Origin of the sequence: Paenibacillus lactis (assembly GCF_017873605.1) — a bacterium.
In the GTDB taxonomy this organism is placed as follows: Bacteria; Bacillota; Bacilli; order Paenibacillales; family Paenibacillaceae; genus Paenibacillus_AQ; species Paenibacillus_AQ lactis.
In genome coordinates this window covers 1-57,671 of sequence record NZ_JAGGKI010000028.1, presented here as the reverse complement: position 1 = coordinate 57,671, position 57,671 = coordinate 1, and the positions used below count along the sequence as shown (strand labels likewise).

The 57,671-nt window shown below is 54.2% G+C and carries 47 protein-coding genes, 1 pseudogene and 1 riboswitch (1 of these 49 running past the window's edge); of the genes and pseudogenes, 34 read left to right on the top strand and 14 right to left on the bottom strand.

Going from position 1 to position 57,671, the window contains the following annotated elements:
• Positions 1-729 carry the 3' portion of an A/G-specific adenine glycosylase gene (gene mutY, locus J2Z18_RS28375; RefSeq protein WP_007133069.1) on the top strand. The gene continues 609 nt to the left of window position 1, outside the view, so 729 of the gene's 1,338 nt are visible here — the last part of the coding sequence; the start codon falls outside the window, past its left edge; the stop codon is at positions 727-729.
• Between the two features lie 31 nt (positions 730-760).
• Positions 761-1,993 carry an MFS transporter gene (locus J2Z18_RS28370; RefSeq protein WP_007133068.1) on the top strand — a complete coding sequence of 411 codons (1,233 nt, stop codon included), beginning with the start codon at positions 761-763 and terminating at the stop codon, positions 1,991-1,993.
• A 211-nt stretch (positions 1,994-2,204) separates the two neighbouring features.
• Here the strand turns inward: J2Z18_RS28370 and J2Z18_RS28365 are convergent, their stop codons facing one another.
• Positions 2,205-2,813: a superoxide dismutase gene (locus J2Z18_RS28365; RefSeq protein WP_007133067.1), complete on the bottom strand. Its 609-nt coding sequence runs from the start codon at positions 2,811-2,813 to the stop codon at positions 2,205-2,207.
• Positions 2,814-3,097: 284 nt separating this feature from the next.
• Between J2Z18_RS28365 and J2Z18_RS28360 the strand changes: the two genes are divergently transcribed.
• From J2Z18_RS28360 to J2Z18_RS28345, 4 genes and pseudogenes are all read left to right on the top strand, one after another.
• Positions 3,098-5,671 (top strand): hypothetical protein, encoded by a 2,574-nt coding sequence (locus tag J2Z18_RS28360; protein WP_007133066.1) that lies wholly within the window; start codon positions 3,098-3,100, stop codon positions 5,669-5,671.
• 36 nt (positions 5,672-5,707) lie between these two features.
• Positions 5,708-6,400: pseudogene (locus J2Z18_RS28355) on the top strand (ABC transporter ATP-binding protein); the annotation flags it as partial.
• A gap of 281 nt (positions 6,401-6,681) precedes the next feature.
• On the top strand, positions 6,682-8,010 hold the full coding sequence (locus tag J2Z18_RS28350; RefSeq protein ID WP_007133064.1) for an ABC transporter permease: 1,329 nt from the start codon (positions 6,682-6,684) through the stop codon (positions 8,008-8,010).
• A 36-nt stretch (positions 8,011-8,046) separates the two neighbouring features.
• Positions 8,047-9,132, top strand: coding sequence for an efflux RND transporter periplasmic adaptor subunit (locus J2Z18_RS28345; RefSeq protein WP_007133063.1), 1,086 nt, complete (start codon positions 8,047-8,049; stop codon positions 9,130-9,132).
• Between the two features lie 146 nt (positions 9,133-9,278).
• On the opposite strand, the gene J2Z18_RS28340 is transcribed toward J2Z18_RS28345, so the two are convergent.
• Complete coding sequence (locus J2Z18_RS28340) at positions 9,279-10,076, bottom strand: nucleotidyltransferase domain-containing protein (protein ID WP_007133061.1); 798 nt, start codon at positions 10,074-10,076, stop codon at positions 9,279-9,281.
• Between the two features lie 403 nt (positions 10,077-10,479).
• On the opposite strand from J2Z18_RS28340, the gene J2Z18_RS28335 reads away from it, so the two are divergent.
• The 5 genes from J2Z18_RS28335 to folE all read left to right on the top strand — a co-directional run bounded on the left by J2Z18_RS28335 (position 10,480) and on the right by folE (position 14,980).
• Positions 10,480-10,908, top strand: a complete 429-nt coding sequence (locus tag J2Z18_RS28335) for a GNAT family N-acetyltransferase (protein ID WP_007133060.1) — start codon at positions 10,480-10,482, stop codon at positions 10,906-10,908.
• Positions 10,909-11,293: 385 nt separating this feature from the next.
• Positions 11,294-11,896, top strand: a complete 603-nt coding sequence (lepB, locus tag J2Z18_RS28330; RefSeq protein WP_007133059.1) for a signal peptidase I — start codon at positions 11,294-11,296, stop codon at positions 11,894-11,896.
• 41 nt (positions 11,897-11,937) lie between these two features.
• Positions 11,938-13,806: a tRNA epoxyqueuosine(34) reductase QueG gene (queG, locus tag J2Z18_RS28325; RefSeq protein WP_007133058.1), complete on the top strand. Its 1,869-nt coding sequence runs from the start codon at positions 11,938-11,940 to the stop codon at positions 13,804-13,806.
• Between the two features lie 147 nt (positions 13,807-13,953).
• On the top strand, positions 13,954-14,190 hold the full coding sequence (locus J2Z18_RS28320) for a YneF family protein (RefSeq protein WP_007133057.1): 237 nt from the start codon (positions 13,954-13,956) through the stop codon (positions 14,188-14,190).
• Positions 14,191-14,386: 196 nt separating this feature from the next.
• Entirely contained in the window at positions 14,387-14,980 is a 594-nt protein-coding gene (folE, locus tag J2Z18_RS28315) for a GTP cyclohydrolase I FolE (RefSeq protein ID WP_007133056.1), read from the top strand.
• A 176-nt stretch (positions 14,981-15,156) separates the two neighbouring features.
• Here folE and J2Z18_RS28310 read toward each other — a convergent pair whose 3' ends face one another.
• The 5 genes from J2Z18_RS28310 to J2Z18_RS28290 all read right to left on the bottom strand — a co-directional run bounded on the left by J2Z18_RS28310 (position 15,157) and on the right by J2Z18_RS28290 (position 19,799).
• Positions 15,157-15,429: a hypothetical protein gene (locus J2Z18_RS28310; protein WP_007133055.1), complete on the bottom strand. Its 273-nt coding sequence runs from the start codon at positions 15,427-15,429 to the stop codon at positions 15,157-15,159.
• A gap of 35 nt (positions 15,430-15,464) precedes the next feature.
• Positions 15,465-16,739, bottom strand: a complete 1,275-nt coding sequence (locus J2Z18_RS28305) for a Tle-like phospholipase domain-containing protein (protein WP_007133054.1) — start codon at positions 16,737-16,739, stop codon at positions 15,465-15,467.
• Positions 16,740-16,762: 23 nt separating this feature from the next.
• Positions 16,763-17,059, bottom strand: a complete 297-nt coding sequence (locus J2Z18_RS28300; RefSeq protein WP_007133053.1) for a hypothetical protein — start codon at positions 17,057-17,059, stop codon at positions 16,763-16,765.
• Between the two features lie 377 nt (positions 17,060-17,436).
• A complete protein-coding gene (locus J2Z18_RS28295; RefSeq protein ID WP_007133052.1) occupies positions 17,437-18,660 on the bottom strand; it encodes a Fe-Mn family superoxide dismutase in 1,224 nt (407 codons plus the stop codon).
• A 137-nt stretch (positions 18,661-18,797) separates the two neighbouring features.
• Positions 18,798-19,799 (bottom strand): alpha/beta fold hydrolase, encoded by a 1,002-nt coding sequence (locus tag J2Z18_RS28290; protein WP_007133051.1) that lies wholly within the window; start codon positions 19,797-19,799, stop codon positions 18,798-18,800.
• 334 nt (positions 19,800-20,133) lie between these two features.
• Between J2Z18_RS28290 and J2Z18_RS28285 the strand changes: the two genes are divergently transcribed.
• Positions 20,134-20,874 carry an IclR family transcriptional regulator gene (locus tag J2Z18_RS28285; RefSeq protein WP_007133050.1) on the top strand — a complete coding sequence of 247 codons (741 nt, stop codon included), beginning with the start codon at positions 20,134-20,136 and terminating at the stop codon, positions 20,872-20,874.
• 242 nt (positions 20,875-21,116) lie between these two features.
• Here the strand turns inward: J2Z18_RS28285 and J2Z18_RS28280 are convergent, their stop codons facing one another.
• Together J2Z18_RS28280 and acnA are read right to left on the bottom strand one after the other, a co-directional pair.
• Entirely contained in the window at positions 21,117-21,278 is a 162-nt protein-coding gene (locus J2Z18_RS28280; protein WP_210095674.1) for a hypothetical protein, read from the bottom strand.
• Positions 21,279-21,462: 184 nt separating this feature from the next.
• Entirely contained in the window at positions 21,463-24,180 is a 2,718-nt protein-coding gene (acnA, locus tag J2Z18_RS28275) for an aconitate hydratase AcnA (RefSeq protein ID WP_210095673.1), read from the bottom strand.
• A 299-nt stretch (positions 24,181-24,479) separates the two neighbouring features.
• Here acnA and J2Z18_RS28270 point away from each other — a divergent pair, with 299 nt between their 5' ends.
• The 8 genes from J2Z18_RS28270 to J2Z18_RS28235 all read left to right on the top strand — a co-directional run bounded on the left by J2Z18_RS28270 (position 24,480) and on the right by J2Z18_RS28235 (position 31,515).
• Positions 24,480-25,502 carry an amidase domain-containing protein gene (locus J2Z18_RS28270; RefSeq protein WP_007133047.1) on the top strand — a complete coding sequence of 341 codons (1,023 nt, stop codon included), beginning with the start codon at positions 24,480-24,482 and terminating at the stop codon, positions 25,500-25,502.
• Between the two features lie 46 nt (positions 25,503-25,548).
• Entirely contained in the window at positions 25,549-26,643 is a 1,095-nt protein-coding gene (locus J2Z18_RS28265; RefSeq protein ID WP_007133046.1) for a D-alanine--D-alanine ligase, read from the top strand.
• Between the two features lie 97 nt (positions 26,644-26,740).
• The gene (locus tag J2Z18_RS28260) at positions 26,741-27,058 is read left to right on the top strand and encodes a hypothetical protein (protein WP_007133045.1); all 318 of its coding nucleotides are present in this window, start codon (positions 26,741-26,743) and stop codon (positions 27,056-27,058) included.
• Positions 27,055-28,056, top strand: coding sequence for a UV DNA damage repair endonuclease UvsE (gene uvsE / locus J2Z18_RS28255; protein ID WP_007133044.1), 1,002 nt, complete (start codon positions 27,055-27,057; stop codon positions 28,054-28,056). The genes J2Z18_RS28260 and uvsE overlap by 4 nt, the downstream gene beginning before the upstream one ends.
• Positions 28,057-28,317: 261 nt before the next feature.
• Positions 28,318-29,181, top strand: a complete 864-nt coding sequence (locus tag J2Z18_RS28250) for an inositol monophosphatase family protein (RefSeq protein ID WP_210095672.1) — start codon at positions 28,318-28,320, stop codon at positions 29,179-29,181.
• 143 nt (positions 29,182-29,324) lie between these two features.
• Positions 29,325-29,612 (top strand): hypothetical protein, encoded by a 288-nt coding sequence (locus tag J2Z18_RS28245; protein WP_210095671.1) that lies wholly within the window; start codon positions 29,325-29,327, stop codon positions 29,610-29,612.
• 224 nt (positions 29,613-29,836) lie between these two features.
• A complete protein-coding gene (locus J2Z18_RS28240) occupies positions 29,837-30,169 on the top strand; it encodes a hypothetical protein (RefSeq protein ID WP_007133041.1) in 333 nt (110 codons plus the stop codon).
• A gap of 86 nt (positions 30,170-30,255) precedes the next feature.
• On the top strand, positions 30,256-31,515 hold the full coding sequence (locus J2Z18_RS28235) for an SGNH/GDSL hydrolase family protein (RefSeq protein ID WP_210095670.1): 1,260 nt from the start codon (positions 30,256-30,258) through the stop codon (positions 31,513-31,515).
• A gap of 142 nt (positions 31,516-31,657) precedes the next feature.
• Here the strand turns inward: J2Z18_RS28235 and J2Z18_RS28230 are convergent, their stop codons facing one another.
• From J2Z18_RS28230 to J2Z18_RS28210, 5 genes are all read right to left on the bottom strand, one after another.
• Positions 31,658-32,515, bottom strand: a complete 858-nt coding sequence (locus tag J2Z18_RS28230) for a DUF4367 domain-containing protein (RefSeq protein ID WP_244152808.1) — start codon at positions 32,513-32,515, stop codon at positions 31,658-31,660.
• A 76-nt stretch (positions 32,516-32,591) separates the two neighbouring features.
• Positions 32,592-33,191, bottom strand: coding sequence for an RNA polymerase sigma factor (locus tag J2Z18_RS28225; protein ID WP_007133038.1), 600 nt, complete (start codon positions 33,189-33,191; stop codon positions 32,592-32,594).
• A 329-nt stretch (positions 33,192-33,520) separates the two neighbouring features.
• Positions 33,521-34,393 (bottom strand): aminoglycoside 6-adenylyltransferase, encoded by an 873-nt coding sequence (locus tag J2Z18_RS28220; RefSeq protein ID WP_007133037.1) that lies wholly within the window; start codon positions 34,391-34,393, stop codon positions 33,521-33,523.
• A gap of 184 nt (positions 34,394-34,577) precedes the next feature.
• Positions 34,578-35,894, bottom strand: coding sequence for a glutamate-1-semialdehyde 2,1-aminomutase (locus tag J2Z18_RS28215; RefSeq protein WP_007133036.1), 1,317 nt, complete (start codon positions 35,892-35,894; stop codon positions 34,578-34,580).
• 86 nt (positions 35,895-35,980) lie between these two features.
• Positions 35,981-37,057: an LCP family protein gene (locus J2Z18_RS28210; protein WP_007133035.1), complete on the bottom strand. Its 1,077-nt coding sequence runs from the start codon at positions 37,055-37,057 to the stop codon at positions 35,981-35,983.
• A gap of 141 nt (positions 37,058-37,198) precedes the next feature.
• Between J2Z18_RS28210 and bcp the strand changes: the two genes are divergently transcribed.
• The 14 genes from bcp (at position 37,199) to J2Z18_RS28140 (ending at position 56,907) form a co-directional block, all read left to right on the top strand.
• Positions 37,199-37,669 (top strand): thioredoxin-dependent thiol peroxidase, encoded by a 471-nt coding sequence (gene bcp / locus J2Z18_RS28205; protein ID WP_144878061.1) that lies wholly within the window; start codon positions 37,199-37,201, stop codon positions 37,667-37,669.
• Positions 37,670-37,852: 183 nt separating this feature from the next.
• Entirely contained in the window at positions 37,853-39,193 is a 1,341-nt protein-coding gene (locus tag J2Z18_RS28200; protein ID WP_210095669.1) for a polysaccharide deacetylase, read from the top strand.
• A gap of 271 nt (positions 39,194-39,464) precedes the next feature.
• The gene (locus tag J2Z18_RS28195) at positions 39,465-39,923 is read left to right on the top strand and encodes a helical membrane plugin domain-containing protein (protein WP_007133032.1); all 459 of its coding nucleotides are present in this window, start codon (positions 39,465-39,467) and stop codon (positions 39,921-39,923) included.
• Between the two features lie 33 nt (positions 39,924-39,956).
• Positions 39,957-41,135 (top strand): NAD(P)/FAD-dependent oxidoreductase, encoded by a 1,179-nt coding sequence (locus J2Z18_RS28190; RefSeq protein ID WP_144878063.1) that lies wholly within the window; start codon positions 39,957-39,959, stop codon positions 41,133-41,135.
• A gap of 541 nt (positions 41,136-41,676) precedes the next feature.
• A complete protein-coding gene (locus J2Z18_RS28185; RefSeq protein ID WP_007133029.1) occupies positions 41,677-43,452 on the top strand; it encodes a cache domain-containing sensor histidine kinase in 1,776 nt (591 codons plus the stop codon).
• Positions 43,430-44,986, top strand: a complete 1,557-nt coding sequence (locus tag J2Z18_RS28180) for a response regulator (RefSeq protein ID WP_210095668.1) — start codon at positions 43,430-43,432, stop codon at positions 44,984-44,986. The genes J2Z18_RS28185 and J2Z18_RS28180 overlap by 23 nt, the downstream gene beginning before the upstream one ends.
• A gap of 154 nt (positions 44,987-45,140) precedes the next feature.
• Complete coding sequence (locus J2Z18_RS28175; RefSeq protein ID WP_007133027.1) at positions 45,141-46,460, top strand: ABC transporter substrate-binding protein; 1,320 nt, start codon at positions 45,141-45,143, stop codon at positions 46,458-46,460.
• A gap of 29 nt (positions 46,461-46,489) precedes the next feature.
• Positions 46,490-47,443 carry a carbohydrate ABC transporter permease gene (locus J2Z18_RS28170; protein WP_007133026.1) on the top strand — a complete coding sequence of 318 codons (954 nt, stop codon included), beginning with the start codon at positions 46,490-46,492 and terminating at the stop codon, positions 47,441-47,443.
• Between the two features lie 29 nt (positions 47,444-47,472).
• Complete coding sequence (locus J2Z18_RS28165) at positions 47,473-48,306, top strand: carbohydrate ABC transporter permease (protein WP_007133025.1); 834 nt, start codon at positions 47,473-47,475, stop codon at positions 48,304-48,306.
• A gap of 323 nt (positions 48,307-48,629) precedes the next feature.
• Complete coding sequence (locus tag J2Z18_RS28160) at positions 48,630-49,637, top strand: AAA family ATPase (RefSeq protein WP_210095675.1); 1,008 nt, start codon at positions 48,630-48,632, stop codon at positions 49,635-49,637.
• Positions 49,634-50,941 carry a DUF58 domain-containing protein gene (locus J2Z18_RS30690; protein WP_210095667.1) on the top strand — a complete coding sequence of 436 codons (1,308 nt, stop codon included), beginning with the start codon at positions 49,634-49,636 and terminating at the stop codon, positions 50,939-50,941. The genes J2Z18_RS28160 and J2Z18_RS30690 overlap by 4 nt, the downstream gene beginning before the upstream one ends.
• The gene (locus J2Z18_RS28150) at positions 50,916-53,333 is read left to right on the top strand and encodes a transglutaminase-like domain-containing protein (RefSeq protein ID WP_210095666.1); all 2,418 of its coding nucleotides are present in this window, start codon (positions 50,916-50,918) and stop codon (positions 53,331-53,333) included. The genes J2Z18_RS30690 and J2Z18_RS28150 overlap by 26 nt, the downstream gene beginning before the upstream one ends.
• Before the next feature lie 78 nt (positions 53,334-53,411).
• Positions 53,412-54,950 carry a glutamine-hydrolyzing GMP synthase gene (guaA, locus tag J2Z18_RS28145; RefSeq protein WP_028406145.1) on the top strand — a complete coding sequence of 513 codons (1,539 nt, stop codon included), beginning with the start codon at positions 53,412-53,414 and terminating at the stop codon, positions 54,948-54,950.
• 274 nt (positions 54,951-55,224) lie between these two features.
• Positions 55,225-55,323: riboswitch (purine riboswitch) on the top strand.
• A gap of 213 nt (positions 55,324-55,536) precedes the next feature.
• The gene (locus J2Z18_RS28140) at positions 55,537-56,907 is read left to right on the top strand and encodes an NCS2 family permease (RefSeq protein WP_007133020.1); all 1,371 of its coding nucleotides are present in this window, start codon (positions 55,537-55,539) and stop codon (positions 56,905-56,907) included.
• Positions 56,908-57,671 lie beyond the last annotated feature (764 nt).

Genomic DNA, 57,671 nt, shown 5'->3' with positions numbered 1-57,671 from the left:
CTGGTATGTCCGGTAATGGAGCACTGTGCAGGCAGGCTTGAAGGGAAGGAAGAGTCGCTTCCCGTTAAGACGAAGGCAAAGCCTCCGCGTCCCGAGCATCGACTGGCAGCCATCGTGGAAGGAACCGGGGTGCACGAAGGGAAGATCCTGATCCGCAAACGGCCGGCGTCAGGGCTTCTTGCCGGGATGTGGGAGCTTCCGCATATTGAAGTGACTTCCGGTGCGAGCGCGGTATCAACCAAGGGAGCCACGGAGCAGTCCGGTCTGAGCGCGGTATCGACCAAGGGGGGTACGGTGGCATCAGATACGGCTTCCGTTCATTCCAAGGCAGTCGCGGAGCGGTCAGAGGTGACCACGGTGCCTTCGGAGACTGTCATGGTGCCGTCCAATGTAGCGGTGCCTTCTGAGAAGGCCGCGGTCATCCGGCTTACGGATGGCTTGCTTGCGGAAGGGGTTCCGGTACGGCCGATCGGCCATTACATGGATGCCGAGCATACGTTTAGCCATATCCAATGGAAGATGTCCGTCTACCGCTGTGTATGGCAGGAGGAGCCGGAATCACTCAGCGGGCTGCAGGCCGCTGAGAGCGCTGCTGCGTATGAAGCGGGGGAGACGAACGATTTTCGCTGGATCGATGCCGGCGATATGGAGCGATACGCCTTTCCGAACGTGTTCATCCGCATCCTTTCTTCCTATTTCTCCAAGATGGATGGTGCCGGTTCGCGATAGAGGATAAGACGAAATGGAGCTGTGATGCTGCTTGCATAGCTGGAAACATGCATTGTTATATATCGCCGGAATCGGCGTTTCGAACTTGGGGAGTTGGATTTATCTCGTTGCAATCAATTTGCTTGTCTTGAATATGACGGGATCGCCGGCCGCAGTGGCCGGCTTGTTTATCATCCGTCCGCTTGCTACGCTGCTCACCAATTCCTGGGCGGGGAGCATCATCGACCGGGCCAACAAGCGCACGCTGATGATCGTGACGGACGTGATCCGTGGCGGGCTCATCGCCTTGATCCCGTTCATGACGTCGGTGTGGGGGATTTATACGATCATGTTTTTGATCAGTGTGGCGGGCGCCTTCTTCGGGCCAACCTCAATTACGTACGTCACGAAGCTCGTCCCGGCTGAGCAGCGAAAAACCTTTAACGCCTGGTCCAGCTTTGCCTCGTCCGGCGCGGCTCTGCTGGGTCCGGCTATCTCGGGCGTCCTGATCGCATACACGGATATCCGCATCAGCATTATCATTAACGCCGTTTCCTTCTTCCTGTGCGCGCTGGCGATTTATTTCCTGCCGGATGTGGATGCACAAGGGAGCAAGGCCGGCAAACGGGCAGCCATGACCTTGAAGACGCTGGTCCAGGATTGGATTGCCGTGATTGACTTCGGGAAGGCTGCGGCTTATTTTGTGCTCATCTATATCTTGTTCCAATCGGCGATGCTGCTGGGCTTCGCCCTGGACTCGCAGGAAGCGACTTTTATCAAGCAGGTCCTTCAGCTGGGTGACGAGGATTATGGCTTGCTTGTGAGCGTTGCGGGGGCAGGGTACCTCGCAGGCTCCGCCGCGGCATCGTTCACCGTAAAATGGCTTTCGGTCCGCATGCTGATCGGAGCGGGAACGCTGCTGTCGAGTGCCGGCTATTTCGTGTTCTATGCCTCGAACGGATATGCGATGGCGGCAGCGGGATTTGTCATTTTCGGCTTCTTCTCATCGTTTGCGAATGCCGGTTGTATGACGTTTTTTCAAAACCAGGTTCCGATCGATCTCATGGGACGTTTCAGCAGCGTGACACGTTTATTGGAAGGAATCGTGCAGATTTTGCTGACGCTGCTGCTCGGCGTTGCCGCAGATCTTTGGTCCCTGCAGACGGTATGCCTCATCGGTGCCGGTGCGGCATGCGCGGTCTCAATAATCCTGCTTATTGCGGCCTATGTCCCGTCCAAGGCTCTCCACTACGAGTCCCAGCCGTCCGCCGGAGCTTCAAGCTGATCGACCAGGGAGGCAGAGGATCAGCCAATCTGCTTGAACGCACCTCGATAAAAACACTAAAAAAGTGGAGAACAGCTGCTCATTTGTGAGCCCGCCTGTACTCCACTTTTTTTTATATTCAACATAAAGAAGAGCTGCCCCGCAGCAGAATGATCTGCTTGCGAGACAGCTCCTTATTATAATCGGCTTCGCTTAGAGCGAGAACGCTGGATTACTTCGCGCTTTCGTAACGCTTGCCGACTTCTTCCCAGTTTACAACGTTCCAGAATGCGGAGATGTAATCAGGGCGTTTGTTTTGATATTTCAGGTAGTAAGCATGCTCCCAAACGTCAAGGCCGAGGAGAGGCGTTTGACCTTCCATGAGCGGGCTGTCTTGGTTCGGTGTGCTAGTTACGGCCAATTTGCCGTCTTTCACAACGAGCCATGCCCAACCGCTGCCGAAACGGGTTGTAGCTGCTTTCGTGAAGTCTTCCTTGAATTTATCGAAGCCGCCGAGCTCGTTGTTGATCGCTTCAGCCAGAGCGCCGGTAGGCTGTCCGCCGCCGTTTGGTCCGATAACTTCCCAGAACAGGGAGTGGTTAGCATGGCCGCCGCCGTTGTTGCGGACTGCCGTGCGGATGCTTTCAGGAACGGCGTCCAGATTCGAAATCAGCTCTTCAAGGGATTTGTCTTGAAGCTCTGGAGCGCTCTCCAGGGCAGCGTTCAGGTTGGTAACGTACGTGTTATGATGGCGATCGTGATGGATCTCCATCGTTTGTGCGTCGATGTGAGGCTCGAGCGCGTCGTTTGCGTAAGGAAGAGGTGGTAATTGGAATGCCATAAATGAAAACCTCCTGTAAATTAGTTTTTTGGTTATGATCAAGGCCGTCCTTGTTCAGGAAGTCCTTATCATCCGGGCACTGCAGTATGTAACATAGGCTACACTACTTATATTAAACCGTTTGGGGGGATTAAATCAACTTTTATGTTTGAAAAGTCTGAAAGTTCGTTGGAACGGCAGTCCAAACTTTCTCCGCGAATCTATCGTTATTCTAGTATAGCCATCACAATCCGTCGATTGGAATCGATCGGGGGTGCTTGGGCGGAAAGGAGCAGTTTCATAATATGAATAAAAAAAGGTACACAGCGGCAGCCATTCTGCTGGCTGCAACATTGGCGGCCGCGCCGCATGCCGATGCGGCTGCGTCTAAGACGGCGTCATCGCAGGCTGTCGGATCTGCTGCGGCCCAAAGTCCGGCTCTCGACTGGCGTGTGAAGCTTGGCGGCGGCGTCACGGCGACGCTTGAGCAAGCCGACGTATGGCAGCAGAACGGAGACAGCGTGGCCGTATTTACCCTCCAATACAAAAATGGAGGAAAAGCCGCGGCCAGGCTCGTCACGTACTTCCCCAAAGCGGTGCTTCCCGGAGGTTCGGTCAAGGCCGCCAATCCGATATCCAAAGACCTTGCGAAGAAGAAGGTCGAGCCGGGTCAAAGCCTGACCGTAACCTATTACGTCAAGACGGACACCCCTTCCTTGTCTGGCATGAAGCTTGCTATGGACGTATGGAATCCGAAGGTTAAAGGCTATTTGGAGCGTGTCGGGTCATACAGGCTGCCTTCCAATTATTCAGCCGCGGTTGCTTCAGGCGTGAATGCAAAGCTGAGCCTGAGCGGAACTCCGGTTACCGTAAAATCGGAATCGCTGGAGATCATCAAATATGACGGCAAAGTCATCGCCAGGGTAGGCATGTCGATGACGAATAACGGCAGCAGCGCATGGTCGGACCGCGGTTATGACCCGTTCCTGGTCACGAAGAGCGGCAGCTCCTTCCGGCTTCAGCGCGAGGCAGGGCCCGAGGGGACACCGATTCAGCCGAAAGAACGGAAGCTGGTCTATTACATAACAGAAGTTCCAACGTATCTAAAACCGTCGGGCTTGCGTTTTTTATGGACGGAAACCGATGAAGCCTTGAAGCTGAGCCTGCCTGTAGGCTCGTTCCGGCTGCCTGCTGCCACCGCTCCTAAATGGGACGTGCCTGCAGGTGCGGCCAAGTCCCTGACGATTAGCGGCCAGCCTGTCGAAGCGAGAATCCGTCAAGCCACGCTTCGCTCTTCCGGGGACCAGGGGATATGGAATATCGAGATGGCTTTCAAGAACAAGGGGAAGAAAACCGCCAAGATTCCGGCGTATGAGTATGCGATTAAGGCGTCGGAGGGCTCCTATCATCCTTATGCGCCGGGAGATCCGGGGAGCCTGATGCTGACGCTTCGGCCCGGGCAGGAGAAGACCGTAACGATGGAAATCTCCCTGCCGATGGAGCTCAAGCAGGACCGCTTGAAGCTGCAGATGATCGAAGCATCGGGAGATGAGCGCACACCTTCTCCGCCTGCGGGTCAGGAGGAGCCGGGGGGAAGCACAGGCTCGGATGCTCCAAGCAAAGCGAGTCTGCCTTTGGCCTACTTCAGCATACCTTATCAAACGGAACGCCAGTCCTCCATCGGGGTAGAGTATGCGCCCCAGAGTGCCGGCGGGTTTGCTTACACGCTGGAATCCATTCAGCGCCTGCCATGGCAGGATACGGATCTTATTGTAGCCAAACTGCGATTGCGCAATACCCATGAGACGAACGCCCTGCAGCTGCCTGAGCTGAAGGCGGATGTCACCGCGGACGAAAAGACCGTACTCGCAAGTCCCGAGGTCATTGCCGGGGAGCAGGGCTCCTTGATCGCGCCGGGAGCATCCACTGAGGTGTCCGTCCTGGCCAAAATTCCGTACACGAAGGATATCCGCACGCTTCGCTTCAAGCTGTTTGCCCAGCAGGAAAGCGTGAAGACACCTTTCCTTACCCTGACGACGCCGGGACATACGCAGTCGATTGAGCTGCTGGAGAAAGGGAAGCCGTATACCGTCACGACGGCCGGGAAACGGGCAGAAGCGCAGGAGAGACGGACGCTGATTTACGAAGGAGCGGATTCGGATATCATTTATTCCGAACTGACGCTGACCAGCGGGGAGGCGCGCCGGGTACAAGCGGCTTTGCTGAAAGGATATTTCCAAGGTACGGACGGGAAAATTTACGAGGCCGATACCGTGCAGCCGGAAACGCCAATTCAGCCGGGAGGCAAACAATCGGTCGTATTCTGGGCCAGAGTGCCGAAGGGGACGGCCGGAAGCCTGGGACTTGCCTTGGGCACTGCGATGTCCGGGGGCAAGCTTGCCGAGCCGGGCAAAGACGTGAGCGGCGTCCTCGGCGTGAAGAAGATGCAGCTGAATCCGGTTCGTCCGGCCGCAAGCTCCAATCTGACGGGGCTCGACTGGTATCCGTACAGCATTTCCGTGACGAAAGCGATGGGGCATTTGCAGGAGGGCAGCTCGAGCATCTCCATGAATGTGACGGTGGACGTGAAGCGAAGCGACAGCATTACCGCTGCGGATGCCGGCCACAAGCTGATTTTGACGATCAAGGACACCCTGGGACAGACGCAGGAGCGCATCCTTACGCCGGGGACGGATATCCAGGTTCCGGGCACGAGGACGCTTTCGTTTGAAATGACGGATGAGCAGTACAAAAAATTGAAAGGCGGATGGTTTACCCTGACGCTCGCGGACGAATTCCAGAATGAACGGATCACCCTCGGCACTCAAAGCTACAATGTGACGTTCTATCCGAATGTTGTGGAGCCGCCGGAAGAGTAAGAGGGAAACCAAGGACCAGGGAGAGGAAAGGCGAACATGTTGCGTTTGGAAAATGTATCGCACAGCTTCAAAAACGGCAGCGAGGTATTAAAGGTGCTTCATAATATCGAGTTCGAGGTCAAGGAAGGCGAGATGATCGCCCTTCTTGGCAGCTCGGGCTCGGGCAAATCCACGCTGCTGAACCTGATGGCCGGGCTCATGAAGCCGACGGAGGGCCATATTTATATCGCCGGCCAGGATATCGTCAAATATAGCGAGAACAAGCTTGCCGTCTTTCGGCGGAAGCATATCGGATTTATATTTCAAGCCTATGAATTGATCCCTACGCTGACGGTGCGGGAGAATGTAGAGCTTCCGCTCGTCTTTCAATCCGTCCCGAGATCGAAGCGTCGCAAGAAAGCGATGGAGCTTCTGGAGATTACGGGGATCGGCGATAAAGCCGAAATGTATCCTTCCCAGCTCTCGGGAGGGCAGCAGCAGCGGGTCAGCATCGCGCGGTCGCTGATCACGGAGCCTTCCGTTATTTTTGCGGATGAGCCGACCGGCAACCTCGACACCAAGACGGAAGAGGAGATTCTTCGCATCATGATGACGCTCAACCAATCGATGAACACGACGTTCGTTATCGTCACGCATGAAATGGAAGTGGCGGCTCAAATGAAGAAAACGATCATGCTTCGCGACGGCTACCTCGTCACCCCGGGGGAAGGATCGGGACCGGAAGCGCCGCGTCAGCCTGAAGTCATTGCACTGGCTGCTTGCGAGGAGCCAGTTGTGCATAAGCCAGAAGTCGTTGCACCCGCAGCTAGCGAGGAGCCAGCCATGCATTCGCCTGAAGTCATCGCACCCGCGGTTACCGAGGAGCCCGGGGCGCGTCAGCCTGAAGTCGTCGTACCTGCAGCTTCCGAGGAACCCGCAGCTCCCGAGCCGGCAGATGCTGCCCAAGAGCTGCAAGCCGTCCCGTCCGGGCCGGAGAAGGCAGGTGACGAAAGCTGAAATTTGTAGACAGTATGCGGCTTGCCTGGGGCCAGATCAAGCGCCGCAAAGTGGTGACGGCCCTGTGCATGACCGGGATATCGATCGGATGTGCGGCGATCATTGTAGCGATCAGCATCGGAAACGGCGCCCAAAGCTACCTGGAGAAGGAGATCATAGGCGGCTTGAAGCTGGATGAGATTACGGTAACCCCTCAAGGCTCGGGCGGCTCTTCGGATGGAGGCAGCGGGCCTGGCGCGGAGCGGGGGCTATTGACCGATGACAAGGTTCGAGTGATTGAGGGCTTTCATCATGTGAAGTCGGTCATTGCCGCCAAGCAGATGGGGTACTTCCGGTTCCTCTCTTCCGATAATTTGGTTCATGACGGCATCAATATCATGGCCGTTGATTTGACGAAGCTTAAGGAGCAGGGCAACCGTTTCGCGCAGGGCGGGCCGCTGGATCAGATGGGTGCGGTGGTGCTCAACTATGGCGCAACGTCAGGCTGGAAGGATGCCGAGACCAGCGAAAGATTGATGAACATGATGAACAGCGATCCCAACAATCCGAAAATATGGGAAGAGTTATATATGTACGACAGCGCCATTACGGATATGATGGGCAAGAGCATCCAGCCCGAGCGGATGGAAGGCGAACAGAAAGCGCTCGGCCCGCGCCTTTATATCGGGGGCGTGCTCGATGTTCCGAAGGGGCAGAATGCCGAGTTTGCCATCTACGACCGCCAGGCCTATGTATCGTTCGAAACGGCGGATTGGCTGAATGACACCTTGAATTCCAATAATGGAGCCGCCATGAAACAGCGGACGTACGATACGTTAACGGTCAAGGTGGATGATCTTCAGCACATCCAGCAGCTGGAGGAGCTCATATCGAAGCTGGCCTTGAATGCCAGCGACAACTTGGCCGCGCGCGATCAGATCGCTTCCCAGCTGAATACCTTCAAAGCGATTGCGCTCGGCGTCGGCGTCTTCATTCTGCTGCTGGCGTCCATATCGATCATTGTGGCCATGACCATGTCGACGCATCAGCGCCGCCGGCAAATCGGCATCATGAAGGTTCTCGGGGCGAATTCGGGTCAGATCCGCGTCATGTTCATCGTTGAAGCGAGCCTGCTAGGTTTCCTTGGCGGCTTGCTCGGTATCGTATTCGCTTATTTTATCGTTAATGGGCTGAATTCGTTCATTACGGCTTCCGCGGGCATGGCGGGGCTGCAGATTGAGGTGACCCCAAATACGCTGCCGATCGGCATCGCATTCGCTGTGACGACGGGGATTTTTTCAGGGATTTATCCGGCGATCAGCGCCGCCAGAACCAATGCGCTGCTCGCGATCAAGCGGGATTAGGAGACTACCGGATCGGAAAGGACGCTAATATACGGTATGAAAAAAATAATAAAATGGTTGGTTATTGCAGCGGTCATCGGCTTGGTCGGCTATTGGGGATACGGACAGGTAAAGCCTAAGGAAGCGCCGATACCCATGATGGAAGAGCCGCAGGTGATTTCATTTCCTGTCACCGAGGAGACGATCGTGACCACTGTGCAGGTCAAGGGTACCTCGGAATATGGAAAGGAAACGAATGTATACGCCCCTTTTGAGGCGAAGGTGGAATCTTGGAACGTTGCGAACGGGCAGCAGATCAAGAAAGGCGATACGCTGTTCAGTCTAGAGCAGAAGACCATTCACCAGCAGCTACAGCAGAAGGAGGCCGAGCGGAAGAAGCGGAAGCTGGAGCAGGAGCTGAAGGAGTTCACGCTCAATCAGGATTTGGACAATGCCCCGGTTGGAGCGACGGAAGCAGAGCGCCTGAAGCTGCTGGCCGATCAGGAAACCGCCAAGCTGAGCAGTGAGCTGGACGGGGTCAACGAGATGATCGAGGCTCAGACGATCGCAGAATTGAATGAGCGTCTGAAGCAATCGATATACCGGGCGCCGTCGGCGGGCATTTTTCTATTCGACAATTCGCAGAAGCAGCCGCAGTCGGTGACGGCCAATCAATATATCGGCAAAATCGTTGATCTGAACTCGCTTCGGTTCGCTGCCTATGTCGGGGAGAGCGAGGTGTTCAGCATTAAGCCGGGGATGGAGGTTGAAGTGAAAATGCCTTCCATTAAGGACATGAAGCTGAAGGGAAAAGTGGAAGAGGTGGCCAAATTCGCGGAGACGACTTCCCAGGAAAAGCAGACATCCCAGACGCCGCAATTCAAAGTGATCATCTCCCTGCCAAAAAACGACCGTTTGATCGGCGGACTGACCTTGACCGGAGACATCGTTACCGAACGCAAAGAGAAGGCGGTTGTCGTGCCGAAGCTGGCTGTTATGACCGAAGGCGACATCTCTTATGTGATGGTCGATAAGGGCGGCGGTCATATTGAACGGCAGGATATCGAGACGGGCATGCAGACGCTGGATAAAATCGAGGTGCTGTCCGGACTGAAGCCGGGGGATACCGTGGTTCTTCAATAGGAAGAAAGACCGACTATTCATAGCAGGAAGAGCAGCAGGCGGGCGAAGAGATGATTCGCATGTGCGGCTTCTTCCACACATACCAGGAGGCTGCTCCAGGTCTAATGACCTTTGGGACAGCCTCCTCGCGTTTTTCTATTTATGCATTAACTATTTTTGATTATCGTGTCATAAATATGCTCCAAATAAGAAATAGAGATCTGCTCGGCTTCTGATCTGGCTATGAAGGTATCCGAGGCTGGCCGCAAGCGTTGGTACATGCGGATCGTGGTTTTCAACGCATGGTAGCAGCTGTTGGCGTCATGAACAGGAAGGGTTCGCTTAAGCTCCTCCAGTTCGCTCTCTGCATGCTCCTCCAGCCTTCGGACCCCTCTGGGCAAATGTCCCTCTTGCATTAGGATCAATGGGCCTAATACCGTGCCGCGAATAAAGGTGATCAGGTCGATGGCCTCAAAGATCTCCCCTCTCCCCAGCTTTGCGGCGCCGTAATGGATCCATACCCAGAAGCGATCCTCCATCCATTGCGGATCGGGAGTTGGATACGAGGGGGAGGTCGCTTGAAGGATCGAGCTGATCTCTCCCGTTCGCTCCCATATGATGAGCGGATTCTCAATCCGCGTTGTAAGCTCCGCCGAGGTGATGAATTTGAGATCGACATGGAGCGGCTGCGGGCCATATAAGCAGATAACCAAGCGGGGTTCGCCGACATGCTCTCCAGTAAAGGCCGATAGCAAGTGGCCTAGCCCTTCTGCAATTTGAATCCGTTCCTCCATGATTGAACTAAGGTAAGCAGCGTCATACACGATAACGAGGTCCAAATCGCTGTATTCATCCATCGTTCCCGTCATCATGGACCCGCCAGCAAGCAGACCCAGCAGTCGATGGTCTTGGCTGAGCTTCGCCTTGGCTTGTTCCAGGAATTGTTCGTGTAAAGGCAATTGCATTGAAACCACTCCTTAAAATAAGACCCATTCCTCAAAATGGGTATTACGCCAATCTACCACCCTCCAGGCCGGACTGTCAATTATATCCTTCAAAACAAGGAGATTCAATTCCTTGTCCATAGCATAAATCTTAATATCAAGCTAATCCTTTCCTTTGAATTTTTAACATGCTTTTAACAAATATAAGAAGTTTTATCCAAGTTGTAAAATGTAAACGCTTCAAATGAAGCGCTTTCAGAAGAAAACTCGTGAATTTAGGAGAAAGTTGTGGTTTAATGGACAAGGAAACAGGATTTTCGGGTTTTTTGTAGTAAAACATTAATGTCAGGTTTGCGTAAACGGAATACTTGTTCTTTGTAAACCGGGTAAACCGCATCATGCTAACGAAAAGGGAGATTTTGAAATGCATGTTCGTTCCTTTCAGTTGAGTGACTGTAACCCCGTAACCGAGCTATTACAGATTGCTTTATCGGAAGAATGCTACGAAAACACGATGGAGCCCTTCTCCAGGCAGCTTGCTTGGGACTCCGACCTGATCATGGTTGCGGAGGAAGACGGCGAAATTGTCGGTGTCCTAATCGGGACCATCGAGCGCAATCATGGCTGCTATTATCGCATTGCTATTCATCCTGATTACCGTAGAAGAGGGATCGGCAAAGCCCTGGTATCCGCTATGGAGCAGCGTTTCCAATCACGCAAAGTAAGCCGGATCCTGGTAGCCGGAGACGAGCATAATGCCGCAGCGATGCCGTTTTATGAAGCGATGGGCTACGGAGCCAGCAAGATTCTGCAGTCGTTTCAGAAGCTTAGCATTGTGGTGGGGCCCCGGTAAGAGCCTCTTGGCGTTCTATGCGGGCACACGGCAGCCTAAGACCTCTACAGAGATAAATCATTAAATTTTTCCATAGTGTGTGATTTCAAAAAGCCAACTTTTCAGCGCGAATGAAGGCGAAGGGCCGTCAGAAGCACAGCAGCGGCAATCGCAGGAACGCCGGAGGAGCAGCGATTTTTCGAGCATGCATGCCGGATTCGCTTAGGAATCCGCCGCCTGATCTTCTTCGTGATCAAAAGGGGACTTTTTGAATGACCTCTATATGAAGCATATCTTTCAGCCGTTGCAAATGGAGGGGAGATATGCTTTTCTATTAATGTACCCCAATTTTGAAGGTGCCGCCTGTCGAGGTTCGAAGGTGAAATCGAAGTAAAGTAGGTGTAGTATGGGACAAGTGATTCCTCCGGATTCAGCCGAGAACGGACAAAGCAGCGAGCCGCGCCAGCAGACTGGCGGAAAGAACGGCTGGGCCGCCGAGCTATGGGATTGGGTCAAGACGATCGCAATTGCCTTTGTTATTATGGTGCTTCTTAATATGTTTGTGTTTAATTTGTCGACGGTTAAGGGCGAATCCATGCAGCCAACGCTGACCGCATCGGAGCGGCTGTTTATCAATAAAGTGGTCTACCGCTTTGCAGAGCCCAAGCATGGTGATGTCATCGTGCTGAAGGACCCGAGCGACGGTCCGGATAAGAAAGAGTTTCTTGTTAAACGTATTGTCGGCGTGCCCGGGGATACAATTGAGGTGAAGAATCAGAAGCTGTATGTGAACGGTGTCCCGCAGGACGAGGAGTATACGGACGTCCCCATTGAGGATCCGGGCTTTAAACCGGTGAAGCTGGAAGAGGGACGGTATTTCGTGATGGGCGACAACCGCCACCTCGGAAAGAGCAAGGACAGCCGCATGTTCGGAAGCGTTAAGGAATCGGATATTGTGGGCAGAGCCGAATTCATATTCTGGCCGCTGTCGGAAATTAAAAAGCTGTAGCCAAAAATAAAGCTTCAACCTAACGAAAGGAGGCGCTGGAGATGACCTACACACTTGGCTCGTATGCTCCTCCGCCTTCGGTATGGGAGGAGCTCAAGCAGGAGCTTAAGACTGCTGCACCGGAGCTGGGCATCGATGATATCGGGTTCGCTTCGGCGGAGCCGTTCGTATCGTTGCGAGGCATATTACAGAACCATCGCGACAAGGGCTACGAATCGGGATTCGAGGAGCCGGATCTGGATAAGCGGGTCACGCCCGCCTTGCCGGGAACCGAGCCTGCTTCGCTAATCGCTATTGCGGTGGCGTACCCCTCCAAGATGGAAAATCCGCCGAAATCCGAACCCGGCAAGTACCGGGGGATAATGGCCCGTTCTGCTTGGGGAAGAGACTACCACCATGTGCTTCGGGAGGCGATGAGCCGGCTGGAAGCTTTTATACGGGAGCGGGTGCCGGATGCGGTGCTGGAAAGCATGGTCGACACGGGTGCGCTGGTCGACAGGGCGGTTGCGGAGCGGGCCGGAATCGGCTTCAGCGCCAAGAACTGCGCGATCATCTCTCCCAAGTTCGGGTCATGGATCTATCTTGGCGAAATGGTCACGAATATTCCGTTTCCGCCGGATCAGCCGGTTACGGAAGACTGCGGCGAATGCACCAAATGCATCGACGCCTGTCCAACGGGCGCGCTGGTCGGACCCGGACAGCTGAATGCCCAGCGGTGTGTCTCTTTCCTGACGCAGACCAAAGGGTTTCTGAGCGAAGAAGTGATGCGGAAGATCGGCAACCGTCTGTACGGCTGCGATACTTGTCAAATCGTTTGTCCGAAGAATCGGGGGAAGAACTGGACGCATCATGAGGAGCTCCAGCCCGATCCGGAAAAAGCCAAGCCGCTGCTCCTGCCGATTCTGGATATGAGCAACCGCGAATTCAAGGAGACGTTCGGCGATACGGCTGCGGCCTGGAGAGGCAGAAAGCCGATCCAGCGCAATGCCGTCATTGCCCTTGGCAATTTTAAAGACATTTCGGCAGTACCGAAGCTGAGCGAGGTGCTGCTGAAGGATCCGCGCCCTGAGCTGCGGGGAACCGCCGCATGGGCTCTGGGCCGCATTGGAGGCGAAGAAGCGTTGAACAACTTAGAGAAAAGCATGAAAACCGAAGGGGATCCCCAAGTACGGGACATGCTGCAGCAAGCCTTAGCGAAACTCAATGCCGATGCAGCGACATCGGAGAATACACGGAGCGAATCGGCTGCCCCGGTGCCGGAGGCAGCGGAGGAACAAGGCTCTGCCGGAGCGGCGGCAGGGAAAGCTTCAGCCGGGAATGCAGCCGCCGAGCCGGAGCAGCCGCGGCCTGCTATCCAGGGGGTTGAGCCGATGGCCGTTCCCGAGGGAGGGCCGGAGGTATTGTATTATGATGAGCTCCAATCCCCGATCGGTACGCTGACCGTCTGCGCGACGGAGAAGGGACTGTGCCTTATCGAATTCGGGAGCTTCCATGTGAAGGAAGCGGTCATTCAGCAGTGGTGCCGCACCTGGTCCGGCAACGGTGGCTATGAGCGGGATGAAGCCCGCCTGGCTCCGGTAACGGATCAGCTGAAGCGGTATTTTGCAGGAGAGCTGAAGGAATTCACCCTTCCGCTGGATATGCGGGGAACCTCGTTCCAGCTCCAGGTATGGGAGGCGTTGAAATCCATTCCTTATGGAACCGTATGTTCTTATAAGGACATCGCGGAATCGATCGGACGTCCGAAGGCGGTTCGGGCGGTCGGCGGGGCCAACAACAAAAATCCGGTGCCAATCGTCGTGCCGTGCCACCGCGTCGTTGGAGCGGACGGTGCGCTGATCGGCTACGCCGGCGGACCGGAAATCAAACGGACCTTGCTGGCGATCGAGGGCATTACGCTGGGCCGGTAAACGCGCGTCATTCTTCTTGGAATGCCTCGTATGGCCGCCCGCGCATATCCGGATTTTTCATTTGCTGTCCTTCATGGGACATGCTATGATAAGTTCGTGTATGTGCCATGAAATGGTAAATATTAGCATGATTAAAGGTGGTCAAGCATGAATATCGTCATTCCGATTGTTACGCTGATCGTGGGTCTGGTTGCGGGCTTCTTTATCGGGGCATTCTATCTGCGTAAGCAGCTGGAGAAGATGCAGAACGATCCGGAAATGCTGCAAAAAATGGCAAAGCAAATGGGCTACAACCTGAACAGCAAGCAGATGCAGCGCGCTCAGCAAATGATGAAAAACCAGCCGATGCCCGGCAAAGGGCAAGGCCGCAAACGCAAAGGCTAATGAATAGGAGGGCCGCCTTCGTTTATCCATTTGACGGAGGGGGCGCTTCTATTTAGTGAAGACTGCTAACAGCGGTTATATGTGGCTGTTCATTCGATCGCTTTCGGGTGCTGCCCGGCAGCGTAAGCATACGGATTGAACAAGCATAAAATACGGATACCGTTTACCTGGTTGTAGGCGGAAAGGGGGATGTACTGTGGCAGGTGTAAAGGATTATGTTAACGATAAAGTTGTAGAAAACCGGGAGCAGATCGAATACCATATCGAGCAAATTTTGAAGCTGATCGGTGAAGATCCGCAGCGTGAAGGGCTGCTGGAGACACCGGCCCGTGTCACCCGGATGTATGAGGAGATTTTCGCGGGATATTCCGTGGATCCGAAGGATGTACTGGGAGTAACCTTCGATGAACAGCATGAAGAGCTTGTCATCGTGAAGGATATCGTATATTACAGCCAGTGCGAGCATCATATGGCTCCATTCTTCGGCAAGGTTCATATCGGCTATGTGCCGAGCGGGAAGATCGCGGGACTGAGCAAGCTGGCTCGTCTGGTTGAGGCGGTTACGCGCCGTCTTCAGGTTCAGGAACGCATCACGTCGCAAATTGCGAACATTATTGTGGAGGAGCTCCAACCGAGCGGCGTAATGGTCGTTGTGGAAGGGGAGCATCTGTGCATGTGCGCCCGCGGCGTGAAGAAACCGGGAAGCAAGACGGTGACCTCTGCCGTACGGGGAACGTTCCAAAGCGATGCTGCACAGCGTTCGGAGTTTCTGTCATTAATCAAGGAATAAACCATAGTGCAGTGAACAACGGCTGGACCCGTAGATGGTCCAGCCGTTGTTGTTATTCCACCGTTTCAGGAAACGAAAGGATTATGGGGGATGCTCCGTTCTTTTAGATTCGGCAGATCCATGATTGCTCTATAGGGGATGTCTTGGCGCTTAAGGTTAAACAGCATCACGGCCGGCTATCTTGAGCCATCCACCTGCTTCATATGCTGGACGTAACGGATCAGCTCCGCTTTCTGCAGCTCCAGCTCATGAATCCGCCTGGACATCTCACTGAAGAAGAGCTCGATCTGATCGCGCAGCACATTGGCCGATTGCCCCCTCCAATCCGAGAGGCGGGCGTACATCGCCCTTGCTTCCTGTTCATCCTGCCGAAAGAGGGCAAGCAGCCTGGACAGCTCGCGTTCAGCCTGAAGCAAGTCATCCAGCTCTAGCAATATTTCCTGACTCATCAATTGATCCCTCCAGAAGACTTGTAAATGGGCTGTTATCCGCTGCGATCCGTCTGTTCGAACAGATCCGCCTTGTACTTAATGTACTGGACCATGTCGGTCGTATGCTGTATATGCCACTGGCTCAACGACATAATCGAAGCATCCAGCTGCTGCACAATCGGCTGGAGCCGTCTGCTGTGGCTGGAATACATCGTTCTGGCAAGCCGCTGACGGATCCCCTCCAGCTCGCTCTGGCTCTGCTGGGCATTGGCCCTCCACGTTTCCGCAACGCTGCGCAGCTCCGCGGGGGTCACCTCAATGGTGCCGGCTCCTGCCGATTGGCCCGCCATTGCGGCTGCTCCGGCTGCGCCCAGAAGCGAGCCGTGGATACCAGCCATCATTCCGTTCATCATCCCATGAAGCGATTGGAAGAGCCCGCTGTCCGAAGGAACTCGGGGTGAATCGACAGGCTTACCGGTTTCACCGTCATAGAGCGGGTTGGATATGTAACCATTCTCGAATTTATAGCGATCGAGCTGGTGGTAATTGGGCCCGCCGAAGGTGTTGCCGATCTTGTCCCACAGGCTGACCCCGTCGTTGGCATCCTCATAGTTGGAGTCGATGTAATAAGTCGATCCCACATGACCCTCATACCCGCCGAAGGTGCCGCTGGCAACGATATCGCCCGGGTGGGCAAAGTTAATGATCTGGGAATCAAACTCGCCGTTCTCGGCCATTCTCCGGGCTTCCGGGGAAAGGCTCCCAATGACGGAGGGGGCACTGAAGGTGACGGCGGGCAGGCCGGTATAAGCTGCCGCATACTGGGCGTTGGCGCCGCCAAGCGAGTGGCCGGTCAGCGTGAAGTTTAAGTCCGGGTGCTTCTCCTGCATTTCCCTGGCATAGTCTTCAGCCTGAAACATTTGGTTTGTGCCGAGGACATCGGCTTTTTTCATAAGGTTTCTGGATTGTTCACCGACCCAATCGTTCAGGCCTGTGATTCCCACAGCGTCCTCGAATTTGGTGATCTGCTCATCGAACGGCCTTTCGATTTCTACCTTTCTTCCAAGCTCTCCAAGGCCGATCCCAACATCATTTAGCAGGTCAGGACCGGAGGTGGATAACTCGGCTTCTCCCTCGGTTCCGCGGTAAGCGATGACAGCCTCACCGGTCTGCCGGTTCACGAACGTAACGGCATCGAATCCCGAAACGGCATGGCTCTTCGTATCCTCCAGCACTTCCCAATCGGGCAGATCCTCGATCTGTGCGCCTTCCTTTAAGTCCTTATAAGCTAACCGTGATAACGTGTTATACGTTTCATCATCGACCATGACGCTTCCTCCATAATTGAAGTTTACTTCTTCTTATTGGCTTCAATGACTTCTTTCAGCTCCGGGCTCATGACAAAGTTCTTGGTTTCAAACGTCTTGTAGTTCACCGAAATGTTGAACGTCTGATCTTTATGCCCTTTGACGTGGCCCTCGACATCGATCTCATCCGCTACATAGGAAGGCATCTTCTTCTGACCTGTAACTTCGACCTCCAGGCCGTATTGCTCCTTGAAAAATTGAATGGCGGTCTCCTTCGTCTGGGCCATGAGCTGATCCTCGCTCGCCGCAACCTCCGGATCGCCGGATTTACCGGATTTCATGCTTTGGCATCCTCCTATCATGAACGTGGCTAAAATAAAACAAATGAACAGGATCTTCCATCCGGAACGCATATCCATCCTCGTTTCATCCCTTCAGTAGACTCTTTGATCCTCATACCCATGCTAAGTTCCAGTAAAATGCTTACTGTATTATCATAGACTGGGGGACTGCAGCAAACAACGTATTAAATAACCAGAAACATGGTAATAAAGTCCTGTCGAGCCCGCGCGGCAATACCTATTTTTGAGCTTTCCAGATTAGGTAGAAGGAAGATAAAAGCCCTCCCTAAGCCTCGGTTACGAAGCAAGGAGGGCGGACTCTGATAGCAGTCTCAATTCTTACGGGGTGCCATGAAGCGGTTAGGATCGGTTCATCATTAAAACGGCTTCCATTTCAGCTTGCTTGCATGCTTGAACCGCTCGGCCACTTCGGGCCAGTACACGACGTTCCACCAATCCCTGATGTAGTCTTTACGCTTGCTTTGATGCTTCAAGTAATAGGCATGCTCCCATACATCGAGAGCGAGGAGAGGAACCACATCCCACTGGGAGAGGTTCTGATGCTTCTCGGCCTGTAATATTTCCAGACGATGGCTGCGCGGGCTCCAGACAAGGATGGCCCAGCCGCCGCCTTCCACCTTCTCAGCCGCCTCGCTAAAATGCTTCTTGAACCGTTCAAAGCTGCCAAAATCCTTCTTGATCTGCTGGGCAAGCTCTCCCTCTGGCATGCCGCCGCCCTTCGGGTTCATGATGCTCCAGAACAGGGTATGCAGGTAATGCCCGGCCCCGTGGAAGGCGAGCTCACGCTCCCAATGCTTCACAAGCTCGAAGTTGCCGCTCTTGCGCGCTTCCTCAAGCTTTTTCTCGGCTTTGTTCAACCCGTCCACATAGCTCTGGTGGTGAACATCGTGATGGACCCGCATCGTCGCTTCATCGATATGCGGCTCGAGGGCGTTGTACGGGTACGGAAGCGGAGGGAGGCGGTGGCCGCCGATCGGGACCGGCTTGCTGCCCGAATCCGCTAAGCCGTGGATCGCGGCCTCGGGCCCAGCGGAGGCTGATGAAGCCGATGAAGCTGGTTCTTCCCGATCTTCCCGTTCTTCCTGTTTTTCTCGAGGCTCCCTATTTTCCGCGGGTGGAGGGGGCGCTGCCGCTTCTTCCATGAACCGTTCCACCGCTCCTGGAGAATTCAAAGTGTCCAGAACGCCAAGGAAGTACTCCGATTCGCGGATGATATGAAGCAATACCGTCTCCGCAAGCGGCACGGTTCGAACGGCAGGGCTGTTATCCTTCATGCCTTCCAGCTGGCGGATGAATTCCCTGGACTGCTCGAAGGAGACGCGCAGCAGATGCTCGACCTGTGCGATGACCTCGGGCGATGGCGGCCCCGGATGGCGGAGAACATATTGCAGCAGGACATCGGCGGCTTTTTGCGTATGATCGAATACGACGGCCCACTGGTCCAAAACGTTCACGTAGGGCTCCTCAAGCCCCGGAACAATCGCTTTAATGACATCCGTATGCTCCATCTCCTGGAGCTTCCAGAAGGCGATCTCCTCCAGAATACGGGCCGGCAGCTTCGCGCCGTAAATATATAACATCGATTTCCCTCCCCATATAGCATTCACCATAGTCACTATATTCCGGGACGGGCTTGTATTATGTAAGGCAATATAAAAACCCCCGCTGCCGGTTCCGGCAGCAGGGGAGAAGGTCATCCACTTAAAAGGTACAGCACTTATTGGGCTTGCAGCCCTTCCCGGCCCTCGAGCTTGCCAAGGAAGGTGGAGACTCTGCGCAGATACTCTTTCGGATGCTCTCGGAAGATAAGCTCGTGGTGCGCATCCTTCACAATCCATGAATCGGAATCTTCATGGGTCTGGTTTGCGGCGATTTTCTCGGCGATCGGGTAAGGCGCCTTATCGTCCCTTGTTCCGTGGATGAACAGGATCGGGAACGGATAATCATGCTTTTTTACCTCGTTATAAGGGATTTGATCGAGACTCGTTCCATTCAGCACCGGGAAGAGCAGCTCCAGAATTTCCAAGGAAGGATGCCTTGGAAGATCAATTTGGTTGTGAATATTGTGATAAAGCGTGTCCGGCTCCAGCAAAAAGGTGCTGTCCAGAATCATCGCGTCAACATCCTTCGTCTCGAGCCCCGCCTGTAATGCGGTGCCCGCGCCCATCGAGAACCCCCAGACGACAATCTGCTTCGCGCCGCGGTGCTTCACATGTTCAATCGCGCCTAGCAGCTGACGCTTCTCCTCCTTACCGCCGGTAGCTACCTCCTTGCTGGTTTGGGATGCAAAGCCATAGTCGAACATCAGCACATTATAATTCATGCTGTGCGCGTAATGAGCGATATCATACATCGGCACCCAGGTCTCCTCACGATTGGCTCCATATCCATGGCTGAGCACAATCGTCTTATCGGAATGATCCGCAGGGATATACCAGCCGTTCATATTTCGTTTGCCGTCAATGGAATGGAAGGTGACGCTCTCGTAATCCATTTCCTTGGCAAGCTTCGGATTGGAGTAAAGGGGAGCCACCGTCGGATTCGACAGCACCCAGGCAATATAGGCGTGCAGCGCTATAAAGCAGAAGATAAGGAAAAAGACGACGGATAAAATCAAAGCTAGCAAAATATGCTTGAACCGTACCAAGCCTGTAGAAAGCTCGGCCGGGGCGTCATTGACTTGGGAGAGTGGGGCATTACGACCAGTTACCATGCTCATGGATGGCCCCTCCTTACCATAGTTTTATTGCGCGAAAGTGAAAAACGCTGATTTTTTATAATAATCGTATGCCGGGATGCCTATTATGTCAATGTAAATCGAAAGTTTGTTAGATGAGGATTTGGCAAAAATCCAAAGGGCGACCCTCAATCAGCAATAGATAGCAAAACCGTTTTATTCATCTATATATTGTACCCGGGAGCCGATGGAACCGAATTTTACAAAATCCCGCGATAATTGTAAAGCTGGCAAATGGTTTACTTCTGCCTTAATTTTTCATATAATTCTTGTAACCAGGTTTCATGTGATGAAACAGGAGAGGAGCAGGTCGGGGATGGAAGACCGCAAATTAACTGTACGTGCCGTTGAAAGGGCTCTTGATATATTAATATGCTTTACGAAGAACAGTGAGCTCGCTCTAACCGAGATTTCTTCGCTGATCGGGCTGCATAAGAGCACGGTTCACCGCCTGCTGGCAACGCTGGAAGACAAGGGATTCGTGGTGCGGAATCCGGAGACGGAGAAATACAGGCTGGGTCTGAAAATATGGGAGCTGTCCATGCACTTGTCACAGAGCGATGACCCGGCCATTCGGCTGCTGCCGGCAATGGAGGCGCTGCGGGATCGGCTTGGCGAAACTGTAAGCCTGTATCTGCGGGACGGTGCGGAGCGTTTGCGCATTCAGGCGGTACAGAGCAACCAGGCCATCCGGCGGGTCGCCCAGGTAGGCGTGAGGCTGCCGCTGTCCGTCGGCGCTTCCAGCAAGGTTCTGGTTGCGTTTGCGCCGCCGGAGGATCAGGAGGAGCTGCTGAATGCACCGGATTGGCCCGAGTCGGTAGACCGTGAGACGTATCGGAAGCAGCTGGCCGAAATATTGCAGAAGGGCTATGCGATCAGTATCGAGGAGCGCGAGCCGGGGGCGGCAGCGGTATCGGTGCCGATCTTCGACCGTTACGGCAAGGCGGCAGCGGCGCTTTCGATGTCGGGGCCGGTCACCCGCTTGTCAGCCGAGAAGCTGCGCGAGTATGCGCCTGTGCTGAAGGAAGCGGCTCGGGAGATGGGAATGATGATGTGATGGCTGCCCAGGAATCTTAAGCCGTACGCATATCGTTCAAGGGACGAAGGATTCGTCCCAAGTGTGAAAGTGGACAGGGAAACAGTACCGCCTGTACGCTAAAAAAGGAGATGACCCGGACTAGATCCGGTGCATCTCCTTTTTTAGTTCCAAGCTCCAAGCGATGGATATTCATGTTTGCGGTTTCTATTATGTAGACGTTGGCAGTATACGTTCATGGACGCACAAATCAGGCCTGGTGATCATCGTTTCGCTTGGTGTCCTTTCGTCGCCTCTTTCATTTTCTGATTCAAGATCTCTTGAAAGGTAGCCGCCTTGGCATTCGTTGCTGCTTTAGGCGCAACCATCGGCTGCGGGCGTTGATATTGATGGTGGAACGGGGTCATCGTATGGATTTTGATCATCGGTACAAACCTCCTGGATCACTCAAGGATCCGCAATGTTTGTACCCATTAACCTTCCCGGCTCTATTTGAAACGGGATTTCCAATAAACAGGAATATGGTACTGCAAATATGAAAATCCCCATCTTCCGAGATCGAAAGATGGGGATTTGTTCCTGAGACTTAAGTGCCTTTATAAAGAGGTGTTACTGGTTCGATGCGATCATTTGACGAAGCACCGTTTGGAGGATACCGCCGTTATGGTAGTAGTCCACGTCGACCATGCTGTCAAGACGAGCGATTACCGGGAACTCGAACTTGGTCCCGTCTTCGCGAGTAGCGACAACGGTCAATTCCTGACCCGGCTTCACATCATTGCTAAGGCCGATAATATCGAACGTCTCGCGTCCGTTCAGACCAAGGCTCTTCCAGCCGTGTCCTTCTTGGAACTGGAGCGGAAGTACGCCCATGCCCACAAGATTGGAGCGGTGGATCCGTTCAAAGCTTTCAGCCAGAACGGCTTTGACGCCGAGGAGGTAGGTACCTTTAGCCGCCCAGTCGCGGGAGCTTCCCGTACCGTATTCCTTACCGGCGATAACGATCAGGTTCTGTCCGCCGGCTTGATAGTTCATCGAAGCGTCATAGATGGACATGACTTCGTCCGTAGGCAGGTACGTGGTCACGCCGCCCTCGGTGCCAGGAGCTACCTGGTTGCGGATGCGGATGTTGGCGAACGTTCCGCGCATCATGACTTCATGGTTACCGCGGCGGGAACCGTAGGAGTTGAAGTCTTTGCGCTCAACGCCGCGCTCGCTCAGGTATTTGCCTGCCGGGCTGTTCGTTGCAATGTTGCCCGCCGGCGAAATATGGTCCGTCGTAACGGAGTCGCCCAAGAGAGCAAGCACGCGCGCTTCCTTGATGTCCTGAATGTCGCTCAGGCCATTGCCCAGGCCTTCGAAGAACGGCGGATTTTGAATGTACGTCGATTGATCGTCCCACTCATACAGCTCGCCTTCCGGCACAGGGATCTTGTTCCAGCGCTCGTTGGCTGTAAATACGTTCTCGTATTTCTTGCGGAAAGCATCCGCGCTGACGGACAAGCCGATCGCTTCGCGAATTTCGGCGCTCGTTGGCCAGATATCCTTCAAATATACCGGCTCGTTGTTTGGATCGTAGCCGATCGGATCGTTCTGAAGGTCGATATTAACCGTTCCTGCAAGCGCGTAAGCCACAACGAGCGGCGGAGAAGCCAGGTAGTTGGCTTTAACCTGAGCGTGCACGCGGCCTTCGAAGTTCCGGTTACCGGACAGTACGGCCGCAACCGTCATGTCATTGTCGGCGATCGCTTCGCTGACTTCGTCAGGCAGCGGACCGGAGTTACCGATACATGTTGCACAGCCGTAGCCTGCTACATAGAAGCCGAGGGATTCCAAGTAGTGCAGGAGACCGGCTTTCTCCAGATAGTCGGTTACGACCAGGGAGCCTGGAGTCAAGCTGCTCTTCACATAGCCAGGCTTCTTGAGGCCGCGTTCCACGGCTTTCTTCGCCAGCAGGCCTGCGCCGAGCATAACGCTTGGGTTGGAGGTGTTCGTACAGCTTGTGATAGCCGCGATGACAACCGCACCGGTTCCCATTTCGCTTGTGGAGCCGTCTTTATGCTTAACGGTAACGGTCTGCTCGATCTTCTCGTCGCTGAGGCCGTATCCGCCCTTGTCGATCGGCGTACGGATAATATCGTTGAAGTTCTGCTTCATTGCAGTCAGCTCGATACGGTCTTGCGGACGCTTCGGACCGGCAAGGCTCGGCACGACGGAAGCGAGGTCGAGCTCGATCACGTCGGAGAACTCAGGGTCCGGCGTATCGGCCGTACGGAACATGTTCTGCGCTTTGTAGTAGCTCTCAACGAGTGCAACCTGCTCATCGGTACGTCCTGTGTTGCGGAGGTACGCAAGCGTCTCGTCGTCAACAGGGAAGAAGCCGATGGTTGCGCCGTATTCCGGAGCCATGTTGGCTACGGTTGCACGGTCAGCCAAGCTGATGTTGGCAAGGCCAGGGCCGTAGAATTCCACGAATTTGCCGACAACGCCTTTTTTGCGGAGAAGCTCGGTGACGGTAAGGGCAAGGTCGGTTGCCGTTGCGCCTTCGGCCAGGCTGCCCGTCAATTTGAAGCCGATAACTTCAGGCGTTACGAAATAGAGCGGCTGGCCGAGCATGCCGGCTTCCGCCTCGATGCCGCCGACGCCCCAGCCTACGACGCCAAGACCGTTGATCATGGTCGTATGGGAGTCGGTGCCGACGAGGGAATCCGGGAATACGAGCGTTTCGCCGTCTACCGTCTTCGTGGCCGCTACGGAAGCAAGGTATTCCAGGTTAACCTGGTGAACGATACCTGTTCCAGGAGGAACCGCACGGAAGTTATTGAAAGCGGTTTGAGCCCAGCGGAGGAAGCGGTAGCGCTCTTCGTTGCGCTCAAACTCGACTTTCATGTTATATTCAAGGGCTTGGTCCGTACCGAAAGCATCAACCATAACGGAGTGGTCGATAACGAGGTCAACCGGTACGAGCGGGTTGATCTGCTTCGGATCTCCGCCGGCTTTCTTAACGGTGTCGCGCATAGCTGCAAGATCGACGACAACCGGTACGCCGGTGAAGTCCTGCAGTACGATGCGTGCAGGGATGAACGGAATTTCCTTGTTGTTGTCACGTCCTTCGTTCCATTTGGACAACAGCTTTACATGATCTTCTGTAATGGCGCGTCCGTCGAATTGGCGAACGGCGGCCTCAAGCAGCACCCGAATCGAGAACGGAAGCTTGGACACGCTGCCGTATCCTTGCTCTTCGAGCGCCTGCAGGCTGAAATAACGATAGCTTTTACCGCCCACCTCGAGGTTGCGCGAGATGGAGAATTGATCCTTTACTGGCATACCTGAACCTCCTTGAGTCATTTCTGAGTTCAACTGTCAGTTGTTTCACTAGATGAAACCCAATTTCATAATTCACACACTCTAAGTATAACGATTTCAAGCCGCTACGTAAAGCATTTTTTATAGAAGAAAAGTATTTCAAAACGGTGGAAATCCGCCTGTTTTCAGCGTCCCTGCAAGCGTCTGCCGAAGCGGTCATGGAGGGCTGTTCTTGGAGCGGGTTCATAGCCCGCTTCCTTGCTTCATATAGTTGTGATAGGGAACCGTGCGTTAGGCCAGGTTAAGAGGAGGAGAGAGGTATGAGTAGTCTGCAGCAAGCGGAGAAGCCTTGGAAGCAAAGCTTATATATTTATGTCAATCAATACAACCAAAACCGGGTCGACTATTCTTCAGGCCTGAAAGAGCAAATTGTAGCGGATTTGAATTACTTGGTAGAGAGAGGCGAGAGGCAGTTCCGGCTCCAAGCATGGTACGAAGAACGGGAGGTTGTGCCGCTCAAGAGCGAAACCCGGGCCCGGCTTCAGCGCATCCTAAGGGAGACGGAGGATGACGTCGTTGCCGACGTCAGGCTCAGCAGCGTCTTTTATTATGAAAAAAGAGGGATGACGCATCGGGAGGATATCGTTACGCGCGAGCGCCTTACCCTGATCCGCGACGGCGACGCCTGGCTGATCGTCGGCATCGAGCGGCTGGAGGACGAACGCCATCCGCTGCAGCAGGCTGGGAACCTGAGTGCAGACCCGTCTGCGGCCGGGCGCGAGCCTTCGCTTCCGTTCATGAACGGACGTGTGTATGCGGCGGGAATGAGCCCGAGATCGGGCCGCTACGAGCGGGAGGCAGCCGCAGCTTATGCGGACCGCTGGTGGGATTCGGGAAATCCGGAGTTCGCCGAATTCGATGTGGATTGCACGAATTATATATCCCAGTGCCTCTTTGCAGGCAAAGCCCCAATCCACTATACTGGTAAAAGAGAATCGGGATGGTGGTACAAGGGATATGTGGGCGGCCGAGAATGGTGGAGCTACAGCTGGGCGGTTTCGAACAGCTTTGCGAATTACTTGTACACCAGCACGACGGGTCTGCGGGGCGAATTGGTCGAACGGCCGGAGCAGCTTATGCTCGGCGATGTGATCGTGTACGACTGGGACGGCGACGGCGCCTTCCAGCACAGCACGATCGTCACGGCGTTTGACGCAGGCGGCATGCCGCTGGTGAATGCCCATACGGTGTCCAGTCGCCACCGGTACTGGGACTATCGCGATTCGTATGCGTGGAATGACAAGACCAAGTACCGGTTCTATCATATCCCCGATTATTTTTAAGGCGTGCGCGCATCATGCTGCAAAACGTACAAGAGAGAGGTTATTCATGGGACAGGATAAATTAACGGTCGGCTTGGTATACGGAGGGAAATCGGGGGAGCATGAGGTGTCGCTGTCGACAGCCTTCGCCGTCATGAACGCTTTTGATTTCGACAAATATGATATCATGCCATTTTATATTTCGAAGCAGGGAGCATGGAGGATCGGCACGAAGCTGACGGCGCCGTTCTCCGATCAGGAGGAGCTCAAGCTCGCCGAGGGGGAAGGCACCCGTACCGCGCTGAATGCGGTGTTCAGCAGACTGTATGGAAGTGAAGAGCCGGTAGTTGACATCATGTTTCCGCTGCTGCACGGAACGTTCGGTGAGGACGGAACGATTCAGGGACTGTTCGAAATGGCGGATATTCCTTATGTCGGAACCGGGGTGCTTGCCTCTGCTGCAGGCATGGATAAAGTCGTCATGAAAAAGCTGTTCGCCCAGGCGGGACTGCCGCAATGCGAATACTGCAGCTTTACCAGATCCCAGTGGGAGCGCAATCAGCATGAGCTGCTTCAAGGGATTGAGGACAAACTGGGCTTCCCGAGCTTCGTCAAGCCGGCCAATCTGGGCTCCAGCGTCGGCATATCCAAAGCGAAGGACCGGGAGCAGCTGAAAGCCGCGATTGAAACCGCGCTTCGCTTCGACAACAAGATCATTGTTGAAGAATTCGTGGATGCCCGCGAGGTGGAGGTCAGCGTACTCGGTAACGATGAGCCGATGGCTTCGGTCCCGGGTGAAATCGTCTCTTCGAGTGAATACTATGATTACGCGGCAAAATATATCAGCGGACAGTCCAAGATGCAGATCCCTGCCGATATCGATCCGGATACGGCCGACCGGCTGCGCGAGCTGGCCATATCGGCCTTCAAGGCGATCGAGGGCAGCGGCATCACCCGCGCGGACTTCTTCCTCCGCCGATCGGACGGCGCGATTCTGATCAATGAGGTCAATACGATGCCGGGCTTTACGCCGTTCAGCATGTATCCGCTCTTGTGGCGGGAGACAGGCATGTCTTACCGCGAGCTGCTTGACCGGATGATTGAGCTCGGCCTGGAGCGCTACAACCGCAAACAGGCGTTGATTTACGAGAATCAGGCTTAAGACTTACAATCGGATATGAATAGCCAGGGGGAGTCCGCGAACAACTGATCACGGCTCCCCTTGAGTCTAATATTTAAGCAGGAAAGGAAGAGGTCTTATGGGATTTCAAACCGAGTTTAACTCCGTCTGCAAGTTTAAGAGCGAGCAAGAGCTCTACGAGCTGCTGGAATACGGACGAGGCAAAATGCTGAAGGACGGCCTTCGTGTGTTTCCGACAGGACAGAAGGTGATTGCCTACACGCCGGATAACCGAGCGGTAGCCATCGTGCTGATTACGGCATGCGTATCCGAGATCAATTTCCAAGGACGCGAAGTCACTTCGGTCGAGCTGCAGCTGATCCGCAAGCTGACGGATGAGGAATCCCGCGTCCAGACGGCGCTGGCTCACGAAATGTTCTTCGGGGACCATGCATGATCGTAAGATTCGGATATGTAGCCATGTCCACGGTCGTTCAGAATGCTTCTCCCTCCAAGACCATGACGATGAAGAGTTTTCTGAAGCTGAATGACCGCGAGGCCGGCATACATAAGCTGGAGCGGATCGCGAATGAAAATCTTCATAATACGCTTCGCCTGTTGAAGCACAACGCAGCGCATGATATTATGGTGTACCGCTTTTCCTCCAAGCTGATTCCGCTGGCAACCCATAACGATATGCGGGACTGGGATCCGTTCCCTGCCTTGCAGGAAGGTTTTCGGGCGATCGGAGACTACGTGAAAAAGCACGGCATGAGGGTATCCTTCCATCCGGACCATTTTACGGTGCTCAGTACGCCCAGGCCTGAGGTGCTCGCTAGTTCCATACGCGACTTGAACGCACATGTCGATATGCTTGAAGCGATGGGGCTGCCGGCAGCGATGAAAAACAACATCCATATCGGAGGCGCTTATGGGGACAAGCCATCGGCGGCCTCCCGGTTCATCGAGCACTTTCATGAACTTGACCAGCGTATCAAGGAGCGTCTGACGCTGGAGAACGACGATAAGACCTTTACGGCACAGGAGACGCTGGCGGTATCCAAAGCGACGGGGGTTCCGATGGTGCTCGACATTCACCACCAATGGGTGAACAATGACGGCGAAGCGCCATGGGAGCTGTGGCCTGAGATCTTTCGCACTTGGGAGACGCCGCTCGCCCAGGCCGGGTCGGATCCCGGGCAGCCGCTGCCCCCGAAGATCCATGTATCCAGTCCGAAAAGCCCGGCGGACATCCGCAGCCATGCCGATGGGGTGGACGTGGTGCCGCTGCTGGCCTTTTTACGGAACATTGCAGGAGAAACGCCGCGGGTGGATGTCATGATCGAGGCGAAGATGAAGGACGGCGCTCTGTTCGGGCTCATGAAGGAGCTGGCAGAGTATAAGAATGAGGGCGTCACGATCTTGGACGGGGCCTCTGTGGAGATCCATCCATAGAACGAGTAGAACGAGCGGACGGTCCTCTTGCATCCGGAGGGATTTTAAGGTACGGTGAAAGTGGAAGATAGAGGATGATTCCCATGACATACACGCAGAAAAGTTCGTTCTCGCCAAGCATTCACTGCTCCGCAAGGAACGGACTTTTGTTGAAATAGGCGAAATTTTGAGAAACGCTGCCCGCTCCTGTTTCGTAATACCGGAATAGGATAAAGGGATGTTAACAATCAATAGATTGATATAGAAAGTAGAGTGAGCGCTTTGAACGAGAATGACAAGACTCCTTATGTAGTCAGCAGTAAGAGTTACACTGCCGTTGCGATTAATTGTGCCGCGAAGGCGGGGGAGTGGATTAAGAGCAGACTCGGATCCGTGAAACAGCTCAGCACCAAAACATCGCCTCAAGATATTGTCACGGAAGTGGACAAAGGGGCCGAGCAGATGATCCGGAAGCTGATTCTCACTCACTTCCCGGACCACGTGATTCTAGGAGAGGAAGGGGTTGAGCCTGGGGCCGAAGCTGCCGCACGGGCGCTGAAGGCGGCCCAGGAAGAGGAGTATCTCTGGATTATCGACCCGGTTGACGGGACGACGAATTACGTCCATGGTTTCCCGTTCTATTCCGTCTCCATCGCGCTAGCCCATCGCGGAGAAGTGATCGTCGGGGTGATTTACGATCCTTCGCGGGACGAATTGTTTGTGGCCGAGAAGGGAAAAGGGGCCTATGTGCACGGCAATCCTACGTATGTATCCAAGGAGAGCCAGCTGTCGGAGAGCTTGCTTGCGACCGGATTCCCGATTGACAGCAAGGTTAATCTGCCGCTGAACATGGCCGAGCTTCACGCCCTCTTGCCGAGGGTGCGCAATGTAAGAGCCGGGGGCTCCGCCGCCCTTCATCTGGCGTACGTTGCCGCCGGACGCTTAAGCGGATACTGGGAGCACGGGCTGAGCGCCTGGGATATCGCCGCAGGGGCCCTGCTGGTTCAGGAATCCGGCGGAGCGGTGACGGACACCGATGGCCGTCCGTTCGATCTGTCCGTACGGAATATAGCGGCGACCAACAGCTTGATCCACCAAGGCTTGCTGGATACGCTGAAGGAAGCGGGCGAGGGCTCCGTTCGTTAAGACTGACTTGGCCAAACAATCGGCAAGAGGTCAGATGGAAATTACGAAAGGCCGGATAAGATACCGGCGGTTGAGGGTAATGTAAGATAGAAGTATCAAGATGGCAGCGTCTACAACAGCTTGTTAAAGGAGTTATGCGTGAGATGAATGAGAAATCAGATCAGGATTTGGAACGCCGGCTTAGCGAGATGTTGACTGAAGGCGAGATGGAGAGGAAGGATCGGGAGCAGGAGGAGCGCCGTCAGGTCTCTCCGAAATACGAGATCCGGATTCAGACCCAGCTCGACCCCATCGTGGAAGAAACACTGAAATACCGTAGCATCGCGAAGGAAATCGATGGCCGTTACGACAAATACATGGAGCAGGCGGGCAAGCGTAACGAGCCGAAGCCGGAGCAGGACCGCAAGGAGCAAGGGGATGCGTCCTCTTGATGAATGGAGTCAGGCCCTGCCCGGTTAGAAGCCGTGAATACGGCAAGCAACTGTATAAGCATTACAGGAATGGACAGCGCGATTAAGGAGGCTGTCCATTTTCTTTTTTTTGTATACCGTTCTTAGTAGCGGAACTTCGGAGGGCATAAAGCACACGCGTTTTCTGCAGGAGCAAAAAAGCAGATATGTATTCAAGGACAGGATTATAGTGAGGAGGCATGAAGATGAGAGGGCTGCGGACGTTTCATATTGCGGGTGCCGTATCAGGCATCGGCTCCATGTTGTTGTGGTGCATCCTTATATTTTTCAATCCGTATACGGATACGGTGAATGCAGATGCGGCACGGAACACCTTTCTCATGCTCTTTCTACCTGGTGTGATCGCACTGATCTCGCTGTTCGGACCGTGGAAACCGTTAATGCTGATTGCCTTCTTATGGTCGGTGCTGCCGAGTCTGTACTTGGCTGGAACTCCGGGCATCTTCGCGTTGTTCGGCGTAACGTCCGCAGGTTATTTAATTGCTTACCTGCTCATGAAAAGAAATGGGAAGGGATAGTTCTGCAAGGGAGGGCTTTGTACCCAATCAGGGACGCAGGTGGTAAAATAAGGAGGATATCGAATAAATCTAGGGAGAGTGAAGGTATGTTCAAACAATGGAAGAAGAGGCTGGCAGCGGTAACAGGATTTCTGATGCTGGCCGTAACGCTGCTTGGCCCGGGTGCAGCCACGGTGTTTGCCGATGGGGGCAGCGTAAAGGAGGATACTACATACCGAATTGTAACGCTGGGAGACTCGCTCACGGTCGGTTATGAGCCGGGAGTGGATTTGAACAAGCTGTATGGTTTCGTCGAACGTTTATATGAACAAGGGCTTTTCTACGGAAGAACCGAATTGACGAACCTAGGGATAGCCGGATTGAAGACGGACGGACTGGACCATTACCTTCAGGCCATCGTTGATGGACGTTCTCTAACAGCCGAGGAGCTGCAGCCTGGGCTGGCGGACCCGCGCGCGAAGCAGATCGGAGCGGACGCACCCAAAGCGAAAGCCGCAATCGCCGAAGCGGATCTGATTACCATTACCATCGGCGGCAATGATATGATGAGCCTGGTCGGCACGATCGACAAGCTGAGTGAGGAGCAGCTCGCAGCCAAGCTGCAGGAGCTGTTTGCACAGTACACCGAGAACGTCACCGCCGTCATCGGTAATCTGCGGCTGCTGAATCCGGATGCGACCATCGTCATCGCGGACCAGTATAATCCGATTCCTAAACTGGCGGGCGAGGCTGCTTATGCGAAGCTGCTGGAAGCGGCCGGCCATTTCACCAAGCTCGTGGATGACATCGCTGCGAGCTTCGCGAACCAAGGCGCGGATATCAAGGTAGCGCATGTAGCGGAAGCCTTCGTGGGATCTGAGATTACGATGACGCATATCCTTAAGGATGATATCCATCCGAACCAGTACGGTTACGAGACGATGGCAACCGTATTTGCGGAGACGATCTGGGGCAGCTATAAGCAGCCGCCGGTGCAGGAGCAGGGTCAGCCGATGCGGATCGTCGTCAAGGGACAGGAGCTCAATACGCCGTACAAACCGATTCTTCGCGACAATATGAACTACGTGGCGATTCAAGATATCGTTAATGCGGTGGGGGCAACGACGAAGTGGGAGAATAAAACCTCAAGCGCTACCATCACATATGGAGATAAAACGGTTGTAGTCACGATCGGCAAGAAGTTTGTGAAAGTAAACGGCACGAACGTTCCGATCGATACGCCTGCTTTTCTGCATAAGGTAGGCAAGGAAGACAAGACCTATGTTCCGCTTGCCGTCATTGCATCGGGTCTTGGTTTTGATGTTCAGTACAGCTCCAAACAGCGTACCGCATTCATTAACTTATAACTATATCCGCCCTAAGATAAGGTTGGATCATAGCTGCGGAACCAAAGAGAGACGCCGATTTGGCGCCTCTCTTTTCCTTTTTCATATTCTCCGTTTAATTGTCTATGATTTTAAAGCGTCAAGTGATATATGAGCCGGCTGCTCACTTGGAAGCCGCCTTCGGAATGATCGTTTCGGCGATACGGATCAGTTCCTCGGCTGGGACATCTCCCTCCATGGAGCTGAGCGTATACAAGTAGTGGTGTCCGGTACTTGGATCCTCATAAGCCCAGTCCAGCTGCGTCGTGCTTCCATCGTTCCATGTTTTTTGCAGGACGTCCTGCCCGTTGATCTCGATCTTCCGGTTGATCATGTCCATATTCTCGTCCCAGTAAGAGGTCACGCTGCCGTGGTCTCCGTTATTCAGAATCGTCAGGGCGATCTCCTTGCTGCCGCTGGTGTAATAAACCGTCGACAGCCAGAAATTGTCCGTAAACTGTATCGGCATCAGGGCGTAATCCTTGCCCGAAGACTTGGCTTTCGTAAGCAGTTTCTTCGCGATGTCGGCCTTTTCCTGCTCGGTCAGCGGCTTTGCGTCAGTCTCGCGCTCCATGTGCACGCTGGCATTATTGAACATATATTTGTCCGAGGCGGAAGCGGAGATCTCCTTGGCCAGCGGTACGCCGGGCACGTTCACCATGCTTGTCAGCTTATCGAAATCCTTGACGGCATGCGGAGTGGATTTGATATCGATGACGTGGTTCGGATTATTCGGCACAATATAAATGGCGGCGGCTTCGCCCGGCTTGATTTGCTCATCCCAGACGGTATTCATAAGATGGATGCGATCCAGTTCCTCTTTGGAATAATCCTTAAGCGGAGGAGACACTGCGCTCGATTTCTCCTCATAGACGACTTCTCCCTTGCCGTTGGTTAAAGAATGGTACTTGACAGCTGCGAAGCCGGTCGATGCGGTAAGCAGCATGCCGGCGATCAAGAGAATGCTTACTTTGTTTTTCACGAACAATCGCTCCTTTTGAATATGTTCTTCCCGAATTTGGCGCATAACGCGTTTCTGGAGGGCGGCTCCGGGCGGCTCAACCCTTTGAAAGAGTGGTTTCAGGTCTTTGTCGCTGTCCATGCTCATTCGTTTCCTCCCCCTCTGCCATGGCGTAATGTTTGCGGAACTTGGCGGCGGCCCGCTCGAACTTTTTCCTGAGATAGGTCGTGCTTTGTTGCAAAATAAGGCTGATCTCGTGATAGCTCTTGTCCTCGACGCAGCGCAGGATGAGCAGGCTTCGTTCCTCGGCGGTCAGCCTGGCCAGCGCCCGGAGCACGGACGGATTGTAGTACTTGTGCTCGATGACCTGATCGACATGCCGGTTATCCTGGTCTTTCTGGTATAGAAAGGGGAGGTACCGATACAGCTTGCGTTTCCGCAGCAAGTCGATGCATTGGTTGCAGGCGATGCGGTAAAGCCAGGCCTCGAAGGGCTTGTCCGTTTCATATTTGGACAAGTGGCGGTACGCCTTCAAGAAAACCTCCTGGGTGCAATCCTCGGCTTCGGCATAATCGCCAAGCATGTGGTAGCAGTAATTGAAGATGGCTTTGTTGCAGCGGTTCATGATCAGCTCGTATTGGTCGATCTCTCCCTTCAAAACATCAGCAACGATCTGATGGAATGCTGGTTCATCCAAGTGGTTTCACCCCTTTACAATCTGTATTACGTATCAGCATGGTGCTAATGTGACAAACAGGCTCTCTCAGAACTTCCCGAGTTTTCATTTGCAGGAGAACGGCTTGGATCAATATGAGGCCCCGGCAGATGGAGCGAAGGTCTGAAGTGAGGCTAGGGGGAAAACAGGGAGCGTACAAAATAAAAGAGAGACGCCGCGAATGGCGTCTCTCTTTGCTGCTTCCCATAGCCTTGGGAGCGGGGTTAAACGGGTCCCCGGTCTGCCCTGGCCGAGAGCGGCTGCCTTATCCTATTACCCGAATTACGGGCATAGCAGCTTCCCGCATGATTTTAATAGATTTCCTTCGCATCCCGCGGCAGCTGGCGGACATGGTGCAGGAAGCCGGTAACGCGCCCGTCCTGTCCCATGTCATACGTGTAGCCCAGCTGCTCGCCGACGTACAGCGCCGTCTTCCGGAAAAGTGCTCCGGCGGCGAAGAGGGCATCCCAGACCTCGTCATAGGTTCCCCCGGCGTAGGTATCCATCAGCTCGTTCCAGCTGTCCTCGGGCAAGTATCGCTTCAGATACTTGGCATTCTTGCCAACGCTAAGCGAGAAGCCGGTCAGAACCCCGGCCTGCCATTCCAGCATTTTGATCAGCATCGGCCGAACAATATTGTTCAGGTGATCCTGGGCATACAGAATTTCCTCTCTCCACAAGCCCTTGGCTACATAAGTGGTGACCCACCAGAATTCGTTGCTGCAGTCCGCAAAGAATTCGGCGGACGGACGTTTGACGCGATAGTCCTCATCCGACGGCTCCGGTATTTCGGGAAACGTCCCGTCTTTGTCCATAAGCACCTTGATCAGCTTGTCATGCTGGCTGTAGGATTCCTTTTCCTCGATGGGAATCAGGGTCATGTCAATCCGGTTCCCGTCCGTAAACAGCATCAGATAGGAGAACCAGTTCCCCAGATCAGGAGGGAACATCGCCATATCTTCGGGCGTTTGCAAAATGATGCGTTCCCCGAAGACGTCAATCCAGCCCGGGTCTTGAATGAAGCTGTCCATGTCGGTGACGTGGAAGCTGATATCATAGTCCTGAAATACATCCTTCGGCACATTAGGGTTCGTTCTTGAGCCTTCCAGGGTCACGGCGCGAACACGTTCATCGCGCTTAGCCACACCCAGAATCAAATCCATCATTTCTTGCTCGCTTCTCATCGTTGTTCCCGCCTTTCGTTTTCATTGGAATGGGTCAATCTTATGAACCGTTAAGGCAGGAGGTCCGCGGATGCGAACCGTGGAAGCGGGATATGGACACGCAGCATGTTATAACTTGTTCAGCAGCTTCTTCATATTCCGGTTCCCCTTTCCAGGATTTACCCTACATGAAATATCAATGCCATTAACCTTTCATGGCTTGAAATGAAGCCTCTGCGGCTTCCAATGTTGCATCGATGTCCGCTTCCGTATGGGCAGTCGTCATAAACCAGGCCTCGTATTTAGAAGGGGCCAGATTAATGCCGCGGTCCAGCATATGGCGGAAGAAGGAAGCGAAGGCCTCGCCGTCCGTATCCTGGGCTTCATCATAGTTGGTCACCGGATGATCGCAGAAATGAGTGGAGAAGGAGCCGCGAATCCGGTTGATCGTGAGCGGAATGCCATGGCGGTCCGCCGAGCTCTTCAGCCCTTCGGTCAGCTTGATCGTCAGACGCTCCATTTCCTCATACACGCCTTCGCCTTGCAGCACCTCCAAACAGGCGATCCCTGCGGCGATCGACGCCGGATTGCCAGCCATCGTTCCTGCTTGATATGCAGGTCCGAGCGGGGCAACCTGCTCCATAACGTGCTTCCGGCCGCCGTAAGCGCCGATCGGAAGACCGCCGCCAATGATTTTGCCGAGCGCGGTCAGATCCGGCTGAATGGCTTCGTGATTCGCCAGACCTGCGTATGTCTGGGAAGAGCCGTAGTGGAAGCGGAAGGCGCTGATGACCTCGTCATAGATGACGAGCGAGCCGTTATCATGGGCCAACCGGCACAGTCCTTCCAGGAAGCCTGGCTTTGGCATTACCATGCCGAAATTGCCGACAATCGGTTCGACCATCACCGCGGCCACGTCATCACCCCATTGCTCCAAGGCGTCACGCAGGCTGTCAAGATCGTTAAACGGAACCGTAATGACCTCGTGGGCAATGCTTGTCGGAATTCCGGCGCTGTCCGGAATGCCGAGCGTGGAAGGTCCTGATCCTGCGGCGACAAGCACGAGGTCGGAGTGGCCGTGGTAGCAGCCGGCGAACTTGATGATTTTATTGCGCTTCGTATATGCGCGTGCAACGCGGATCGTCGTCATGACGGCCTCAGTGCCGGAATTGACGAAGCGCACCTTGTCCAAGGAAGGGATGGCATCCTTCAGCATTTTGGCAAGCTTGATTTCAAGCTCGGTCGGCGTCCCGTACAGCGTGCCGTTCTGGGCTGCCGCCGTAATGGCGGCCGTAATGTGCGGATGGGCATGGCCGGTAATAATCGGTCCATAGGCCGCCAAGTAATCGATGTAGCGATTGCCGTCTTCATCCCAGAAATAGGCGCCGCTTGCGCGTTTCATGAAGACGGGGGCGCCGCCGCCGACCGCTTTGAATGAGCGGGAGGGGCTGTTGACGCCGCCGACGATATGCTGAAGAGCTTCCTGGTATAAGGCTTCGGAACGGGTTCTGGATGTGTTCATCGTGTAAAAACTTCCTTTCTTCATGAAGCAGGACAGGCCGCCAAGATTCCAAGCTGCCTGTCCTGCATGCTATATAGTGTGCTAAGTTAGTTGCGGTCTGTCTCTGTGGATGTAGACGTGGACGTCGATGCAGAAGGATTACTTTCTTTGCCGGCAGGATCGCTCTCCTTGCCTTCGCTTTGGCCTTCCTCGGTCTCCGGGTCAGGATCCGGCGGGCTCATGATATCCTGAATGTACTGCTTTAAGGTGTCCGGATTGCCGACCGTCAAGACAGCTGCACCGCCGATCGTTTCTTCCTTCAGCAGCTTCATCGGAGGGACCTGCTCGCTGCCGCTCATGCTGCTCTTGTATGCGACGGTGGCCAGCTTCCACATGTCTTCGACCTCGAGATTCGTGTCGATGTAAGGGCTGACGGATTTCAAAATATCCGGCAGCTTCATAATGGACGTGGTCGTCTGCATTTTCTTGGCGACCGCCTTAATCAGCTCGCGCTGCCGCTCGGTACGGGTAAAGTCGCCCATAGCGTCGTAACGGAAACGGACGTATTGGAGCGCGGCGTTGCCGTCCAGATGCTGCATGCCTTCCTTCAGATTGATGTCATATTCATTCTTGTCCGCTTTGCTGGAATAATTCATATCCTTCTCAACGTAAAAATCAACGCCGCCGACGGAATCCACCAGCTTGATAAATCCTTGGAAGTCGGTGTAGACATAGTATTGGATCGGGATGCCGAGCAGATCGCCGACCGCCTTCATCGCGGTATTGGGACCATGGGTGATCGCCGTGTTGATCCGGTTCGGGTCATGTCCGGGTATGTCCGTGTACGTATCGCGCAGAATAGAGAACAGGTACATTTTTTTCTTAACCGGGTCGATGGAGGCTACCATCATGCTGTCCGAGCGGGGGATTTCCCCTTCCTCGAAGCCGCGGGCATCGACGCCCATCAGCAGGATATTCACCGGCTCGGTGCCTTCCCATTCCGGAGGCGCAGGGACTTTGGCATCCACCTTCTCAATTTCATGGAACGGAGAGGATTCACCGCTTTTGTTCAAGCTTTGCAGGCCGTCATAGAATGAAACTGCATAATAAGTGCCGTAGGCGATGACAGCCGCAAGTACGATACATATGCTCCATATAATCGTCTTCTTTGTTTTTTTGGTCATTGTGTTCTTCCTTTCGGATTGCGCTGGTGAATAAAATCGATAGAACATTTGAACATTCGACATTCACTCTATTATAATTTTTTTCGAAAAGACAATCAATTTTACGGGTCTAAGGTCCCGTTCAGCAGGAGGAGCTTAATCGTGAAACCATCACATGTTGAAGTAGGGAGCCCGGTCCCTGATTTTACCCTCCCGGCTTCAAGCGGAGAGAATGTATCCTTGAGCGACTTTCGCGGACGCAAGGTCGTGCTGTTTTTTTATCCGAAAAATATGACGCCCACGTGCACTGAGGAGGCCTGCAGCTTCCGTGATCACTACGGCGCATTGAAGGAAGCGGGGGCGGTCGTCATCGGCATCAGTCCCGATCCGCTGAAATCCCATGCCAAATTTATCGATAAGCATAGCCTGCCCTATTTGCTTCTTGCTGATGAAGAGCATAAGGTAAGCGAGCTGTTCGGGGTGTGGCAGATGAAGAAGATGTTTGGCCGCGAGTACATGGGGATCGTGCGCTCCACCTTCCTGATCGACGAGAAGGGGAGGCTCGCCCGCGAATGGCGCAAGGTCAAGGTGAAGGGCCATGTGGAAGCGGTCCTCGAAGCTGTGCTGTCATAAGCTATATGAAGATTCGCCCCTCCGCATGCCTGGACAGGCTTGCCGCGAGGGGCTATTTTTGTTCACCCGTCCTTCTCTCGCAATTCTCGCTAAAATATATATCGGCTGATAGTCTTTTTTCGAAAATACCTCCATATAATCTAGCAGAAAGCCGAACTCATAGAAATGATGGAGGTAGAAATCATGAATATTGTAGCGAGAGTTGCATCCATTGCCTTGTTTTTTAGTGTGTTGGCGTTAATGATAACGGTCTGGGCCGGATTCCCCGGGGGAGAAACGAAGCCGGACGATATGAAGGTATATATGGAGCAGGCGCTGCTGGCTCCGGCATCGGCTGCCGGGGTTCAGACGAAGGTGCTGCTAGGCCAAAGCGGTGAAACGCCAATCAAGCAGGCGGTTTACACAGCGGGAGCAGGCAAGCAAGCCGCATCCGCTGCAGCAGCGCAAGCCCAGGCCCCGAAAGTTGACCCGAAAGCTGAGAAGAAGGTCTATCTTACCTTTGACGACGGTCCTTCGGATTTGACGCTGGAGGTGTTGGACATATTGCATAAGGAAGGCATTAAGGGCACGTTCTTTGTGCTTGGGGAGCAGGCTGAAGCCCGTCCGGAAATTATCAACCGCATATATGAGGAAGGACACACGATCGGCAATCATACATATGATCATCGTTATGACAAGCTTTACGGGCATTTTCAAGATTTCTGGGCGCAGATCAAGAAGACGGAGGAGCTGATCCGCTTGATTACAGGCGAACGTCCGCAGCTCGTCAGGGCGCCGGGCGGGACAGCCGGACACTTTGACCAGGCTTATTTCGACCTGATGGAGCAGGGGGGATATCGCGTATTCGATTGGAACGTCGACAGCGGGGATTCGAAGCGCCGGGGGGTTCCGGCCAAGGATATCGTGAAAGGCGCAACAGCAAAGGTCAGCGGCAGCGAGGCGATCGTGCTGCTGCATGACAGCAAGGGCCATGAGGAGAGCGTGAAGGCATTGCCGGAGATCATCGGTTATTATAAAAAGCAGGGCTATGCGTTCGATGTGCTTACGCCGGATATGCAGCCGGTCCAGTTCAAGGCGCAGCAAGGCGCGGTTAAGGCCTCGCAGCCTTCCCGGCAATGGATCGAGAATCATGTTCTGGCCAATGCCAAACTATTTGAAACGGGCCGAACGCTTGCGGTCGAGTTTGGGGCCATGGAGACTGCATTCGAGCCGGGCGAGTATAAAATGGAGGACGGGCGCTTGATGGTTCCTCTGCGCGCCTTGTCAGAGCGGCTCGGGGGGACGGTTTCCTGGGAGGGCCACAGCAAGACCGTCAGCGTGGCCCTCGGAGGGAAACGCTGGGAAGCGGACCCGCTGAGACGCTCGATAACCCCGGGTGAAACTTGGGGCAGGCCGCTCCCTTCCGATGTGCGCCTGATCGGCGGCACGGCTTGGATTCCGCTCCGTGACGCCCTTGCTGCATCCGGGCACCCTGTTACAAGAGTGACATATAAAGATGCGGAAATTCGGATCATAACTTTGTAGTCGAAATTTGTATTTTATGTTTGTAATTATGCGGCACAAGTTATAGACTAGTACTTAGAGATAATAATCACAATCCCTGAGAACGTTATTCGTAAAGGAGGGGGGAGCCATCCCCCTGCCTTTATTTTGGCGCGAGTGAGTCACCTTGAAGTTCACACTTTATGTCAGTGATGCATAATAGATACCGGTTATCCCGAAATTAAAGCTAACCGGTTCGATCGTCGCCAAGTTCATCTTGGGAGTTCACTTAAAGAAAAGGAGGCAATTCTCTATGACAGAAACATCTAACCCGCAACCGTCCGAAACACCGGATAACGTTGCAGGAAACCAGGCCAGCCGTCCTGATGTGCTGCTCGAACAATTGCTAAAGCCTGAGGTACAGGAATCGCTGACTACGCTTGTGGATAACCTGCCTAAGCTTACGGAAATGCTCACATTCTTCACGAAGGCTTATGATTTCGGCAAGTCCGTAGCTACTGATCCGGTGCTGGCGGAAGACACCATGGCTTCTCTCGCAGGTTTCACGAAGCCTGTTACCGACAAGGCAAAAGCGATTGCATCTGCCGCGATCGAAGCGGGCGACCGAATTCATGCCCAGGGGGATCATGCGCAAATCGGCGTATTCGGTCTGATGAAAATGCTGAAGGATCCTCAAGTTCAAAAGGGTCTTCGCTATGCTCAGGCTTTTCTTGACGTTCTGAACGAGCGCGACCAACAGAACAAGCGTTAATTCCATATATCTTAAGAAGAACGGAGGATGGTCATGTCTAAACATATTTTAATTTTGGGCGGGGGCTACGGCGGCTTGCTGAGCGCACTTTCTGCGCGCGAGCATTTTGGCGTCAACGACGCGAAAATTACGCTGGTCAACCGTTTCCCAACACACCAGATCATTACAGAACTGCATCGACTGGCAGCAGGCAACATCGCAGAGAAAGCAGTGGCCCTGCCGCTGGATAAATTGCTTCGCAACGCCAACGTGGATCTTCGCATTGGCAACGTCAAGGAGATCAAGCCGGATGAGCGCTCGGTATCCTTGGATGACGGCGGAAACTTTACTTATGATATTCTCGTTATCGCACTGGGCAGTGAAACTGCATTCTTCGGCATTCCGGGACTTCAAGAAAACAGCTTCATTCTGAAGTCGGTAAACGATGCGAATCGTCTGCGTGCCCATGTGGAATCCCGCATCGCGGAATATGCTAAAACGAAGAACAAGGCCGATGCAACGATCGTTGTCGGCGGCGGCGGCTTGACCGGCGTCGAGCTTGTCGGCGAGTATGCGGATATGCGCAGCGAGCTTGCACGCAAGCACGGGATCGATCCACAGGAAATTACTCTCTACTGCGTAGAAGCGGCTCCTTCCATTCTGCCAGGCTTTCCTGCAGAGCTGGTTGACCGTGCTACAACAAGCTTGCAGAAGCGCGGCGTGAACTTCCTCACCGGCTTGCCGATCACGAAGATGGACGGAACAACCGTTGAGCTGAAAGACGGCAGCACCATCGAAACAAGCACGCTGGTATGGACCGGCGGCGTACAGGGTAACTCCGTTGTAGCGAACTGCGGTATCGAAGTAAACCGCGGTCGTGCGGTCGTTAACGAGTACCTGCAATCCGCTTCCCATCCTGACGTGTATGTCGCTGGCGACAGCGCGGTTGTTATGGGACCGGAAGGCCGTCCATACCCGCCGACAGCGCAGCTGGCATGGCAGATGGGCGAGCTGATCGGCTACAACATCTTCGCGAATCTGAACGGCGGCGCACAAGCTTCCTTCGAGCCGGTATTCTCCGGTACGCTGGGCAGCTTGGGACGCAAGGATGCCATCGGAACTATCGGCGCGAACAAAACGCAATTGAAAGGTTTGCCTGCGACGTTGATGAAGGAAGCGAGCAACATGCGTTACCTCTCTCACATCAATGGATTGTTTACGCTGGCATACTAAGCCGAAGGCTTGCATGAATATGAATTTAAATCAAGAGATGGGCTCTGATATTGGGGTCCATCTCTTTTTTGCGTTTGCGGTGAGGGAAGGCAAAAAACATAAGAAGATGGACATAGGGACAATCTTTCTCAAACATATTACGATGAATACACTCCGGACGGACCTTACTTGAAGTTGAGGCTTCGCCGGGGGTCAGAAGGAGACCGGAGCGGGAAGAGGATGGGCGGAAAGGAAAGGGAAGCAGACAGCCGGAAGCGAACGCATGGGAGGTTGAGGTAGGGGAAGGGGAGCAGGAGCAGCCAGAAGCGAACGCGAGGAAGGAAAGGTAGGAAGGGAAGGGGAGCAGTAGCAGCCGGAAGCTAACGGACGCTGAAGGAAAGATTGGAAGGGAAGCAAGGAAAGGAGGGGCCGGAGGGAACCAACATAAGGTACTGATATGCCTGGAAGCTTGTCGACAGATGTACAAGAATACAAAAGCCTCTTATTTGAAAGCGCTGTCAAATAATTCATGTTCTGATCTGGTAGAGGAGGGAGTTTGCATATGCGGGGATACCGCCGTCTTCATTCGATCGTTACGCAGCTGTTTTTATTCTTTTTCATTGGTACGACATTGCCGGTTCTAATGATGGGCTTCCTATCCTTCCACAAGTCGGCATCCATCGTGGAGGAGCAGGTGGGCAAGGTGGCATCGCTGACGATTACCCAGGTCAGCGACAAGCTGAATATGTTCTTCAAGAAGCTGGACGATTCCTCGATGATGGTGCTGAACAGCAAAGTCGTCCACGGCATTTTGGAGGATCCGGATCTCAGCCAATATGACCTGAACCTCAAGGTTAAAGAGGGCAAGGATCTGCTGACCTCCATTATGATCAACTCGCCGGAAATCATCGACGTGTACGTCTTTGATATCAAGCGGAACAATTCCGTCCTCAGCGCCGACTCGCTGATGTCCATTCCGAGTCAATGGGAATCGGCGTGGTTTCAGTCGATTTTGGAGGCTCGCGGGCAAACGGTGTGGTTCGGTCTGTCCGACACCTCCTATCTGAAGCAGACAAGCATGGGGTTTCCGGTATTTGGGCTTGGAAGGGCGATCCGCAGCTGGGATACGGGGGAGATCGTCGGCGTCATGTTCTTCGAAATTATGGGGGATGTGCTTATTGACGAGCTGAACCACGTCCAGTTCGGGGATACGGGTTACATGTATGTCGCCAACGACGAGAACCGCTTCTTCTATCATCCAGATCCGGCCATGTACGGGAAGCGCTCCCCTGTGGAGCTGCCGACAGGGCCGACGGAATACGAGTGGAACGACAAGAAAACGCTGATGATCCCTTCCCGGCTGAATAACGGCTGGCATGTCGTAGGAATGGTTCCGCTTAAGGAGCTGACGGCCGATTCGGCCAGCATCCGCAGCTTTACCGTATGGATCGTGCTCGGCTCGATGCTGGCGGCCATCGGGATCGGATACTACATGACGCGGAAAATCGGCAATCCGCTCGTTCATTTAAGCCGGCTGATGCGCCGCAGCGAAGCCGGGGACTTGAGCGTCCGGTGCCGCAATGTCGGTCCAAGCGAGATCGGTCAGCTCGGCAGAAGCTTCAACAAGATGATCGAGCAGATTGACCTGTTGATCCAGCGGATTGCCGCAGAGGAATCGGAGAAGAAGAAAGCTGAAATCCGGGCTCTTCGCTATCAGATCAATCCGCATTTTCTATATAACACGCTGAACTCCATCCGGTGGATGGCCAAGCTGAACCGCACCAATGATGTCGACAAGGCCGTAGCGGCGCTCGTGCATCTTCTTGAAGGCAGCCTGGGGCGCAGCGGGGTATTTATACGCCTTGGCGATGAGCTGGAGCTTCTTCGCCAATATATGATCATCCAGAAATACCGCTATGACCATCCGATTGAGCTGGTCGTCGACTGTCCGGCTGGCATGGATGACGTGCAAATTCCCCGCATGCTGCTTCAACCGATTGTGGAAAATGCGATTTTCCACGGGATTGCGCCTCTGGACGACAAGGGGGTCATCCGGGTTGTCATCCGGCGGCAGCAGGAGGATGCCATGATCCACATCGAGGACAACGGCATCGGAATCGAGCCGGAGAAGCTTGCCGGGCTGCTGGATTATGAGCGCAACCGCTCCAAGCAGGGAATGACCCACATCGGACTGTCGCATGTCCATCAAACCGTGAGGCTGTATTACGGCAGTCGTTACGGCTTGAACGTCGAGCGGAAGGAAGAGGGAGGCACGCGGGTGACCATCTTGATTCCGGCGAACGGAGGGGATATTCATGTACAAAGTGCTGCTCGTTGATGACGAAGCGATTGCCCGCACAGGGCTCAGGACCACTTTTGACTGGGAGGGATACGGCTATCGCTTGGTCGGGGAGGCATCGAACGGTCAAAAGGCTTTGAAGTGGATCGAGGCGGGAGAGGTCGACATTCTGATTACGGACATCGCGATGCCGGTCATGGACGGGCTTGAGCTTACCCGCCGGACAAGGCAGCTATGCCCATGGGTGAAAGTGCTGCTGCTCAGCTGCCACAGCGATTTTGAATACGTCCGGGAAGGCATTCGGCTCGGCGCGGCCGATTACATTCTGAAGCCGACGCTCGATTCAGCGTCGCTGAAGGATGTGCTGGAGCGGATGCGGCAGAAGCTGGAGGAAGAGAAGCGCCTTGAGCGTATCGTAACCGAGCATGAGCGGCAGCAGCGGGAACAGCGGAAACGGGCCGATGAGAAGACGCTGTATTTGGCATTGCACGGCGAAGCTGCCGCCATGGAGAACTTGGCCGGGTTCCGGAGTGACGGCCAATTCGTCGTGGCAGTCTGCCGACTGGACGGAGGGCCGAGATCGGACGGCTTCGGAGCAGCCCCGTTGGACGGAGAAGAAGAAATGGAACGATTCAAGAGCTGCCTATATGAGCAGCTGCCGGATGCGCTTTCGGTCCGAACGGGACCGGATTTACTGGCGGCCTGGGTGCCCGTTGACGGCATGGAGCGTTCAGAGGATCCTCGCTGCGATCATCTCCTCCTTCCGCTTGCCGCCTTCGCCACCATCGGGCTCAGCCGCCGGTATGCCGGGCCCCAGCGGCTCGCCGAGGCCTACGTAGAGGCGAGTGCAAGCCTGGAAGCCTCTTTCTTTTACCGGGAGGGGCGCATCTTTCACGCGGAGGATATTGGTGCCTTGGGCGACCGTGGCGGACCGGAGCAGGCAAAGCCCGAGCTGCAGGCCTTGAGGGCTGCGCTGGCCGTCGGAAACCTGCCGAGGTGCGAAGTGCTTCTGCAGTCGGTAATGGAGCGATGGATGCCGTCCCGAATGGGGAAGCAGGAGGTGCTCGTTGAAGCGGAGGAGCTTCTTGGCATGCTGTCCACGTACAGCCTGTCCGCCCTGCCGATTGTATCCCCGGCGTTTGAGCTAACCCGGCTTCGGTCTGTCGAAGAGGTGCGGAGCGTCATACTGGACGCGTTTCAGGCGGTTCGGGACGAGCCGAATCGCGGTCCGTTTCCGGAAGCCACGCTTCACGAGCGGATCGTCCTTCAGGCCATTTCCTATATTAACGCCCATTACACGGAGCCGATCTCCCTTCAGGAGGTCGCCGATGAAGTCGCCGTAAGCCGGAATTACTTCAGCGAGCTGTTCAAACGGGTGACGGGGAGCAATTTTATCGACTACGTGATCGATCTTCGGGTAAAGCGTGCCAAAGAGCTGCTGGCTGCAACCTCGCTCAGGGTGTATGAGGTGGCGGAGCTTTCGGGATTTAACGATGTGAAGTATTTCAGCAAGCTGTTCAAGAAGCTGGTCGGGATGACGCCGGCCGAGTATCAGGGATTGAACCGCAAATGACAAGGCGGCAGCAGGTTTCTTGCAGGATCGGAAAAGAAGCCACTTATTCGGAACATAATCCGTTCCAAAGCTTTTTGCCAAAATTTTATAATTAAAGCGTTTACAAAAGTCTTTTCAGGTTAGTCCAAATCGGTCGGAAACGGAGGAAATGAAAATGACAAGAACGCGTAAAAGAGGGGCATTGCTTGCTGTCATTCTAGTGCTGTCCATGCTGCTTCAAGCATGCGGTGGCGGTGAATCGGATGGGGGCGGCTCGGCAAGCGGCGAGAAGGTCAAGATCAAATGGGCGACATGGGGCAACCCTGGCGAGCTCACCCGATTTCAGGAGATGACGAAGGACTTCAACAAGCGGCATCCGGAGATCGAAGTGGAGTTTATTCCGATTCCCGGCGAGTATGACCAGAAGATTTTGACGCAGCTGACAGGCGGAACGGCTCCGGATATTTTCTATGCCGGCGACGGCCTGATCGTTAAGCTGATCGAAAACCAGAGCATCGAGAACCTGACCCCGTATATGGAGGCTCCGGACAGCCTCATCAAGAAAGAGGACTACTTCGAAGGACTATGGGGGGCGGCGGTCCGGGACGGACAGACGTACGGGGTTCCGGTGGATTGCAACCCGATGGTGCTTTGGTACAACAAGAAAGTACTCAAAGAAGCGGGAATTACCGAGATGCCGGCGGAGCTGCAGGCAAGCGGGCAATGGACCTGGGACAAGTTCAAGGAGATGACCGATAAGATCCGGGCGAGCAATAAGTACGGCTACGTGCTGGATAACTCCTGGAACAGCTACCACAGCTGGGTTACCTCCAACGGCGGCCGGGTGTATGACGAGAACGGAAATTTCGTCGCGGCCGACGATCCGAAGGCGAAGGAAGCGTTCCAGTTCCTGTATGACAACGTAAAGTCGAAGAATATCACGTTCTCCGGCACGCTGCCGAAAGGACAGGGCGGGGATGCCATGTTCATGTCCAATCAAGTAGGCTTCGTGGGTGCCGGGCGCTGGTATCTCCCATTGTTCAAGAAAAATGAGAGCCTTGAATACGACGTCGTTACCTGGCCGACCAATACGGGCAACAAAATCGAGCCGGCCGGCATTCCTACGGCATACCTGGTGATGAATAAAGCCTCGAAGAATAAAGAGGCCGCGTATACGTTCTTCTCCGAATATTTGAATAAAGACGGCCAGCGTTTCCGCCTGCAGGGCGGCGGCAATGCGGTTCCGTCCGTCGCAGGCACCGATGAAGTCGTGCTCGAGGGCAATCTGCCGGAGCATGCCCAGCTGTTCCTCGACGCGCGCGAGGTCGGTTATGCGCTGACGCCGTTCGAGGCCGGCATCCCTGGGCTAAGCCAGGATATTACTTCGAAGTTCGAAGCGTTATGGCTGAAGAATCAGGAGCTTGATAGCTCGCTTAAGGATATACAGACCATGGCCAACCAGAAGATCCAGGATTACAAGAACAGCAAAAAATAATCCAGCTCCGAGAGGAAGGGTGAGTAGACATGAACGTGCAGCCTGCAGGAAGCCCGGGAGCCGCCCCTTCTCCGGAGCGGCTCCCGGAGAGAAGGGGCTCTTCCCTGAGCAGCAAAACATCCGAAGGATTGTGGGGCTATTTATTCATTTTCCCGCAACTGCTAGGACTGGTCGCTTTTTCATTAATTCCGCTCGTCTCGGCCTTCGTGATCAGCATGATGAATTGGGACGGGATGGGGACGAAGCAGTTCGTCGGCTTTCAGAACTTCATCGGCCAGCTTCGGGACGAGGAGTTTCGCATCGCGCTCGTCAATACGGTGTACTACACCATTCTGTCCGTGCCGACAGGGATCGTGCTGGCGATGCTCGTTGCCGTCGGCTTGAATCGGGTACGCGGAAAAATCCTTTACCGGCTGATCTATTTCATGCCGAACATCACGATGTCGGTAGCGGTCGCCGTCGTATTCATGTGGCTGTTCAACGCCGACTTCGGCCTTATCAACATGTATCTGAAGCAGTGGTTCGGCATCACGGGGCCGTCATGGCTGACCGATTCGAGATATGTCATGCCTTCGATCGCCATGCTAAGCGTGTGGATGGGGCTTGGAGGCAACATGGTGCTGTTCCTGGCCGGGCTACAGGGTATCTCTAGAAGCTATTATGAAGCGGCTGAAATCGACGGGGCCGGCAAATGGCAGCAGCTCATCCACATTACGATTCCGCTCCTGTCGCCGACCACCTTCTTCGTGACCATTATGTCGATTATCGGCTCCTTCCAGGTGTTCGACCAATCCTTCGTCATGACGTCCGGCGGTCCGGCGAAAGCCAGCTATACCCTTGTCTATCACATTTATGAGACGGCCTTTGCGGACTTCACCTTCGGCAAGAGCACGGCGGCGGCGGTCATCCTGTTCTTGATGATTCTGTCCCTGACCCTGTTCCAGATGAAGATGTCGAGGCGCTGGGTTCATTACGAGGATTAATGGACGTAAGAGGAAGGAGGAGAAGCTACATGCCGTACCGAGGATTGCGGGCGTCGACCGTCCTGCTGCACACCGTCCTGATCATCGGCGCCTGCATCATGGCCTTGCCGTTCGTATGGATGGTGCTCAGCTCGCTCAAGGATTTATCCCAGGTGTTCGTCGTGCCGCCCAAATGGATTCCGGACCCGTTCGTCTGGTCCAACTACAAGGACTCCCTGACGGCGCTGCCCTTCGGGAGAGCTTATCTGAACAGCTTTTATATCAACGTCATCGTGGTGGTATCGCAGCTCGTAACCTGTTCGATGGCCGCCTATGCTTTTGCCAAAATATCGTTTCCGTTCCGGGAGCCGCTGTTTATCCTGTTCCTAGCCACGATGATGGTGCCGGGGCAAGTCACGATCATCCCCCTGTACCTCATCATGAAAAATATCGGTTGGCTGGATACGCATCTGGCAATCATCGTTCCCTCCGCCCTGCTCAACGCCTTCGGCGTGTTTCTGCTCAGGCAGTTCTTCAGAGGCATACCGAAGGAGATGGAGGAGGCGGCCATCGTGGATGGTGCGAACCGGTGGACCATCTATGCGCGAATCATGCTGCCGCTTATTAAGCCGGCCTTGTCGGCGCTTGGAATCTTCACCTTTCTCGGGATGTGGAACAATTTCTTCAACCCGCTGATTTTTCTCAGCAGCACGGACAAATTTACCGTGCCGATGATGCTGAACCTGTACCGGGGCATGTATTCCACGGACTGGACGCTGATGATGGCGGGTGCTTCCATCGCGCTGATTCCGGTGTTGATCGTATATATCATCGGGCAGAAATATATCATCGAAGGCGTGACCCTGTCTGGAATTAAGGGGTAGATTACAGCAAGGGGTTCATAAAGGAAACGAACGCACGAGCCGGAGCAGGCCCGTAAGAGGAAGCGATAGCCGCTTTCTTCTTGCGGGCTTTCTTCTGTCCGCTATCCATAAAATAAAGCCGAGCTATGCTCCGATGCTGATGCACTATCGATGCTTCTCATAGCGGCAGACCGGATTTGAACCTTACGGAAATTCCTGCTTCCACCGCTATTCGCCTCATTGCCGATGTCTATCTTGGAGTCATCTTGGAAAACCTATTCATAGATTCATAACTAAGGCTATCAACTATGTTTTGTTCTATGAATATGGAAGGTTGGAGGGTGATGTTCTTGCTGCGTTCATCCATGGTGGAAGAGGAGCGAATGGATCCCGAGTGGGCTCCGGACCTGCTCGGTAAAGTTAGAAGCCGGATCGGCAGCGTCATTGTCGGGCATGAGGAACAGATTTCGCTCACTATGATCGCACTGCTGGCCGGTGGGCATGTGCTGCTGGAGGATGTGCCGGGCGTTGGGAAGACGATGCTGGTCAAAACGGTAGCCGCGTTGATCGGCTGCGATTTCAATCGGATTCAGTTTACGTACGATTTGATGCCGGGGGATATTACCGGTGCCTCCGTTTATTATCCCCATTCGGGAGAGTTTGTCTTTCGCCCCGGACCTCTCATGGCGAACATCGTGTTAGCTGATGAAATTAACCGGGCATCGCCCAGGGCGCAGTCTGCGCTGCTGGAAGCGATGGAGGAGGGCAGGGTCACCGTCGACGGCCGGACTTACCCGCTGCCCGCCCCATTCTTCCTGCTTGCAACCCAAAATCCCTATGAATATGAGGGGACGAGCCGGCTGCCGGAAGCCCAGCTCGACCGCTTCCTCATGAGAATGTCGCTGGGCTATCCCGATATGGAAGGTGAGATGGTGCTGCTGGATCGGAGGAGCAGCAGCGCCATGGCGGATAAATTGAAGCCATTAATGGCAGGCTCCGAGCTGATGGCGATGCAGCAGGCGGCGGCGCGGGTGTTTGTTGATGAGAGCATCAAACGCTACATGGTCAGCGTCGCTGATGCATCCCGCCGGCAGCGGGGAGTGGCGCTTGGCATCAGCCCGCGGGGCACCTTGGCCTGGTACCGGGCGTCCCAAGCATCAGCCTATATGGATGGGAGAATGTACGTCATTCCGGATGACTGCCTTCGCGTTGCCGTCCCGGTGCTTGCCCACCGGATTCATATGAATCATGAAGGACGGGCTGCGGGACTGACTCAGCAGGAGATGGTGAACGCCATCCTTGCCCAGTTCGAGCTCCCGCGCCAGCGCAGCCGGAAAGGCGGCTCGCGGTGAAGCGGGAGCTGGCGGATTGGATGAGAGCTCTGGCCATATGGCTCGTAGCGCTGGGTCTTTATGTGTGGCTGGGGGGCGAAGCTCTCCGGCTGCTGTGGCTCGCGTGCACGCTGGTTCTGATCGGAGGGGCCGCGCTCAGGCTGCTCGGACCGTCCCGGATTACCGTTAGCCGGACATGTACTCCGGCATGCATCTATAGGGGAGACTCCGCTCATGTCACAGTTCGGATTGATTATAAAACCGTGCTGCCGGTGCCTTGGATGATGGTTCAGGATACGATCGGAGGCTGCTCGCATCGGAAACTGCTGTTTCCCGGATTACGCAAAAATCTCACTTACAGCTATCAGCTTGACCGGCTTCCCCGCGGCATCTGGACGGAGGCCTCCAGCGAAATTGCTTGGGGGGACCTGTTCGGATGGTTCCGGTTCAGCCGTCAGCTTGCCGGTGAAATGACCGGGATCTCCGTTCTTCCCCGGCCGGCGGTTGGCCCTGAGCTTCAAGCTGTCCCCCGCGGCGGGTCAGCCGATCGGGAGGATGAACGGACCTTCGCGAAGAGGCGGACGGACATTCGGGGCAGCGGCCTGCGGGATTATATTCCCGGGGATCCGATGAACCGGATTCACTGGAAAAATTCCGCCAAGCTGGGGCGTCTGCAATCGTTCCTGCCGCAGGAAGGGAGCGGCATCCGCCAATGTATCGTGTTGGATACGAAGCGCCAAGGTGTTTTTGGAAGAGAGGGAGGCACGTACGAGGAGGCCTTCGAGGATACGGTTGCTGTCGCAGCCGGGTTCCTCTGTGAGCTTCATGACCGCCGAGTACCTTACAAGCTATGGACAAGCGCGTACCAATCCCTGACGCCTGTGTCCGAATATAGAGGCGATAACGCTGCGCAAAGGCGGGATATCCTCCTTCCGCTGGCATCTGTCCGGATATCGGGCGGGGTGGAAGCGGCTGATCCTTATGAGGAATACGCGCGGATGTCGACGGATGTATTGGAGAGGGATACGGCTTGGACGATCATAACCGGGACCATGAATGAGCAAGCGGCCCTGCTTGGAATCAAACTGCTGAATAGCGGTGTTCGGGACGTTACGATATGCTGCTTGCGCAGCGGGCAGCAGCGGACAGCCATCCGCATTTCCGGGGATGGCGGGCATCCGATTCGTTCGACGGGACAGGAGCGGGCCGAGGAATTTTACCGCCTGGGAGGAAGGCTGGTTATTGCAGGCGGAATACCGGAAGCTCCGGCAGATGGATCGCTGAAGGGAGGGAATGGAAATGGATCCGGTCAGCTTGCACGATAAGGCGGAAGAACGCGTTGGGCCCGGGAGCCATCCCGCCGGGCATTTCCGTTCTTCCCTCGTTTCCAGAACGTTTCCCGGGACCCTGCTTCAGCGTGCGCTCATTACCCTGCCGGTAGCAGGACTGCTGTCGGAGTGGCTGCTCCCGCTGCAGGCCGTTAACGGGGCGGGCGGGGACCTGATTCTGCAAGCACTGGCTCTTCTTGCGGCGATTCTTCTCCTTCAAGGCCTGTCCACCTGGCGTGAATGGGTGTGGCTGCCGCTGAACGCTTTGCTGGTCATTTGGCTGTGTGCCCAATTGTTTAACTACGCCAATCCGCTGGAATGGCTGCACGAATATGCTTCGGTCATCCTTCCAGGGGACGCGGAGGCCGTCATAAACACGCGGGCGTTTACCGGGCTCAGCGAGGAGAGCAGAACGATGGTTCTCTTGATCGGCTGGGGCATCATGGTATCGGCCATTCATATGCTGTCCCTTTACCGCCTGTCCGTCTGGCTGTTCGGAGGCTCGACGCTGGTTTATTTGGCCGTGCTTGCCTCCGTGTCGGAGCGAAGCTTGTATTCCGACATGGGGCTGGCTATGCTCTACCTTCTGATGGCTCAAGGGCTGATGCATATTGTGAGGCTGGGCCGGGAAGCCTCAGATGATGAAGCAAACCAGAGACGAGCTGTTCATTCTGATGGAGATGCAAACCAGAGTCGATCTGTACATTCTGATGGAGATGCAAACCAGAGACGAACTGTTCATTCGGGTACTTATACAAACCTGAGGCCATCTGTGAGTCCCGGTCAGTATGCGTCTCTGCCCATGCTGCGCTGGAGCATGGCCGTGATCGTGACGGCCGTACTGGCAATCGGGGTAGCCCGTCTTGGCGGATCCTTCAACGAGCCTTATGAAGGCGCAGGCTTGACGTTAACGGATCTCGCTGAGCGGATCTCGGGCATAGGGGAGCACGTCCGGGAGGCGGCGGAGGATGCACTGCCTGCCGCCCGAATGATCGGATACTCACCTGTGATGGGCGATTTGGGAGGTCCGCTATCGATGAGCGATGAGGTGTTCTTCACGGCGAAGTCTCCGATTCCGACCTATTGGCGGGGCGAAGCCTATAGCTTGTACGACGGCCGGAAATGGGACCAGGATCGCGCCATCCGAACGACTGCTAAGCTGAGGGACAATTTAAGGGACAAGCTCCCCTTCTGGGAGCGGTCAGAAGGACGAACACTGGTGCAGACCCTGCAGTTTGAGGAGCCTTCCCAGGTGAAGCCGCTGCTGGCCGGAGGAATTATTTCCCGGGTATCCGATGTACAAACTGCCGGAGGGAAGCGGGAGCCGGGGCTCTCTGTGGAGCGGATGTCCGAGACCGTCTCCATGCAAGGGGAGGCTGCACTATCCCGCTATACCGTGGAATCCCTATATATCCAGCCGGATATGCAAAGTCTTCGTGCTTCAGCCGGCAAAGATCCGTCGTATATGAAAGAGCTGTATCTGCAGCTCCCTGATTCACTCCCCGGCAGGGTCCGTGATTTGGCGAAGACGGTTACGTCGGATGCTTCGAACAGGTATGAAATGGTCAAGGCTATCGAATCCTATTTGGAGCGGAACTATACGTATACGCTGCAGACGGCCATCCCCCCGGAGGGCAGCGACTTTACAGATCAGTTTCTGTTTGAGTCGAGAGAAGGGTACTGCGCGCATTTTGCAACGGCGATGACCGTCATGCTGCGAAGCGAAGGAATCCCCGCCCGTTACGTGACCGGATTTGCGCCGGGTGAACCGGTGGAGGGGAAGGAGCATACGTACCGCGTTGCCGAAAAGAACGCCCATGCCTGGGTGGAGGTATTTTTCCCCGGAACGGGCTGGGTGATGTTCGACCCTACCCCTGGATTCGGCACCGAGCCTTCCACGCCTCCAGCGACAGCGGACGAGATTACGGCTTCGCATCTGCCGTGGTCCGGCTTATGGGATCGTATGCTGGATGCCGCCGCCAACGTGCTGATGCTGATCTCTACCCTTGGGCCTGTTTCTTTTGGAGCAGGGCTTTTGATCCTCGTTCCGACGGCTGCGGCAGCGATCTACTGCATTCCGTCCATTCGGGAGAGGCTTTTCTTCCTGATGCTGTCAAGCCGGATCGCGGTCTCTCCAAGGGAAGGGCTTGTCTCTGCCTCGGCTCCCGTATGGGAGAAAATCCAGCGCAGGTTCGGAGCGTTCGAGAGGGGCCAGACTGTCCGTCAATATATTTCGTCGTTATCGGTTACGGATGAGGCTTTCCGGCTTGAATTAATGCAGTTTGCCTGGCGCTGGGAGAGGGCGGCTTTTCAAAATGAACCGTGGACCCGGACGGAAAAGGTACACTTTTTACGCCAGTGTCTTCGAATTGTCAAAAAACTGGCATGAAAACGAAGGGGCCTCTTTCTTGACGGTATGAATTCGGGTTGCGTATAATTAATTTCATTAATCAAGGGAGGCCCGGTAATGAATAAGCCTAATGAAATCATCGTTGTTTTGGACTTCGGTGGACAGTATAACCAACTTATAGCACGACGGATCCGCGATCTTGGCGTATATAGCGAGCTTTTGCCTTATAATACGTCCGTGGAGAAGATTAAGGAATTGGCACCGCGCGGGATTGTTTTTTCGGGAGGCCCTATGAGCGTTTATTCCGAAAATGCCCCGCATGTCGATCCTGCCATTTATGACCTGGGTGTTCCGATTTTCGGAATTTGCTACGGCATGCAGTTGATGGCCCACCAGCTGGACGGTAAAGTAGAGCGTGCTTCCAAGCGCGAGTACGGAAAGGCTGAGCTGGAATTTAATCCGAACACCACGCTCGTTAAGGGTCTGGAGCAGAAGCAGACCGTATGGATGAGCCACGGCGATCATGTGGTATCACTGCCAACCGGCTTCAAGCTGGATGCAGGTACGGAATCCGCTCCGATTGCTGCGATGAGCAACGAGGACAAGAAGCTGTACGCCGTGCAGTTCCATCCGGAAGTACGCCACTCCGTGCACGGGAATGAAATGATCAAAAACTTCCTTTATGAAGTATGTCAGTGCGAAGGCAACTGGAGCATGGAGACCTTTATCGACGACCAGGTTCGCGAAATCCGCGAAGTCGTCGGAGACCAGAAGGTGCTGTGTGCCCTGAGCGGCGGGGTTGACTCTTCCGTTGTGGCCATGCTGATTCATAAAGCGATCGGCGATCAGCTGACTTGCATGTTCATTGACCACGGCTTGCTGCGCAAGGGCGAGGCTGAGAGCGTGATGGATACCTTCGTCGGCAAGTTCGATATGAAGGTCGTCAAGATCGATGCGCGCGACCGTTTTATGTCCAAGCTTAAGGGCGTGGATGATCCGGAGAAGAAGCGCAAAATTATCGGCAACGAGTTTATTTACGTATTTGACGAGGAATCCAGCAAATTCGACGATTTTGCATTCCTCGCTCAAGGCACGCTGTATACCGATATCGTTGAGAGCGGAACGGATACGGCGCATACCATCAAGTCCCACCATAACGTAGGCGGACTTCCTGAAGACATGAAGTTCAAGCTCATCGAGCCGCTGAAAGCCCTGTTTAAGGACGAGGTCCGCAAAGTCGGCGAGGAGCTTGGCCTGCCGGACGAGATCGTGCACCGTCAGCCGTTCCCGGGACCAGGACTCGCGATCCGCGTGCTTGGCGAAGTGACCGAGGAGAAGCTGAAGATTGTGCGGGATTCCGACTACATCCTGCGTGAAGAGATCGCGAAAGCCGGACTGGACCGCGAAATCTGGCAATATTTCACCGCGCTTCCGAACATGAAGAGCGTTGGCGTTATGGGCGACGCCCGTACGTATTCCTACACGGTCGGCATCCGTGCCGTAACCTCCATCGACGGCATGACGGCTGACTGGGCCCGCATTCCTTGGGATGTGCTCGAGAAGATTTCGGTGCGCATCGTCAACGAAGTGGAGAACGTCAACCGAATCGTGTATGACGTTACGTCCAAGCCGCCTGCAACGATCGAGTGGGAGTAGGAGTACTCCGGGAGATCGAACGATATAAACCGATTCGTTGAAGTCGGGAGACGAAAAGGATGAAAGTGAACACCTCTGCTACCGGGGATATCAGGTTATGATATGCCTTGATGGCAGGGGTGTTTTTTTACAAATAGTTCTGTCGACCCACAATGAGCACGGATTTCTCCTCAAATCCCGAACATTACTTTAAATTAACAATTGTAATATTCGTTTTTGTTATTGACAAGCTTGGGCATCTCGTCCTAGAATATGAGTAGAAATCGACACGACAACAACAAATAACGAGCTTTTTCGTATAATCCCGGGAATGGGCCCGGGAGTCTCTACAGGTCACCGTAATGATCTTGCTACGAAAAGAGGAGCGGCAATATAATGCGGACACGTACTGCGTTTCTAAAGCCGGCTGTCACTGTCAGGAAAGATGCTTTCCGGCAGTGCGCCCGGTTTTCACGAAGCGATTGTTAGCCTGTGTTCCGACGGCTATTGTTTTGCGGCTCTTTTTTCCAAGCAGCGGCCCTGGGGATTTATCCTTAGGGTCTATTTGTTGTTGCGGGTCATTAATTTTAAGGGGGATATCTCTATAATGGAGCGTTTCTTTAAGCTAAAGGAACACGGAACAACAGTAAGAACCGAGATTATCGCTGGCCTTACGACGTTTATGACGATGGCCTACATCCTGCTTGTTAACAACCTGTTTCTCGGTCCTAACGGGGCAGGCATTCCGCAGGAAGGCGTCTTCTTCGCGACTGCGGTCGGTGCGGGACTCGTAACGATGGCGATGGGCTTCTTCGTTAATATTCCGGTTGCGCTGGCGCCGGGTATGGGTTTGAATGCATATTTCATGACCGTCGTGCTGAGCTCGAACGGAGCCATTACATGGCAGGCTGCGCTCGGAGCCGTATTTATTTCAGGTATCGTCTTCATCATTCTGACGGTAACGAAGGTTCGCCAAATGCTGCTGACGGCCGTTCCGAATAACCTTAAAATTGCCATTACGGTCGGGATTGGCTTGTTTATTACCATTGTCGGATTGAAGCTCGGCAATCTGGTTACCGTGTCGATCAACCCGGGTACGGATGTTAGCCAGCCGGTACCGGGAGGCGCGTTTAATATGGGCCTTGGGAACTTCGTTGAGCACAAGGACACGCTGCTTGCTCTGATCGGGCTGTTCCTGATTGCGATTCTTATGGTGATGAAGCTGAAGGGCGCTTTGCTGATCGGTATCGTGCTGACAACATTGATCGGTATTCCGATGGGCGTAACCGACCTGTCCAGTCTTAGCACCGCAAGCTGGATTCCATCCTTTGATAATTTGGCCGTTGGCCAGATGGATCTGAAAGGCGCGCTCGGAATCGGGCTCATCGAGGTCATTTTTATCTTCACGTTCGTTGAACTGTTTGATACCTTCGGTACATTGGTCGGTACTGCAGGCCGTGCAGGATTGCTCAAGAATAAAGAAGAAGGCGAGAAAAAGCTGGGTAAAGCGATGCTTGTCGATGCGGGCGGCGTGAGTGCCGGCGCATTCCTTGGTACAAGTACAATTACGGCATTCGTAGAGAGCACCTCCGGTGTTGCCGAAGGCGGACGTACCGGTCTGACGGCCGTAACGACAGGCGTGCTGTTCATTCTTGCGCTGTTCCTGGCTCCACTTGCTCTGGTTGTTCCTTCTGCTGCTACGGCTCCGGCGCTTGTCGTTGTCGGCGTGCTGATGATGAGCCAGGTTCGTGATATTGAATGGGATGATTTCATGCAAGCCTTCCCTGCATTCCTGACCATCATCCTGATGCCGTTCACGGGCGGAATCGCCAACGGGATTTCGGCGGGGATCATTGCTTACGTCGTGCTTGCCGTATTCGGTAAGCTGACAGGGCGCACCGACACGAAGGTGCACTGGCTGATGTGGATTCTGTTCGTGATCATCTTGGTTCGTTACGCGTTCCTCGGGGCCGAATAATCATTCGTCAATTACGCATAATAAAACCGTCTCTTATTTATATAGAGGCGGTTTTTTGTTTGTATGTTTTTTCAATTATGTCATCAGGACCGGTTGCTTCTTCACGCGTTTATTAATTTGCAGCGGTTCGATTCCTTAAGCATTTGTTTCCGAGACATCACCATACGTTGGCTCTGTCCCCGATCCCGTTCATCATTTAAATAGAAGCTTAGCTGGTGGATGTGCGAACAAATCTTATTATTAATGAAGAGGTCAGGCTGTATTATATGCCGTATGATGAAGCGAAGGACGATTACTAATGATCGTCCATCTAGCCCAGTTGGCGGATTACTTTGTATCGGTATAGGTGTATTGAAACTCTATTTATAATTATTTTAAAAAAATGCCTGCATTCTTTCTTGAAGATGTGTTATATTCTAATTCCGGCCGAGAAAAAGGCAGGGACAACATTTGAATCACAAGCTGAAATGAATGAACGAAAAATTAAATTCAAAAAAAGCTTGCAAAACTCAAATGGATGTGGTAAATTATAAGAGTTGCTGATGCGAACTAGATTCGCCGGTAACGAAAAGGTTGATCTTTGAAAACTGAACAACGAGTGAGTAAAAACAAACCGCTTCGGCGGGGAGTTACAATAGAGAATTGAACAAATTCTCGTCAGTTTTTCTAAATGAGCTTAATCGCTCTTTCAAGACTCACCAGATTTGATTCACTCATCCGAGTGGAACCCAAATCCGGCGAGGTCGATCGTCCTTCGGACGATC

Excerpts from the sequence above, each read along its gene's own strand:
- J2Z18_RS28365 (WP_007133067.1), bottom strand. The coding sequence starts at position 2,813 with ATGGCATTCCAATTACCACCTCTTCCTTACGCAAACGACGCGCTCGAG.
- J2Z18_RS28360 (WP_007133066.1), top strand. The coding sequence starts at position 3,098 with ATGAATAAAAAAAGGTACACAGCGGCAGCCATTCTGCTGGCTGCAACA.
- J2Z18_RS28350 (WP_007133064.1), top strand. The coding sequence starts at position 6,682 with ATGCGGCTTGCCTGGGGCCAGATCAAGCGCCGCAAAGTGGTGACGGCC.
- J2Z18_RS28345 (WP_007133063.1), top strand. The coding sequence starts at position 8,047 with ATGAAAAAAATAATAAAATGGTTGGTTATTGCAGCGGTCATCGGCTTG.
- J2Z18_RS28340 (WP_007133061.1), bottom strand. The coding sequence starts at position 10,076 with ATGCAATTGCCTTTACACGAACAATTCCTGGAACAAGCCAAGGCGAAG.
- J2Z18_RS28335 (WP_007133060.1), top strand. The coding sequence starts at position 10,480 with ATGCATGTTCGTTCCTTTCAGTTGAGTGACTGTAACCCCGTAACCGAG.
- lepB (WP_007133059.1), top strand. The coding sequence starts at position 11,294 with ATGGGACAAGTGATTCCTCCGGATTCAGCCGAGAACGGACAAAGCAGC.
- queG (WP_007133058.1), top strand. The coding sequence starts at position 11,938 with ATGACCTACACACTTGGCTCGTATGCTCCTCCGCCTTCGGTATGGGAG.
- J2Z18_RS28320 (WP_007133057.1), top strand. The coding sequence starts at position 13,954 with ATGAATATCGTCATTCCGATTGTTACGCTGATCGTGGGTCTGGTTGCG.
- J2Z18_RS28310 (WP_007133055.1), bottom strand. The coding sequence starts at position 15,429 with ATGAGTCAGGAAATATTGCTAGAGCTGGATGACTTGCTTCAGGCTGAA.
- J2Z18_RS28305 (WP_007133054.1), bottom strand. The coding sequence starts at position 16,739 with ATGGTCGATGATGAAACGTATAACACGTTATCACGGTTAGCTTATAAG.
- J2Z18_RS28300 (WP_007133053.1), bottom strand. The coding sequence starts at position 17,059 with ATGAAATCCGGTAAATCCGGCGATCCGGAGGTTGCGGCGAGCGAGGAT.
- J2Z18_RS28295 (WP_007133052.1), bottom strand. The coding sequence starts at position 18,660 with ATGTTATATATTTACGGCGCGAAGCTGCCGGCCCGTATTCTGGAGGAG.
- J2Z18_RS28290 (WP_007133051.1), bottom strand. The coding sequence starts at position 19,799 with ATGAGCATGGTAACTGGTCGTAATGCCCCACTCTCCCAAGTCAATGAC.
- J2Z18_RS28285 (WP_007133050.1), top strand. The coding sequence starts at position 20,134 with ATGGAAGACCGCAAATTAACTGTACGTGCCGTTGAAAGGGCTCTTGAT.
- J2Z18_RS28280 (WP_210095674.1), bottom strand. The coding sequence starts at position 21,278 with ATGATCAAAATCCATACGATGACCCCGTTCCACCATCAATATCAACGC.
- acnA (WP_210095673.1), bottom strand. The coding sequence starts at position 24,180 with ATGCCAGTAAAGGATCAATTCTCCATCTCGCGCAACCTCGAGGTGGGC.
- J2Z18_RS28270 (WP_007133047.1), top strand. The coding sequence starts at position 24,480 with ATGAGTAGTCTGCAGCAAGCGGAGAAGCCTTGGAAGCAAAGCTTATAT.
- J2Z18_RS28265 (WP_007133046.1), top strand. The coding sequence starts at position 25,549 with ATGGGACAGGATAAATTAACGGTCGGCTTGGTATACGGAGGGAAATCG.
- J2Z18_RS28260 (WP_007133045.1), top strand. The coding sequence starts at position 26,741 with ATGGGATTTCAAACCGAGTTTAACTCCGTCTGCAAGTTTAAGAGCGAG.
- uvsE (WP_007133044.1), top strand. The coding sequence starts at position 27,055 with ATGATCGTAAGATTCGGATATGTAGCCATGTCCACGGTCGTTCAGAAT.
- J2Z18_RS28245 (WP_210095671.1), top strand. The coding sequence starts at position 29,325 with ATGAATGAGAAATCAGATCAGGATTTGGAACGCCGGCTTAGCGAGATG.
- J2Z18_RS28240 (WP_007133041.1), top strand. The coding sequence starts at position 29,837 with ATGAGAGGGCTGCGGACGTTTCATATTGCGGGTGCCGTATCAGGCATC.
- J2Z18_RS28235 (WP_210095670.1), top strand. The coding sequence starts at position 30,256 with ATGTTCAAACAATGGAAGAAGAGGCTGGCAGCGGTAACAGGATTTCTG.
- J2Z18_RS28220 (WP_007133037.1), bottom strand. The coding sequence starts at position 34,393 with ATGAGAAGCGAGCAAGAAATGATGGATTTGATTCTGGGTGTGGCTAAG.
- J2Z18_RS28215 (WP_007133036.1), bottom strand. The coding sequence starts at position 35,894 with ATGAACACATCCAGAACCCGTTCCGAAGCCTTATACCAGGAAGCTCTT.
- J2Z18_RS28210 (WP_007133035.1), bottom strand. The coding sequence starts at position 37,057 with ATGACCAAAAAAACAAAGAAGACGATTATATGGAGCATATGTATCGTA.
- J2Z18_RS28200 (WP_210095669.1), top strand. The coding sequence starts at position 37,853 with ATGAATATTGTAGCGAGAGTTGCATCCATTGCCTTGTTTTTTAGTGTG.
- J2Z18_RS28195 (WP_007133032.1), top strand. The coding sequence starts at position 39,465 with ATGACAGAAACATCTAACCCGCAACCGTCCGAAACACCGGATAACGTT.
- J2Z18_RS28190 (WP_144878063.1), top strand. The coding sequence starts at position 39,957 with ATGTCTAAACATATTTTAATTTTGGGCGGGGGCTACGGCGGCTTGCTG.
- J2Z18_RS28185 (WP_007133029.1), top strand. The coding sequence starts at position 41,677 with ATGCGGGGATACCGCCGTCTTCATTCGATCGTTACGCAGCTGTTTTTA.
- J2Z18_RS28180 (WP_210095668.1), top strand. The coding sequence starts at position 43,430 with ATGTACAAAGTGCTGCTCGTTGATGACGAAGCGATTGCCCGCACAGGG.
- J2Z18_RS28175 (WP_007133027.1), top strand. The coding sequence starts at position 45,141 with ATGACAAGAACGCGTAAAAGAGGGGCATTGCTTGCTGTCATTCTAGTG.
- J2Z18_RS28170 (WP_007133026.1), top strand. The coding sequence starts at position 46,490 with ATGAACGTGCAGCCTGCAGGAAGCCCGGGAGCCGCCCCTTCTCCGGAG.
- J2Z18_RS28165 (WP_007133025.1), top strand. The coding sequence starts at position 47,473 with ATGCCGTACCGAGGATTGCGGGCGTCGACCGTCCTGCTGCACACCGTC.
- J2Z18_RS28160 (WP_210095675.1), top strand. The coding sequence starts at position 48,630 with ATGTTCTTGCTGCGTTCATCCATGGTGGAAGAGGAGCGAATGGATCCC.
- J2Z18_RS28150 (WP_210095666.1), top strand. The coding sequence starts at position 50,916 with ATGGATCCGGTCAGCTTGCACGATAAGGCGGAAGAACGCGTTGGGCCC.
- guaA (WP_028406145.1), top strand. The coding sequence starts at position 53,412 with ATGAATAAGCCTAATGAAATCATCGTTGTTTTGGACTTCGGTGGACAG.
- J2Z18_RS28140 (WP_007133020.1), top strand. The coding sequence starts at position 55,537 with ATGGAGCGTTTCTTTAAGCTAAAGGAACACGGAACAACAGTAAGAACC.